The sequence below is a fragment of the Streptomyces sp. BV286 genome, assembly GCF_019090165.1.
In the GTDB taxonomy this organism is placed as follows: domain Bacteria; phylum Actinomycetota; class Actinomycetes; order Streptomycetales; family Streptomycetaceae; genus Streptomyces.
The window spans coordinates 1-57671 of the sequence record NZ_JAHRIB010000038.1; the positions used below are offsets into that span (position 1 = coordinate 1).

General features: G+C 71.6%; 40 protein-coding genes (1 of these 40 running past the window's edge). 17 read left to right on the plus strand and 23 right to left on the minus strand.

Annotated features, from left to right (window positions below):
- Positions 1 to 153: 153 nt before the first annotated feature.
- From KUF83_RS05365 to KUF83_RS05385, 5 genes are read right to left on the minus strand one after another with little or no spacing between them, the layout of a single operon-like run.
- Positions 154 to 1464 (minus strand): DUF58 domain-containing protein, encoded by a 1311-nt coding sequence (locus KUF83_RS05365; RefSeq protein WP_217453385.1) that lies wholly within the window; start codon positions 1462 to 1464, stop codon positions 154 to 156.
- Entirely contained in the window at positions 1464 to 2453 is a 990-nt protein-coding gene (locus KUF83_RS05370) for a MoxR family ATPase (RefSeq protein ID WP_217453386.1), read from the minus strand. Before KUF83_RS05370 ends, KUF83_RS05365 begins: the two co-directional genes overlap by 1 nt.
- Complete coding sequence (locus KUF83_RS05375) at positions 2453 to 3655, minus strand: DUF4350 domain-containing protein (protein WP_217453387.1); 1203 nt, start codon at positions 3653 to 3655, stop codon at positions 2453 to 2455. Before KUF83_RS05375 ends, KUF83_RS05370 begins: the two co-directional genes overlap by 1 nt.
- The gene (locus tag KUF83_RS05380; protein WP_217453388.1) at positions 3652 to 4368 is read right to left on the minus strand and encodes a DUF4129 domain-containing protein; all 717 of its coding nucleotides are present in this window, start codon (positions 4366 to 4368) and stop codon (positions 3652 to 3654) included. Before KUF83_RS05380 ends, KUF83_RS05375 begins: the two co-directional genes overlap by 4 nt.
- Before the next feature lie 4 nt (positions 4369 to 4372).
- Complete coding sequence (locus KUF83_RS05385) at positions 4373 to 5752, minus strand: glycerophosphoryl diester phosphodiesterase membrane domain-containing protein (RefSeq protein WP_217453389.1); 1380 nt, start codon at positions 5750 to 5752, stop codon at positions 4373 to 4375.
- Positions 5753 to 5892: 140 nt separating this feature from the next.
- On the opposite strand from KUF83_RS05385, the gene mtnA reads away from it, so the two are divergent.
- From mtnA to KUF83_RS05420, 7 genes are all read left to right on the plus strand, one after another.
- Positions 5893 to 7038: an S-methyl-5-thioribose-1-phosphate isomerase gene (mtnA, locus tag KUF83_RS05390; protein ID WP_217453390.1), complete on the plus strand. Its 1146-nt coding sequence runs from the start codon at positions 5893 to 5895 to the stop codon at positions 7036 to 7038.
- A gap of 8 nt (positions 7039 to 7046) precedes the next feature.
- On the plus strand, positions 7047 to 7736 hold the full coding sequence (mtrA, locus tag KUF83_RS05395) for a two-component system response regulator MtrA (protein WP_188114266.1): 690 nt from the start codon (positions 7047 to 7049) through the stop codon (positions 7734 to 7736).
- A 1-nt stretch (position 7737) separates the two neighbouring features.
- Positions 7738 to 9798, plus strand: coding sequence for an MtrAB system histidine kinase MtrB (mtrB, locus tag KUF83_RS05400; protein ID WP_217453391.1), 2061 nt, complete (start codon positions 7738 to 7740; stop codon positions 9796 to 9798).
- Positions 9788 to 11632, plus strand: coding sequence for an LpqB family beta-propeller domain-containing protein (locus KUF83_RS05405; protein WP_217453392.1), 1845 nt, complete (start codon positions 9788 to 9790; stop codon positions 11630 to 11632). The genes mtrB and KUF83_RS05405 overlap by 11 nt, the downstream gene beginning before the upstream one ends.
- A 195-nt stretch (positions 11633 to 11827) precedes the next feature.
- Complete coding sequence (locus KUF83_RS05410; protein WP_217453393.1) at positions 11828 to 12679, plus strand: ComF family protein; 852 nt, start codon at positions 11828 to 11830, stop codon at positions 12677 to 12679.
- 315 nt (positions 12680 to 12994) lie between these two features.
- A complete protein-coding gene (hpf, locus tag KUF83_RS05415; RefSeq protein ID WP_374105983.1) occupies positions 12995 to 13687 on the plus strand; it encodes a ribosome hibernation-promoting factor, HPF/YfiA family in 693 nt (230 codons plus the stop codon).
- A gap of 229 nt (positions 13688 to 13916) precedes the next feature.
- Positions 13917 to 14663 (plus strand): response regulator transcription factor, encoded by a 747-nt coding sequence (locus KUF83_RS05420; protein ID WP_217453395.1) that lies wholly within the window; start codon positions 13917 to 13919, stop codon positions 14661 to 14663.
- A 114-nt stretch (positions 14664 to 14777) separates the two neighbouring features.
- Here the strand turns inward: KUF83_RS05420 and KUF83_RS05425 are convergent, their stop codons facing one another.
- Complete coding sequence (locus KUF83_RS05425) at positions 14778 to 15980, minus strand: winged helix-turn-helix domain-containing protein (protein ID WP_217453396.1); 1203 nt, start codon at positions 15978 to 15980, stop codon at positions 14778 to 14780.
- 67 nt (positions 15981 to 16047) lie between these two features.
- Positions 16048 to 16626 carry a GNAT family N-acetyltransferase gene (locus KUF83_RS05430; RefSeq protein ID WP_217453397.1) on the minus strand — a complete coding sequence of 193 codons (579 nt, stop codon included), beginning with the start codon at positions 16624 to 16626 and terminating at the stop codon, positions 16048 to 16050.
- Between the two features lie 245 nt (positions 16627 to 16871).
- Between KUF83_RS05430 and secA the strand changes: the two genes are divergently transcribed.
- A complete protein-coding gene (gene secA / locus KUF83_RS05435; protein ID WP_217453398.1) occupies positions 16872 to 19712 on the plus strand; it encodes a preprotein translocase subunit SecA in 2841 nt (946 codons plus the stop codon).
- Between the two features lie 251 nt (positions 19713 to 19963).
- On the opposite strand, the gene KUF83_RS42935 is transcribed toward secA, so the two are convergent.
- A complete protein-coding gene (locus tag KUF83_RS42935; protein ID WP_374105982.1) occupies positions 19964 to 20932 on the minus strand; it encodes an Rv3235 family protein in 969 nt (322 codons plus the stop codon).
- A gap of 370 nt (positions 20933 to 21302) precedes the next feature.
- On the opposite strand from KUF83_RS42935, the gene KUF83_RS05445 reads away from it, so the two are divergent.
- The 5 genes from KUF83_RS05445 to KUF83_RS05465 all read left to right on the plus strand — a co-directional run bounded on the left by KUF83_RS05445 (position 21303) and on the right by KUF83_RS05465 (position 32348).
- Positions 21303 to 21818, plus strand: coding sequence for a hypothetical protein (locus KUF83_RS05445; protein WP_217453399.1), 516 nt, complete (start codon positions 21303 to 21305; stop codon positions 21816 to 21818).
- A 95-nt stretch (positions 21819 to 21913) separates the two neighbouring features.
- Complete coding sequence (locus KUF83_RS05450) at positions 21914 to 22579, plus strand: HAD family hydrolase (RefSeq protein ID WP_217453400.1); 666 nt, start codon at positions 21914 to 21916, stop codon at positions 22577 to 22579.
- A gap of 685 nt (positions 22580 to 23264) precedes the next feature.
- Entirely contained in the window at positions 23265 to 28196 is a 4932-nt protein-coding gene (locus tag KUF83_RS05455) for an NAD-glutamate dehydrogenase (RefSeq protein WP_217453401.1), read from the plus strand.
- Positions 28197 to 28374: 178 nt separating this feature from the next.
- Entirely contained in the window at positions 28375 to 31242 is a 2868-nt protein-coding gene (locus KUF83_RS05460) for a bifunctional glycosyltransferase family 2 protein/CDP-glycerol:glycerophosphate glycerophosphotransferase (RefSeq protein WP_217453402.1), read from the plus strand.
- On the plus strand, positions 31239 to 32348 hold the full coding sequence (locus KUF83_RS05465) for a glycosyltransferase (RefSeq protein ID WP_217453403.1): 1110 nt from the start codon (positions 31239 to 31241) through the stop codon (positions 32346 to 32348). The genes KUF83_RS05460 and KUF83_RS05465 overlap by 4 nt, the downstream gene beginning before the upstream one ends.
- A gap of 91 nt (positions 32349 to 32439) precedes the next feature.
- On the opposite strand, the gene KUF83_RS05470 is transcribed toward KUF83_RS05465, so the two are convergent.
- Both KUF83_RS05470 and KUF83_RS05475 read right to left on the minus strand, forming a co-directional pair.
- Positions 32440 to 33267: an ABC transporter ATP-binding protein gene (locus KUF83_RS05470; RefSeq protein WP_217453404.1), complete on the minus strand. Its 828-nt coding sequence runs from the start codon at positions 33265 to 33267 to the stop codon at positions 32440 to 32442.
- Positions 33260 to 34174, minus strand: a complete 915-nt coding sequence (locus KUF83_RS05475; RefSeq protein ID WP_217453405.1) for an ABC transporter permease — start codon at positions 34172 to 34174, stop codon at positions 33260 to 33262. The genes KUF83_RS05470 and KUF83_RS05475 overlap by 8 nt, the downstream gene beginning before the upstream one ends.
- Positions 34175 to 34325: 151 nt before the next feature.
- Between KUF83_RS05475 and KUF83_RS05480 the strand changes: the two genes are divergently transcribed.
- Positions 34326 to 34970 (plus strand): TetR/AcrR family transcriptional regulator, encoded by a 645-nt coding sequence (locus KUF83_RS05480; RefSeq protein WP_217453406.1) that lies wholly within the window; start codon positions 34326 to 34328, stop codon positions 34968 to 34970.
- 150 nt (positions 34971 to 35120) lie between these two features.
- Positions 35121 to 35342, plus strand: a complete 222-nt coding sequence (locus tag KUF83_RS05485; protein ID WP_055517933.1) for a hypothetical protein — start codon at positions 35121 to 35123, stop codon at positions 35340 to 35342.
- An 86-nt stretch (positions 35343 to 35428) separates the two neighbouring features.
- Here the strand turns inward: KUF83_RS05485 and galE are convergent, their stop codons facing one another.
- The 3 genes from galE to KUF83_RS05500 form a co-directional block, all read right to left on the minus strand.
- On the minus strand, positions 35429 to 36412 hold the full coding sequence (gene galE / locus KUF83_RS05490) for a UDP-glucose 4-epimerase GalE (protein WP_217453407.1): 984 nt from the start codon (positions 36410 to 36412) through the stop codon (positions 35429 to 35431).
- Between the two features lie 158 nt (positions 36413 to 36570).
- Complete coding sequence (locus KUF83_RS05495; RefSeq protein WP_217453417.1) at positions 36571 to 38247, minus strand: glycosyltransferase family A protein; 1677 nt, start codon at positions 38245 to 38247, stop codon at positions 36571 to 36573.
- 44 nt (positions 38248 to 38291) lie between these two features.
- Entirely contained in the window at positions 38292 to 39581 is a 1290-nt protein-coding gene (locus tag KUF83_RS05500; protein ID WP_254643413.1) for a glycosyltransferase family 87 protein, read from the minus strand.
- A gap of 90 nt (positions 39582 to 39671) precedes the next feature.
- Between KUF83_RS05500 and KUF83_RS05505 the strand changes: the two genes are divergently transcribed.
- Positions 39672 to 41390 (plus strand): glycosyltransferase family 39 protein, encoded by a 1719-nt coding sequence (locus KUF83_RS05505; protein WP_254643414.1) that lies wholly within the window; start codon positions 39672 to 39674, stop codon positions 41388 to 41390.
- Positions 41391 to 41427: 37 nt separating this feature from the next.
- On the opposite strand, the gene KUF83_RS05510 is transcribed toward KUF83_RS05505, so the two are convergent.
- Complete coding sequence (locus tag KUF83_RS05510) at positions 41428 to 41970, minus strand: MarR family winged helix-turn-helix transcriptional regulator (protein ID WP_254643415.1); 543 nt, start codon at positions 41968 to 41970, stop codon at positions 41428 to 41430.
- Positions 41971 to 42097: 127 nt separating this feature from the next.
- Between KUF83_RS05510 and KUF83_RS05515 the strand changes: the two genes are divergently transcribed.
- On the plus strand, positions 42098 to 42511 hold the full coding sequence (locus tag KUF83_RS05515) for an organic hydroperoxide resistance protein (RefSeq protein ID WP_217453419.1): 414 nt from the start codon (positions 42098 to 42100) through the stop codon (positions 42509 to 42511).
- Positions 42512 to 42568: 57 nt separating this feature from the next.
- Here the strand turns inward: KUF83_RS05515 and KUF83_RS05520 are convergent, their stop codons facing one another.
- The 9 genes from KUF83_RS05520 to KUF83_RS05560 form a co-directional block, all read right to left on the minus strand.
- Positions 42569 to 43876 (minus strand): hypothetical protein, encoded by a 1308-nt coding sequence (locus KUF83_RS05520; RefSeq protein WP_254643416.1) that lies wholly within the window; start codon positions 43874 to 43876, stop codon positions 42569 to 42571.
- Positions 43873 to 46095, minus strand: coding sequence for a bifunctional glycosyltransferase family 2 protein/CDP-glycerol:glycerophosphate glycerophosphotransferase (locus KUF83_RS05525; protein WP_217453409.1), 2223 nt, complete (start codon positions 46093 to 46095; stop codon positions 43873 to 43875). Before KUF83_RS05525 ends, KUF83_RS05520 begins: the two co-directional genes overlap by 4 nt.
- A 56-nt stretch (positions 46096 to 46151) precedes the next feature.
- On the minus strand, positions 46152 to 48296 hold the full coding sequence (locus tag KUF83_RS05530; RefSeq protein ID WP_217453410.1) for a bifunctional glycosyltransferase/CDP-glycerol:glycerophosphate glycerophosphotransferase: 2145 nt from the start codon (positions 48294 to 48296) through the stop codon (positions 46152 to 46154).
- Between the two features lie 172 nt (positions 48297 to 48468).
- Positions 48469 to 49419 carry a class I SAM-dependent methyltransferase gene (locus KUF83_RS05535; protein ID WP_217453411.1) on the minus strand — a complete coding sequence of 317 codons (951 nt, stop codon included), beginning with the start codon at positions 49417 to 49419 and terminating at the stop codon, positions 48469 to 48471.
- A gap of 60 nt (positions 49420 to 49479) precedes the next feature.
- Complete coding sequence (locus KUF83_RS05540) at positions 49480 to 51744, minus strand: bifunctional glycosyltransferase family 2 protein/CDP-glycerol:glycerophosphate glycerophosphotransferase (RefSeq protein WP_217453412.1); 2265 nt, start codon at positions 51742 to 51744, stop codon at positions 49480 to 49482.
- A gap of 149 nt (positions 51745 to 51893) precedes the next feature.
- On the minus strand, positions 51894 to 52697 hold the full coding sequence (locus tag KUF83_RS05545; RefSeq protein ID WP_217453420.1) for a carbohydrate ABC transporter permease: 804 nt from the start codon (positions 52695 to 52697) through the stop codon (positions 51894 to 51896).
- A 107-nt stretch (positions 52698 to 52804) separates the two neighbouring features.
- Positions 52805 to 54157 carry a carbohydrate ABC transporter permease gene (locus KUF83_RS05550; RefSeq protein WP_217453413.1) on the minus strand — a complete coding sequence of 451 codons (1353 nt, stop codon included), beginning with the start codon at positions 54155 to 54157 and terminating at the stop codon, positions 52805 to 52807.
- Positions 54158 to 54166: 9 nt separating this feature from the next.
- Positions 54167 to 55558, minus strand: a complete 1392-nt coding sequence (locus KUF83_RS05555; RefSeq protein ID WP_217453414.1) for an ABC transporter substrate-binding protein — start codon at positions 55556 to 55558, stop codon at positions 54167 to 54169.
- Positions 55559 to 55820: 262 nt separating this feature from the next.
- A protein-coding gene (locus tag KUF83_RS05560) for an FHA domain-containing protein (RefSeq protein ID WP_217453421.1) crosses the window boundary here: on the minus strand, positions 55821 to 57671 show its 3' portion. It continues 1833 nt past the right edge of the window; 1851 of the gene's 3684 nt are visible here — the last part of the coding sequence; its start codon lies beyond the right edge, outside the window — the gene reads right to left on this strand; the stop codon is at positions 55821 to 55823.

The window sequence follows — 57671 nt, forward strand, 5'->3', positions numbered from 1 at the left end:
TGCAGGGGGGACCCTGTGGGAGAGTAGGACGCCGCCGAACTTATATTGCTGATAGCCCCCGCACTCCGGTGCGGGGGCTATTTTGCGTTCACCACGTGTTTCAGCTCGCTCAATTCTGGGGGTGTTTCTATACCCCCCGGAATTCGGCGGAAGTCAAAGGCGGCCTGCGGCCTTCAATGCCAGATACGCGTCTGCCAAGGCCGGCGGCAGGTTGTCGGGTGTTGCGTCGACGACAGTCACACCGTGCCGGGTGAGTTGCTCGGCGGTGCGATGCCGTTCCGCCTGGGCCTGGGCCGCGGCGGCAGCCTCGTACACCGACTCGGTGGTGCCCCGTGCCGCTGCCATGCGCTCTATGTGAGGGTCGGAGACCGAAGCGACGAGAACTGTGTGGCGCTGGGTGAGGCGGGAGAGTACGGGAAGCAGGCCCTCCTCGATGGGGGCCGCGTCGAGGGTCGTGAGGAGCACGATCAGCGAGCGGCGCGGGGCCGTGCGGAGTGCGGTGGAGGCGAGGCCACGGGCATCGGTCTCGACGAGCTCCGGTTCGAGGTGCGCCATGGCGTTGACCAGGGAAGGAAGGACATCGCCTGCGGCTCGGCCCTGTACCAGGGCGCGTACCCGGCGGTCGTAAGCGAGGAGGTCCACTCGGTCGCCGGCGCGAGAAGCGAGGGCTGCCAGGAGGAGAGCCGCGTCCATCGAGGCGTCGAGTCGGGGGGCGTCTCCGACGCGGCCGGCGGCCGTGCGGCCGGTGTCGAGGATCAGAAGGATGTGCCGGTCGCGCTCGGGGCGCCAGGTGCGTACGGCGACCCTTGCCTGGCGGGCGGTGGCGCGCCAGTCGATGGAGCGTGTGTCGTCGCCGGGGACGTAGTCGCGCAGGCTGTCGAACTCGGTTCCCTCACCGCGTGTCAGGACGCTGGTGCGGCCGTCGAGTTCGCGCAGGCGGGCCAGCTTCGACGGGAGGTGCTTGCGGCTGGTGAACGGGGGCAGGACACGTACCGCCCAGGGGGTCTTGTGGCTGCCCTGGCGGGCGAACAGGCCTAGAGGACCGTACGAGCGGATGGTCACGCGGTCCGCCCGGCGGTCGCCGCGGCGGGTGGGGCGCAGGCGGGTCGTCACGCGGCGTCGTTCGCCCGCGGGGACCGTCAGCCGGTGGCGGGACGCGGCGACCTCCGTGCCGGCCTGCCAGCTGCTCGGGGGCCAGGCGTCACGGACGCGGGCGCGCAGAGGGCGGCCGGACGGGTTGGTGACGGTGAGGGTGACGTCGGCGGCCTCGCCAAGGCGTACGGAGGTGTCGCCCGAGCGGGTCAGGCCCAGGCGGCGTACCGGTGCGGCCAGAGCGAAGTCGCAGGCGCAGGCGAGTGCCAGGGGACCGTTGACGGCGAGGATGCCCGTCCAACTGGGCTCCAGGATGCCTACGGGGAGGGTGCCGAGGGCCGCCAGGAGCGCGGCGCGTCCGGTGAGAGGCATCAGCGGGGGACGGGGACGTGGGAGAGGATCGCGGCGATGACCGAGTCGGCCGTCACGCCCTCCATCTCGGCCTCCGGGCGAAGCTGGACGCGGTGGCGCAGGGTCGGGAGAGCCAGGGCCTTCACGTCGTCGGGGATGACGTAGTCGCGGCCGGTCAGCCAGGCCCAGGCGCGGGCCGTGGCCAGGAGGGCCGTCGCGCCTCGGGGGGAGACACCGAGGGTGAGGGACGGCGATTCACGGGTCGTGCGGCAGATGTCCACTACGTAGCCGGTGATTTCGGGGGAGACCGCTGTTTTGGCGACGGCCGCGCGGGCCGCTTCGAGCTCTGCCGGACCGGCTACGGGGCGTACGCCGGCGGCGCGCAGGTCGCGTGGATTGAAGCCCTCGGCGTGACGGGTGAGGACGTTGATCTCGTCCTGGCGGGATGGGAGGGGGATGGTCAGCTTGAGGAGGAAACGGTCCAGCTGCGCTTCCGGGAGGGGGTACGTGCCCTCGTACTCGACCGGGTTCTGGGTCGCGGCGACCAGGAACGGCTCGGGGAGCGGGCGGGGGGTGCCGTCGACCGTGACCTGGCGCTCCTCCATCGCTTCGAGGAGCGAGGACTGGGTCTTGGGCGGGGTGCGGTTGATCTCGTCGGCGAGGAGGAGATTGGTGAAGACCGGGCCGGGCTGGAAGGAGAACTCCGAGGTGCGGGCGTCGTAGACGAGGGAGCCCGTGATGTCGCTCGGCATCAGGTCGGGAGTGAACTGGACGCGCTTGGTGTCGAGTTCCAGCGCGGATGCGAGGGCCCGCACGAGCAACGTTTTCGCTACTCCAGGGACTCCTTCTAGTAGAACGTGTCCGCGGCACAGGAGGGCGACGACGAGACCGGTCACGGCGGGGTCCTGGCCGACCACGGCTTTGGCGATCTCGGCGCGCAGGGCTTCCAGGGAGGAGCGGGCAGCGCCCGGATCCCCGGCGTACCCGGCGTTGTCAGTGGTCGGGGCCATCATGGACGGCGTACCTCACTTTCGAGGGCGTCGAGTTGGTCGGCGAGATGGATGAGGGCCGCGTCGTCGCGGGGCGGCGGCCCGAAGAGGAGGACGTGCAAGGACTGTCCCTCCCGGCGGAGCTGGGCGGACAGAGCGGGGAGGAGTGCTTCGGGCGCGTGCGCCTGGGCGGGGGACACACCGACGAGGGGGGCCAGGCGGGTGCGGGTGGTGGAGCGCAGGGCCGAGGCGGCCCGGTCGCGGGCGTTCGACTTGCGGTAGAGGCGGGCCCGGCCTTCGACGGTTTCGGAGGCGCGGATCGCGACGGGGAGCCTTTCGGGGACGAGCGGGCCGAGGCGGCGGGCGCGCCAGAGGGCTGCCAGGACTGCTGCGACGAAGAGCTGCAGCGTGCCCCAGAGCCAGCCGGAGGGGATCAGGTCGGTGAAGCTGCGGTCACCGGCGTCGGTGGCGGAGTCGTCGGAGAGCGAGGGGAGGTACCAGACCACATGGGGGCGGGAGCCGAGCAGTTGGAGGGCGAGGGAGGCGTTGCCGTGCTCGTCGAGACGGTCGTTGCGGAGGATGTCGGGGGCGCCGAGCACGACGGTGTCGCCGCCCCTCTCGGCCGCGGGGATGCGCAGCAGGGTGGGCAGGCCGTCGCTGGGGTAGCAGGCGTCGGCGTCGGACACGTCCGCCGTGTAGCGGATGCCGCCCGTGTCGGCGGTGCCCGCTCGTCGGGCGGCGGGCAGGCTGCAGCCGGGCGGGAGCGTGGAGTCGAAACTCGGCGCGAGGTCGGCGTCGACTCCGGGGGCGAGGGTGCCGACGGACGGGGCGCCGGGAGCGACGAGGACCGTGCGGCTGCCGGAGTTCACGAACGCCGAGTGGAGACGGTCCTGCTGACGGGCGGTCAGCAGGTCGGGGCGGGCGACCAGGAGCGTCGTGTCGGGGCCGGTCGCGGTGCTTGCCTCGCCCAGGGTGGTGACCACCCGCGTGGACACGCCCCGATCGGCGAGCAGTTCGGCGACGGCGCGGCTGCCGGAGGGATCAGCGGAGCGGGGGTCGAGGCTGCCGTGCCGGGCGTCGGAGCGTACGAGGGCGATGGCGACGGCGGCCGCCAGGAGGATCACCAGTGCGAGCAGGATGCCGCGCGAGCGGGTCCACACCTGGCGGGTGGTGGGAGAGGCCGAGGTGGACGGCAAGGTGGCCTCGGGTGCCTCGGTGGTCACCTGGAGGCCCCCTGGTGGGCGCTGTGGTCCGTGCTGTGGCTGCTGCTCGCGAGGACCGGTTTGGTGCGCTCCAGGTCGCTGTCGAGTTGCGCGAGGCGGTGGTACGTCTCCGGGGCGGCCGTTCGTCCGCCGTACGTCACGTCGTCGAAGTCCCGTGCCGCGGCGCGCAGTCGGTCCGTGTGGGCGGGGAGTGCGCGGCCCGCCTCCGCTGCGGCCTCGTCGGCGGTGCGTCCGGGACGGGGGTCGAGGAGCGCTCGTTCCTCCAGGGCGCGGACGACGGCGCGCATGCGCTCCTGGACGGCCTGGTTCCAGTGGCCCTGGGCCGCGTGTGCCTCGGCGGCCGCGCGGTGCTCGGCCGCGCTGCGCGGCCGGTCGTCGAAGAGGGGGACCGCTGACGTGGGGCCGCGGCGGGGGGAGCCGAGGCGCCACCAGAGGGCGCCGACGATTGCCACAACCGCCAGGGCGATGACCAGCAGGCCGAGCCCGCCTCCCGGGGTCGCTGTGGAGGCGGCGCCGAACAGTTTGTCGACCCACTCCCAGAAGGCGTTCAGGGCGCGTTGGAGCAGGCTGGGGTCGTCCTCGTGGTACATCCGCTTGGACAGCTCGCGCCGGGCGGCCTCCCGCGCGGGGTCGCGCGGGACGGTCACCGGTGGTTCGCCGTCGGCGTGTGGCAGCGCCAGTACCGCTGTGAGAACTCCCCCCGCCAGGCTCACTCCGTCAGCTCCCCGGAGTGGAGCCGTGCGCGCCGGAGCCGTAGTCCTGGACGCCGGCCGCGCGGGCCAGGTCGAGGTCGAGGGCTTCGCGGCGGATGCGCTGGTCGATGTAGAGGAGCACGGTGACACCGGCGGTGATCGGGAAGGTGAGCATGGCTCCGATCACCGAGCCGACGCCGCTGACGATGAGGAACGTCCAGCCGAGGTCGCCGGTGCCGCTGTTGAGGAAGCCGCCGACGCCGTCGCCGCTGAGAGCGGAGGCGATGAGGGCGAACGGGATCACGATGATCGACGCGACGATGTTCGCGATGATCGTGGCGAGGAGCTGGATGCCGAAGACCCGCCACCAGGAGCCGCGGACCAGCTTCGCGGACCGGCTCAGCGACTTCAGGACGCTCTGCTTCTCCAGCATCAGGGCCGGCGAGGCCAGGGAGAAGCGGATCATCAGCCAGAGCGCGACGAGGGACGCTGCCAGGCCGCCGAACACGGCGAGTGCCACGGCGCCGTCACCTCCGCCGGCGAGGCCGACGAGGACGCCGGGCAGGGTGCCGACGGCTGCGGTCGCGACAGCGATGAGCGGGAGCAGGAAGGTCAGGCCGATGAGCTTGGGCAGCTGGGGCCGGGCGTCCTGCCAGGCCTCGGCGGTGGTCACCGACTTGCCGAGGACGGCGCGGCTGGTCACGGTCGTGAGCAGGGCCGTCGCGACGATGGTGCCGAGCAGGGTGATCAGGAGGACGACACCGGAGTTGAGGAGGGTGTCGCCCAGGGCCCGGGTCAGCTCCCCGGCGGTGGCACTGGGGTCGTTGAGGGTGTCCGCGCTGGCGCTGTCGTCCAGGACGAAGCCCTGGAGCAGGATCACGGCGATCTGCGTGAACACGGCGACCGTCAGCGAGATGCCGAGAACCGTGCGCCAGTGCGTGCGCATGGTCGACACCGCGCCGTCGAGGATCTCGCCGACGCCGAGCGGGCGGAGCGGGATCACGCCGGGCTTGGCCGCGGGCGGTGGGCCTCCCCAGCTGGGGTGGCCGCCGGGGCCCTGGCCGTAGCCGTACCCGCCCGGGCCGCCGTAACCCCCGTATCCGCCAGGGCCTCCGTATCCGCCGGGGCCGGCGGGCGGCTGTCCGCCCCAGCCGGGGCCCGGCGGAGGCGGAGCCTGGGGCGGGGCGCCCTGCGGGCCGCTGGGCGCGGGCCACTGGGTCGGCGGAGGCTGCTCCTTGGACCACTTCGAGCCGGGGCCGGACGGGGCGGGGCCGGGCTCGCCCGTGGGCTGGGGAGGAGTGGGCCGATCCGAGGGCTCGGCAGGGCCCGGGGTCGCCGGTTCCTGTCCGTTCTGCCCTTCGGAGGGGGCAGATCCGGGCGATGCCCAGCCCGGAGTGTTGTTCATCGTCGCTCCTTCACGGTGCCCGTCCGCGGTCGCGGCGGCAGGTTGGCTGCCATCGTGCCACGGTGTGCCCGGGAAGTGACCGGCCGCCGTATGGGCTGCACACCTTCAATTGTCCGGCCCGTACGGGGCAGACTGGGCGGATGGCTGATCAGTACGCGCAATCCCGCGAGGACAACCGGCCCGTCGAGATACCCGCGATTCGGTGGGACGAGCCGCCGGAGGGCCCCGTGCTGGTCCTCCTCGACCAGACGCGGCTGCCCGCCGAAGAGGTCGAGCTGGTGTGTACGGACGCGCCCGCGCTGGTGGAGGCGATCCGCACGCTCGCCGTGCGCGGGGCACCGCTGCTCGGCATCGCGGGGGCGTACGGGGTCGCGCTCGCCGCCGCGCGGGGGTTCGACGTGGACGAGGCCGCGGCCTCCCTCGCGAGCGCCCGGCCCACCGCGGTGAACCTCTCGCACGGGGTTCGCCGGGCTCAGGCGGCACACCTGGCCGTCCTGCGGGGCGGCGGCGACCAGAAGCGGGCCGCCGAGGCCGCGCTGGCCGCCGCGCGGGCACTCCACCGGGAGGACGCCGAGGCCAGCGCACGTATGGCCGAGCAGGGGCTGGCGCTGCTGGACGAGCTGCTGCCCGGGGGCAACCACCGGATTCTCACGCACTGCAACACCGGGGCGCTGGTGTCCGGCGGGGAGGGCACGGCGTTCGCGGTGGTGCTCGCGGCGCACCGCGCGGGGCGGCTGCGCAGGCTCTGGGTGGACGAGACGCGTCCGTTGCTGCAGGGTGCTCGCCTGACCTCGTATGAGGCGGCGCGCGCCGGAATGGCGTACACCTTGCTCACGGACAACGCTGCCGGGTCACTGTTCTCGGCGGGAGAGGTGGACGCGGTGCTCATCGGAGCGGACCGGATCGCCGCCGACGGTTCGGTGGCGAACAAGGTGGGGAGCTATCCGCTCGCGGTGCTGGCCAGGTACCACCATGTGCCGTTCATCGTGGTGGCGCCGGTGACGACGGTGGATCCGGACACTCCGAACGGAGCATCGATCGAGGTCGAGCAGCGTGCCGGTCATGAAGTGACGGAGATCACAGCACCGCAGGTGCCGGTGGCGGGAGTCGAAGCGGGAGGCGGAATACCGGTGGCACCCCTGGGGACCCAGGCGTACAACCCGGCGTTCGACGTGACGCCGCCCGAGTTGGTGACGGCGATCGTCACCGAGGAGGGCGTCGTGTCGCCCGTGACGGCCGAGGCGCTTGCGGAGCTGTGTGACAGGTCACGCCAGGTAACGATTTAGTTAATGGGATGATGTCGTTTATGAAGGGACGAGTCCTTGTCGTCGATGACGACACCGCACTGGCCGAGATGCTCGGCATTGTGTTGCGTGGTGAAGGTTTTGAGCCGTCTTTCGTAGCCGACGGCGACAAGGCGCTGGCCGCTTTCCGTGAGAGCAAGCCCGACCTGGTGCTCCTGGACCTGATGCTTCCCGGCCGGGACGGTATCGAGGTGTGCCGCCTGATCAGGGCGGAGTCCGGGGTACCGATCGTGATGCTCACCGCGAAGAGCGACACCGTCGATGTCGTGGTGGGCCTCGAGTCGGGCGCCGACGACTACATCGTGAAGCCGTTCAAGCCAAAGGAACTGGTGGCCCGGATCCGGGCCAGGCTCCGCAGGTCGGAGGAACCGGCGCCCGAGCAGCTCGCGATCGGCGATCTGGTCATCGACGTGGCCGGTCACTCTGTGAAGCGGGACGGGGCGTCCATCGCGCTGACTCCGCTGGAGTTCGACCTGCTGGTGGCGCTGGCCCGTAAGCCGTGGCAGGTGTTCACGCGTGAGGTGCTCCTGGAGCAGGTGTGGGGCTACCGGCACGCGGCGGACACCCGTCTGGTGAACGTCCATGTGCAGCGGCTGCGCTCCAAGGTCGAGAAGGACCCGGAGCGGCCGGAGATCGTGGTGACCGTCCGTGGCGTCGGTTACAAGGCCGGACCGAGCTGACATGTCCCGGGACAGTGCCGCTTCGGCGCCCGGTGAGCCGGGAGTCCGGCCGGGGCGGCCTGTCGGCCGGAAGATGACGGGCTCCCTCTGGGGGCGGTTCGTCGAAGGCGGGCTGCTCCAGGGCGGTGTCCAGGGCAGCCCGGTCCTTCGGCTGTTCATGCGCTGGGTGCGCCGTCCGCTGCTGCCTGTCATGCGGCTGTGGCGGCGCAACATCCAGCTCAAGGTCGTCGTCACGACCCTGCTCATGTCGCTGGGCGTCGTTCTGCTGCTGGGTTTCGTCGTGATCGGACAGGTGCGCAACGGCCTGCTGGACGCCAAGGTGAAGGCCTCGCAGAGCCAGGCCACGGGCGGGTTCACGGTCGCCAAACAGGAGGCCGACAGCGCGGCGGGCGCGGGCGGGGACAGCCGCTCCGGCGCGGACGACAACCCCGTCCAGAACGTCAGCGTCTGGATGAGCACCCTCGTCGAGTCGCTCTCCAGCGGTGGCCAGGGCGCGTTCAGTGTCGTGACCCTCAGCACCACCTCCGCGGACAACAGCAGCAGGGGCCTCGGACCACGTGCCTCGGGCTATGTCGACCCGAGCCTCAGCGTGCCCCAGGACCTGCGGGTACGGGTCGACGCCGGCACGGGCGCGGCCCAGAGCTACACGCGCATCGTCTACACCAACGGTCAGAAGTCGCAGCCGGCGCTGATCATCGGCACCCAGGTCAACGACCCCAAGAACGACCCGTTCCAGCTGTACTACCTCTTCCCGCTCACGCAGGAGGAGAAGTCGCTCAGCCTCGTCAAGGGCACGCTCGCGACGGCGGGGCTCTTCGTCGTGGTCCTCCTCGGGGCGATCGCCTGGCTCGTGGTGCGCCAGGTCGTCACGCCCGTGCGGATGGCGGCGGGGATCGCCGAGCGGCTGTCCGCCGGACGCCTCCAGGAACGTATGAAGGTCACCGGCGAGGACGACATCGCGCGTCTCGGTGAGGCCTTCAACAAGATGGCGCAGAACCTGCAGCTGAAGATCCAGCAGCTGGAGGACCTGTCACGGATGCAGCGGCGGTTCGTGTCCGACGTGTCGCACGAGCTGCGTACGCCCCTGACGACCGTGCGGATGGCCGCGGACGTCATCCATGACGCGCGCGTGGACTTCGACCCGGTGACCGCCCGGTCGGCGGAGCTGCTGGCCGACCAGCTGGACCGTTTCGAGACGCTGCTCGCCGACCTGCTGGAGATCAGCCGGTTCGACGCGGGCGCGGCGGCGCTGGAGGCCGAGCCGATAGACCTGCGGGAAGTCGTACGGAGGGTCGTCAGCGGGGCCGAGCCGCTCGCCGAGCGCAAGGGCACTCACATACGGGTCGTCGGGGACGTGCAGCCGGTGATCGCCGAGGCGGACGCCCGGCGGGTGGAGCGGGTCCTGCGCAACCTCGTGGTCAACGCCGTGGAGCACGGCGAGGGCAACGACGTGGTGGTCAAGCTCGCGGCGGCGGGGGGTGCGGTCGCGGTCGCGGTGCGCGACTACGGAGTGGGCCTCAAGCCCGGCGAGGCGACCCGGGTGTTCAGCCGCTTCTGGCGGGCCGACCCGGCACGCGCGCGTACCACCGGCGGTACGGGCCTCGGCCTGTCGATCGCTCTGGAGGACGCGCGGCTGCACGGCGGCTGGCTGCAGGCGTGGGGCGAACCGGGCGGCGGCTCGCAGTTCCGGCTGACGCTGCCGCGGACGGCCGACGAGCCGCTGCGGGGCTCGCCGATACCCCTGGAGCCCAAGGACTCACGGCGCAACCGCGGGCTGAACGACGCGGGCCTGCCCCTCGACGGCTCGCAGAAGCTGGCGACGGTACCGGCGCAGCCCGTCAGTGAGCGGGCGGTGCCGCCGATGCCGGCCCGTGCTCCCGGAGTGGCGGGCGCGGTGGATCCGGCGGCGCTGCCCGGCAACGGCGCGCGGGTGGTGCCGAGGCCGTCCACCGACGCTCGGGGCCCGGCCTCGGCGCCAGAAGAGGCCCCGTCCGAGGACGGCCGGGGAACCGGCGAGCGGCCGGACCAGTTGAAGCATGGGGAGGGTTCTCGTGGGCGCTGACCGCGATGGGAGCGGCCGTGGGCGTCCGGCGCGCGTGGCGGTGTACGCCGCCTGCGGCACGGTACTGCTGGCAGGGTGCGCGTCGATGCCGGACGGAGGGGACCTGCGTGATGTCGAGGCCTCCCAGCGGCCGGACGCGCAGGTCCGGGTCTTCGCGATACCGCCGCGGGAGAACGCGCAGCCCGACGAGATCGTCCAGGGCTTCCTCGAAGCGCTGACCAGTGACGACCCGCAGTTCGAGACGGCCCGCAAGTACCTGACCGAGAAGGCGTCGCAGGAGTGGCACCCGAATGAGTCGACGACGGTGCTCGCGGACGGGCCGAACCCCGTGGCGGACCGTGCCAACAGCAGGGAGGCGACCGGCGACTACACCTACTCGCTGATCGGTCGCAAGGTCGCCACGGTGGACTCGCAGTTCGCCTACGAGCCCGCCGAAGGGGCGTACGACAAGCTCGTGCACCTCACGGAACAGAAGGAGGCGGACGGCACCAAGCAGTGGCGCATAGCCTCGCTGCCGTCGGGCGTGGTGATGGGGATGTCCGACTTCCGGCGCAACTACGAGTCCGTCAGTAAGTACTACTTCGCTTCGAACACGGCCGGCGGGACCGACGGGCAGCTCGCGGCGGTCGCCGACCCCGTCTACGTACGGGAGCAGGTGGACCCGGTGACCCAGATGGTCCGCTCGGTCCTGAAGGGCCCGACGAGCTGGCTCAAGCCGGTGGTCAGGTCGAGTTTCCCCACCGGTACGGCGCTGAAGAAGGGCGTCAAGTCGCTGACGCCCGACGACCAGAACCGGCTGACGGTGCCGCTGAACGCCAAGGCCGACCGGGTGGGGCAGGCCAAGTGCACGGAGATGGCCGCCCAGATCCTGTTCACGCTCCAGGACCTGACGCCCACGGGCGTCGACGAGGTGGAGCTCCAGCGTTCGGACGGCACACAGTCGTGCGTGACCGACGCGGCCCGGGCCGAGACCTACGTCACGCGCGGTCCGGCGAAGAGCGCCTCGTACGAGTACTTCATCGACGGCGAGAAGCGGCTGGTACGGATACCGGGAGCCAGCAGCGAGCAGGAACCCGAGCCGGTCCCGGGCGCGCTCGGTGACGGCGACAAGGCGTTGCGCGCCGCCGCGGTCTCGCGGGACGAGGACACCGCGGCCGGGGTGTCGCTCGACGGGCGCTCGATGTACGTCGGGTCGCTCGCGTCGGGCGGTTCGCTGGGGGACCCCGTGCTGCGCAGCAAGGCCACGTCGGAGGACGACGGGCTGACGACACCCAGTTGGGACACGAGTGGCGACCTGTGGGTGGCCGACCGTGACCCGAAGAACCCCCGGCTGCTCCTGCTGTCGGAGGGGGCGGGCGACCCACTGGTCGTCTCGACGCCCGGCCTCGACGGGCGGATCGAGGCGGTGCGGGTGGCCGCGGACGGTGTGCGGATCGCGCTGATCGTGCGGAACGACAAGCGGACGACCCTGCTCATGGGACGGATCGAGCGGACGCGGGAGAACGGGAAGAGCGCCGTTGGCGTCCACGAACTGCGGACCGTGGCACCGCAGTTGGAGGAGACCACGGCCATGTCCTGGGCCGGTGACAGCCGCCTGGTCGTGGTCGGGCGCGAGGCCCGCGGTGTGCAGCAGATCCAGTACGTCCAGGTCGACGGGTCCACTCCGGTCGGCCAGGCACCCTCCGCGCTCACCGGCGTGAAGGAGATCGCCGCCTCCGAGAACGAACGGCTGCCGCTGGTGGCGCACTCGGAGGACGGGATCGTGCGGCTCTCGACCGGTTCCCAGTGGCAGACGGTCGTCAAGACGGGGACGGCGCCGGTCTATCCGGGGTGAACCCCGCTCCGCGGGTGCACTCCGCGCTCCGCCCGGCCCGGTGGTGCTTGGCCGGCCGCGGCTGCGGCCCGGTCGGCATGTTGGGACGTTCGTCGCTCGTGTGGGGGACAACGCACCAGCTTCTGCGGGGAGTTGTCCACAGGTAGTTGTCCACAGGGCTGGCAGGGGTGCCCGGGCCTTGGCACAGTGGTGGGCATGCGGGGGTGGTGGCAGGACCTCACGGACCTGGTGCTGCCGGCCGAGTGCGGAGGCTGTGGAAGGCCTCGCACGGTGCTCTGCCCAAAGTGCCGTGCCGCCCTGACGGGGGACGTACCGAGCCGGGTGCGACCGGATCCGGAGCCGCCGGGGCTGCCGGTGGTGCACGCGGCGGCTCCGTACGAGGACGAGGTGCGCGCGGCGCTCCTCGCCCACAAGGAACGGGGGGCGTTGACGCTCGCGGGGCCGCTGGGAGCGGCGCTGGCGGGGGCTGTGCGGGCAGGGCTCGGATCCGGTGGACGGACGGGGCCGGGTGGCTCGGGGGCGGCGTTGCTGCTCGTGCCGGTGCCGTCGGCGAGGTGGGCGGTGCGTGCGCGGGGACACGATCCCGCGCGGCGGATCGCGCTCGCCGCGGCGGCTGAGCTGCGGCGTGGCGGGACGCCGACGCGGGTGCTCGCCGTACTGCGGCAGCGGCGGGCCGTGGCCGACCAGTCGGGGCTCAACTCGCGGCAGCGGCTGGACAATCTCGCCGGCGCCCTGGAGGTCGCCCCGGGTGGCACGCGGCTGCTGGCGGACGGAGGGCGGATCGTGCTCGTCGACGACTTGATGACGACGGGGGCGTCCTTGGCGGAGGGAGCGCGGGCCCTGAGAGCCGCTCTGCCCGAAGGCGATGGTTTCTACGGCCGGGTAACACCCGGAACGACGGGAGAAGAAGCGGCACGGACGGCGCTGGCAGGTGTAGGCCGAGCAGAAGTGGTCAGGGAAAAGAGTGACGTGAACAGTGCGGAAGGCGGGATCGGCGCGGCGGTGGTCGCTGCTTCTCCAGCTTCTTTCGAAATAAACCGGAACTGACAGGGAACTTGCGTCGTTGCAGGTAGTGAGAGGTTCCATTCACCTGAATGGAGGTACGCAGCAGTAGAGGGTGACGACATCCGTCCAGGCGAGATATGTTCGGTTGTGAGGGAATGGCGGACGCCGACCCTTGCTAATCGGAATGCCGCGCCGTGGGTTTTCCGCAATCACCCGTGGCAGTGGGGTGGAGATCTTGCCCGCGGGGGAGGAGGAGGTGGAAGTCACCGAGTCCGAGGCTCCGGGACGCGCTGGAGCCTGGTGCAAAAGGGAGATGCTCCGCCGTCGATGCGGAGCAATCCGGGAACGGAGTTCTGCGTGGACATCGTCGTCAAGGGCCGCAAGACCGAGGTGCCCGAGCGGTTCCGCAAGCACGTGGCCGAGAAGCTGAAGCTGGAGAAGATCCAGAAGCTCGACGGCAAGGTGATCAGCCTGGACGTCGAGGTGTCCAAGGAGCTGAACCCCCGGCAGGCCGACCGCTCCGACCGAGTGGAGATCACACTTCACTCCCGCGGCCCGGTGATCCGGGCGGAGGCAGCGGCAAGCGACCCGTACGCGGCGCTGGACCTGGCGGCGGACAAGCTGGAAGCACGGCTGCGCAAGCAGCACGACAAGCGGTACACACGCCGTGGCGCCCGCCGGATCTCGGCCGCTGAGGTGGCCGACCACGTCCCGGACGCGGCGACACTCGACGGCAACGGCAGCGTCGTCCATGACGAAGAACCCGAGGCAGTGCCGACCAAGAGGATCGGCCCGCTCGAGGTCAAGGGTGACGGCCCCCTCGTCGTCCGCGAGAAGACCCACGTCGCGTCCCCGATGACGCTCGACCAGGCGCTCTACGAGATGGAGCTGGTCGGGCACGACTTCTACTTGTTCGTCGACTCCGAGACCAAGGAACCGAGTGTCGTCTACCGGCGGCACGCGTACGACTACGGCGTCATCCACCTCAGCACGGACCCGATGGTCGCTCAGGCGGAGCATGCCCCGGCGGGCGGGGTGCTGGGCGGCTGACCGCGCCCGGCGAGCTCCCCCAGCTTCGGCCGGAGGAACCCCCAGTGGTGCCCCTGGAGTGCCTGTGCGCCCCCAGGGGCACCGGTGTGCGACCCCTTCGCGCCCCGCTCTGTCGTCCCGTTGTCGTCCGGGCATGAAATCATGGCCGTACCGGCCTCAACCGGTGCGCTGTCGCCCCGGGTTGGCGACGGCACAGGAACGCAGGCCACGGCCTTCAGGGGGAGGAACCATGGCGGACAGCTTCGGACCGATGCGTGACGAAGATGCCGGCGACGGCGTCGTCGGCATGGGCCCGGACTCGGGCTCCCCACGCAAGGAGCCCATCCGGGTCCTTGTCGTGGATGACCACGCCCTCTTCCGCCGCGGCCTGGAGATCGTGCTCGCCGCGGAGGAGGACATCCAGGTCGTCGGGGAGGCGGGCGACGGCGCGGAGGCCGTCGACAAGGCCGCCGACCTGCTGCCGGACATCGTCCTCATGGACGTACGCATGCCGAAGCGCGGCGGAATCGAGGCGTGCACCTCCATCAAGGAGGTCGCACCCAGCGCGAAGATCATCATGCTGACGATCAGCGACGAGGAAGCCGACCTCTACGACGCGATCAAGGCGGGAGCCACCGGCTATCTCCTCAAGGAGATCTCCACGGACGAGGTGGCCACGGCCATTCGCGCCGTGGCCGACGGGCAGTCGCAGATCAGCCCGTCCATGGCGTCGAAGCTGCTCACCGAGTTCAAGTCGATGATCCAGCGCACGGACGAGCGGCGCCTGGTGCCGGCACCCCGGCTGACGGAGCGCGAGCTGGAGGTCCTCAAGCTCGTCGCGACGGGGATGAACAACCGGGACATCGCCAAGGAGTTGTTCATCTCCGAGAACACCGTGAAGAACCACGTACGGAACATCCTGGAGAAACTGCAGCTGCACTCCAGGATGGAGGCCGTGGTGTACGCGATGCGGGAGAAGATCCTCGAGATCCGGTGAGGGGCGCTCGGCGAAACCGGCCGCTGCGAGGCCGCGGGCCGGACGCGGCCGACGGCGCCCGGGCGGCGAACCCGCACGAGGCCACGGCCCCGCGCCCCCGAAGGGCTACGCGGATCAGCCGACCGTCCGCCTGAGCTCCGCAGCCAGGGCGTCACGCAGTTCCGGAGTGTTCGCACGCTCCACCCGCACGTTCGTGCAGTCCACCCAGCTTGCCGCCTCGGTCAGGGCCTGGGCCACGGCCGGTACCGACTTGGGGCTGTCGACGGTGACCTGCTTGGCCACCAGGGTGGCGCCCTCGCGAGCCGGGTCCACCCGGCCGACCAGACGGCCGCCCGCCAGCACGGGCATGGCGAAGTAGCCGTACACCCGCTTGGGCTTGGGGACGTAGGCCTCCAGGCGGTGGGTGAAGCCGAAGATGCGCTCCGTGCGCGCACGCTCCCAGATCAGCGAGTCGAACGGCGACAGGAGCGTGGTGCGGTGGCGGCCACGCGGGGCCGTCTCCAGCGCCTCGGGATCCGCCCAGGCCGGCTTGGACCAGCCCGCCACGGTGACCGGGACCAGGCCCGACTCCGCGATCACCGCGTCGACCTGCTCGCCCTTGAGGCGGTGGTAGTCGGCGATGTCCGCGCGCGTACCGACACCCAGGGAGCGGCCCGCCAGCCGGACGAGGCGGCGCAGGCACTCCGTGTCGTCCAGCTCGTCGTGGAGCAGCGCGTCCGGGATCGCCCGCTCGGCGAGGTCGTACACCCGCTTCCAGCCGCGGCGCTCCGTGCACACCACCTCGCCGTACATCAGCGCGCGCTCGACGGCGACCTTGGTGCCGGACCAGTCCCACCACTCGCTGGTCCTCTTCGCGCCGCCCAAGTCGGTGGCGGTGAGCGGCCCTTCGGTCCTCAGCTGCTTGATGACCTGGTCGTACGTGCCGTCCGGCAGCGCGTGGTGCCAGTGCGGGCGGGAGCGGTAGGCGCGGCGACGGAAGGCGAAGTGCGGCCACTCCTCGACGGGGAGGATGCAGGCCGCGTGCGACCAGTACTCGAAGGCGTGGGGCCGTGCCGGGGCCGTGCCGTCGGCCGCCGGGGTCCAGTACGCCTCGTCGACCGTCCTGCGGCCCACGGCGCCGAGGCGCGCGTACGGGACGAGTTCGTGCGAGCGGGCCAGGACGGAGATGGTGTCGAGCTGGACCGCGCCCAGATGCCGCAGAACGCCACGGACGCCGCCCCTGCGGTCGGGGGCGCCCAGGAAACCCTGGGCGCGCAGGGCGATCCGACGGGCCTCGTCGGCGGTGAGTTCGGTGGTCGGGCGCGGCAGACTCGTCATGGTCCGCACGATAGGCGGTGCCACTGACAGCAGGCCCGGACCTGGGCCGTCCCATCAGGACCGATGATCAGGTCTCCCGCCGAACGGGAAGGTACGGCGCCGACGAGGGCAGCCCCAGATCCGACGGGAGCAGGGAACCGACCCAGCAGTCACGGCGTACGCCCTTGTTGTTGACGCCGGAGCGCAGGATCCCCTCGACGGTGAAGCCCGCACGCTCGGCGACCGCGCGGGAACCATGGTTGCCCACCTCGGCACGCCACTCGACGCGGTCGACGGCCCGCTGTGTGAACGCCCAGCGGGAGGCCGTGAGCGCGGCCTCGGTGATGTAGCCGTGGCCCCGGTGCTCCTTCGTCGCCCAGAAGCCGATCTCGCCGACTCCCAGGGAGCGCATCGTGATGGCGAGCATGCCGGCGAGTTCACCGCCGACGGGCCGGAAGACACCGAAGGTGAACATCGAGCAGTCCGCCCAACCGTCGGGCGCCATCTGCTCGGTGAAGGCCGTGGCGTGCTCGCGCAGATAGGGCGACGGGATCGTGGTCCAGCGCTGGATGTCCGGATCCTGGACGGCGTCGAACACCGCGTCGGTGTCGTGCGGCCCCACCGTGCGCAGCAGGAGCCGTTCGGAGGTCAGGGTGACGGGGTCCATCGGCCGATTCTGCTCGGGCTTCGACAAGGAAGCCATCACTTTCGCTCTGGGTGAGGCCGCCGTTACCTTTCGTGGCGACAGCGCGGCACCTTCCGCAGCCCCCGCCCGTTGTCCTGATGGCTGTCACATGCAGACCTCCCTGTGCGGTGGGGTCCTCGCTTACGATGGCCGTTGCTCAAGCTGTGATTTGAATCCGTCATTGAAACCGACCGTCCCAGGCCCGACCGGCAAGGAGACAAACCCCCGTGTCCGTCCTCTCGAAGATCATGCGTGCAGGCGAAGGAAAGATCCTGCGCAAACTGCACCGCATCGCGGACCAGGTCAACTCCATCGAAGAGGACTTCGTTGACCTCTCCGACGCCGAGCTGCGAGCCCTGACCGATGAGTACAAGCAGCGGTACACCGACGGCGAAAGCCTCGACGACCTGCTGCCCGAGGCGTTCGCGACGGTCCGCGAGGCCGCCAAGCGCGCCCTCGGTCAGCGTCCCTACGACGTGCAGATCATGGGCGGCGCCGCGCTCCACCTCGGCTATGTCGCCGAGATGAAGACCGGTGAGGGCAAGACCCTGGTCGGCACGCTGCCCACGTATCTGAACGCCCTCTCCGGAGAGGGCGTCCACCTCATCACGGTCAACGACTACCTGGCCGAGCGCGACTCCGAGATGATGGGCCGTGTCCACAAGTTCCTGGGCCTGAGCGTCGGCTGCATCCTGGCCAACATGACGCCGGCCCAGCGCCGCGAGCAGTACGCGTGCGACATCACGTACGGCACGAACAACGAATTCGGCTTCGACTACCTGCGCGACAACATGGCGTGGTCGCAGGACGAACTGGTGCAGCGCGGCCACAACTTCGCGGTGGTCGACGAGGTCGACTCGATCCTGGTGGACGAGGCCCGTACGCCGCTGATCATCTCCGGCCCCGCCGACCAGGCCACCAAGTGGTACGGCGACTTCGCCAAGCTCGTCACACGCCTGAAGAAGGGCGAGGCGGGCAACACCCTCAAGGGCATCGAGGAGACCGGCGACTACGAGGTCGACGAGAAGAAGCGCACCGTCGCCATCCACGAGTCCGGTGTCGCCAAGGTCGAGGACTGGCTGGGCATCGACAATCTCTACGAGTCGGTGAACACGCCTCTGGTGGGCTACCTGAACAACGCCATCAAGGCCAAGGAGCTCTTCAAGAACGACAAGGACTACGTCGTCATCGACGGCGAAGTCATGATCGTCGACGAGCACACCGGCCGTATTCTCGCCGGCCGCCGCTACAACGAGGGCATGCACCAGGCGATCGAGGCGAAGGAAGGGGTGGACATCAAGGACGAGAACCAGACGCTCGCCACGATCACCCTGCAGAACTTCTTCCGCCTCTACAAGCGCCACGACCACAACGGCAAGGAAGTCCCCGGTCTCTCCGGCATGACCGGTACGGCGATGACCGAGGCCGCCGAGTTCCACCAGATCTACAAGCTCGGCGTCGTCCCGATCCCGACCAACCGGCCGATGGTCCGCAAGGACCAGTCCGACCTGATCTACCGCACCGAGGTCGCGAAGTTCGAGGCGGTCGTCGACGACATCGCCGAGAAGCACGAGAAGGGCCAGCCGATCCTGGTCGGCACCACCTCGGTCGAGAAGTCCGAGTACCTCTCGCAGCAGCTCAGCAAGCGCGGCATCCAGCACGAGGTGCTGAACGCCAAGCAGCACGACCGTGAGGCGCCGATCATCGCCCAGGCCGGCCGCAAGGGTGCTGTCACCGTCGCCACGAACATGGCCGGCCGTGGTACGGACATCAAGCTCGGCGGCAACCCCGACGACCTCGCCGAGGCCGAGCTGCGCCAGCGCGGCCTCGACCCCGAGGAGCACATCGAGGAGTGGGCCGCGGCGCTGCCCGCCGCCCTGGAGAGGGCCGCGAAGGCGGTGCAGGCGGAGTTCGAGGAGGTCAAGGACCTCGGCGGGCTCTACGTGCTGGGCACCGAGCGGCACGAGTCGCGCCGTATCGACAACCAGCTGCGCGGCCGCTCCGGCCGTCAGGGCGACCCGGGCGAGTCCCGCTTCTACCTCTCCCTGGGCGACGACCTGATGCGGCTGTTCAAGGCCCAGATGGTCGAGCGCGTCATGTCGATGGCGAACGTCCCGGACGACGTGCCGATCGAGAACAAGATGGTCACCCGCGCCATCGCCTCCGCCCAGTCGCAGGTCGAGACGCAGAACTTCGAGACCCGGAAGAACGTCCTCAAGTACGACGAGGTCCTCAACCGGCAGCGTGAGGTCATCTACGGCGAGCGCCGCCGCGTCCTTGAGGGCGAGGACCTGCAGGAGCAGATCCAGCACTTCATGGACGACACGATCGACGCGTACATCGACGCGGAGACCGCCGAGGGCTTCGCCGAGGAGTGGGACGTCGACCGGCTGTGGGGCGCCTTCAAGCAGCTCTACCCGGTGAAGGTCACCATCGAGGAGCTGGAGGAGGCCGCGGGCGACCGGGCCGGCCTCACCGCCGAGTTCATCTCCGAGTCCATCAAGGACGACATCCACGAGCAGTACGCGGCCCGTGAGGAGCAGCTCGGCTCCGAGATCATGCGTGAGCTGGAGCGCCGGGTCGTGCTGTCGGTCCTGGACCGCAAGTGGCGCGAGCACCTCTACGAGATGGACTACCTCCAGGAGGGCATCGGCCTGCGCGCGATGGCCCAGAAGGACCCGCTGGTCGAGTACCAGCGTGAGGGCTTCGACATGTTCACCGCCATGATGGACGGCATCAAGGAGGAGTCCGTCGGCTACCTGTTCAACCTGGAGGTCCAGGTCGAGCAGCAGGTCGAGGAGGTCCCGGTCGAGGACTCGAAGCCGTCGCTCACCAAGGAGGACTCCGTACCCTCCGGTGGCGGGCGTCCGGAGATCCGGGCCAAGGGGCTCGACGCTCCGCAGCGGCCGGACCGGCTGCACTTCTCCGCGCCGACCGTGGACGGCGAGGGCGGCATCGTCGAGGGCGACTTCACCAACGACGACGAGCCGGTGCGGTCCGAGTCCGACGGCCTCACGCGCGCGGAGCGCCGTAAGCAGCAGAAGGGCGGCCGTCGCCGCAAGAAGTGACGGTTCGCTCCTCGGAGCGAACGCTTGAAGGGCCGGGCACTTCTGTGCCCGGCCTTTCGCGTGGGGCCCGCCCGCGCCCTGTCGCCGCCCGCACGCGGGGGCTCCCGGCCCGGCTCCGGAATGCGCGGGCTGTGGTCCGGGGGAATGCGCGGGCAGAAAGCGGCGACGTCGTCGGCTGCGGGCCGGTGAGGGCTTGGCGCGCGGTTCCCCGCGCCTCTGACTGCCCGCCCGCCGGAGCGGGGCGTTGGAGGTCAGTCCTCGTCCGGGCGGGGCATGCGGGCGCCGCCCAGCTCCACCGCCGTACAGCGCCAGCGGAGGTCCGCGCCCTGCTCCAGACGGAACGCCATGGCGCGGACCTGGTCGCCGGCGCCGATCCGGGCGAAGGCCTCGACGGCGCCCGCGCGGGGCACGTAGTAGCCGATGTCACGGACGACGGGGCGCGTGCCGCGGGTGCGGAGGGGGCCTCGTTCGGCGAGCCAGGCCAGTTCGTCGTAGGCACGGCCCGCCGTGTGCCGCAGCATGCAGTGGACCGGGCGCTGGCCGCTCAGCACTGCGACGAGGCGGTCGGCGAAGAGGTCGGTGGGACGGGGCTGCGGGGGCGGCGTCCTGGGCGGACAGTCGGCGAGGGCGGGGGAAGCCGCCGCAGGCGACGCGCTTGCGGCCGGGACGGCAGACGGCGGGCCGCCGACCGGCGAGGTCCGGGGGACCCTGCCCGACGCGGTCCGCGAGACGACACCGCCCGGGGCGGGCCGTCCGGCGCCGCTGTCAGGTGCGGTCCGCAGGGATCCGTCACGCGGCGCGGTCCGCAGCGATCCGTCACGCGGTGCGGTCCGCAGCGAGCCGTCGTGCGGTGAAGTCCGTGGGGAGCCGTCGCCCGGTACGGTCCGCGTGCCGCCTCCGGCCGGTGTGGGCCGGGACGAGTCGCTGCCAGGTGCCCTCCGGGATGTGCCCGGGGCCGGCGGTGACGTGGTCTGCGAGCGGGTTACGGACTGTGCTGCCGTACGGGGCGCGTACGCGGGCCCCGTGGCGCCGGAAGCGGGGCCGCTCCAGGCCGTGCCCGTCGGATCGGTGCCGTCCGGGCCCGCGGCGGAGCCGGTGCTGCTCCGGGTCGTGCCGGGTGCGCCTGTGCCCGGCGTCGAGCGCGGAGTGGTTCCGCCGGGGCGGCGGGTGTCGTGGCGGACGGGCGGCCGGGAGCCCGGGGTGCGCCTGGTCCTGGTCATCACCTTGTTCACGACGGGGCCCCATTCGGTCGGACCGGCTGATACCGGTCGGTAACTTTCCGTTGGGGATCTTGTACGAGGCCGGGGCGGGCAGCCGCAAGGAAGCCGAGCCCGCGTCGGGGGACCTGAAATGTTCACCTATCAGGGTGACGGGGGAGGCTGGGAGGCATGGCGGGACCGGGGACCACCGGGTGACGGGCGGGGTCCGTGGTGGACGCGGCGGGAAGGTGGGCGCGGACTCGAAAGAGGACGCCCGCACGTATCCTGAAGACCATTCCGGGCGGCGCGAAACCTGCCCCGCCACCATCCTTCGTCCACGGGATCCGCCCGGCAGACCGACCGCGGACTCCCCTTACGAAAGCGGCCAGCCATGCGCGTCTACGTCCCTCTGACCCTCTCCGGTCTCGCCGAGGCGTACAAGACGGGTGAGCTCGGCTCGGGGCCCTTCGACGCGTACGCCGTCACGCCCGCGTTGCGCGAGTGGTATCTCTCCGACGACATCGAGGAACTGGAGTACGCGGCGCTGAGCCGGGCCGCGCTCGCCTCCCTGCGGCTGGTCGCTCTCGATCCCGGGGCCCCGCGCCGACGGGTCGTCGTCGCCGTCGACGTGCCGGACGGGGCCGCGGTCGCCGATCCCGACCGGGGGCTCGACCCCGCGTCGCTCGGGGAGGTGCGCGTCGGCGGCGCCGTGGCGCTCGCCAGGGCCGCGGCCGTGCACGTCGACGCGGACGACGCGGAGGCGGACGTGACGGCGGCCGCCGACGCGCTGGGCGCCGCGGACGGCGGTGACGACGACGGGCAGTTCGTCGTGGACGGCGCCGAGGACCACGAGCTGCTGTGGTTCGCCACGCAGGAGATCCCGAACCTGCTGGGGCTCGGCGGCTGACGCGCTCAGGGGGCGCGTTTCGCGAGGCAGGCGCACGGAGGGCGGGCTCGGGGCTCTCCGGAGGTGTTGTCGGTGGGGCCGGGTACTTTTTGGATATGGGGATGCACGGAGCGACACACATCGTCTGGGACTGGAACGGGACGCTGTTCCACGACAACACGGCAATCATCGGCGCGACCAACGCGGCGTTCGCCGAGATGGGCATGCCGCCGATCACGCTGGAGAGGTACCGGGAGCTGTACTGCGTACCCGTACCGAAGTTCTACGAGCGGCTGACCGGGCGGCTGCCGTCGGACGAGGAGTGGGAGGCCATGGACGTGATCTTCCACCGGTACTACGCGGAGCACCGGGTGGGGTGCGGGCTCACCGACGGGGTGCCGGGACTGCTCGCCGAGTGGGCGTCGGCCGGCCGGAGCCAGTCGATCCTGAGCATGTACGGGCACGACGAACTCGTCCCGCTGGTGCGCGGCTTCGGTATCGAGCCGCATTTCCTGCGGGTCGACGGGCGGACCGGGCCGTCCGGCGGCAGCAAGGCCGAGCACATGGTGCGCCATGTGAGAGCGCTGACGGGAGTGGAGCCTGCCCGCACGGTGGTGATCGGGGACGCGGCGGACGACGCGCTCGCGGCGCGGCACGTGGGAGCGAAGGCCGTGCTCTACACCGGCGGGTCGCACAGCCGGGCCAGTCTCGAAGGGGTCGGCGTGCCCGTGGTGGACACCCTGGAGGAAGCCGTGACGGTGGCCGAGTGGCTGGCGGCGTGAGCGGGGCCCTGGCCGGGCTCAGCACGGACCGAGCGTGAGCCCGCGCCCCCGCCGTCCCTGCATCGCCCCGACGGCGCACGGCCTCGGGCGCACGGAACCGCGCGCTTCCAGGGTGAACCGGACGCGGAGCCTCGGGTGCGGGCCGGCGGTGGCTGGTCGCGCAGTTCCCCGCGCCCCTGGGTGGGCGGCGCCTGAGCCGTTCTCCCGGGCCGGCGGTTCGCGGCCCGTGCGCGATCACGCGGCCGGCCGTCGCGGGCAGCCGCGGATTCGGGTGCGGAGTCGTACCCTGCACAGCCTCCGCCGGAGCGAACTGTGCAGAGTGTCAAAAAGGTGACCCCTCTTTTGTACACATACGGCTCATGACGGGGCCCCCTTCGGGGGCGATAGCCTTGTCCCGTGATCAGCGCGATACGTCGCGGGGGCATCGTCGCCCCTGCCCTGCGCCCGGACCGCACGGACGACATCCGTGACCGGGCGGTCGCTGGTCTTCCCGAGCGGGCAGCCGCGGTACACGCACCGAGAGCAGCGTCACAGCCTCCGGAGCGGCCGAGAATGGCCGATAACGCCCCGCTCATCTCTCATCGCGGCATAGCGTCGGATCAGACCGGACACCCCGCGTCGCGGCGCTACGTCACTTCACGTTCTACGACGTCACGCAACGGCGCGCGACAGGAGCCAGAGGACAATGCAGACCAAGCTGGACGAAGCAAAGGCCGAGCTGCTCGAAAGGGCCGCCCGGGTAGCTGAGAACAGCCCGGTCGGGGGGCACCTACCGACCGGGAAGACGGACGAGAGCACCCCGGACCGGGACACATTGCTCGCGTTCCTCCAGCGCTACTACCTGCACACCGCCCCGGAGGACCTCACCGACCGCGACCCGGTCGACGTCTTCGGAGCCGCCTTCTCCCACTACCGGCTGGCCGAGAACCGCCCGCAGGGCACGGCCAACGTGAGAGTCCACACCCCGACGGTCGAGGAGAACGGCTGGACCTCCAGCCATTCCGTCGTCGAGGTGGTGACCGACGACATGCCCTTCCTCGTCGACTCCGTGACCAACGAGCTGTCCCGGCAGGGGCGCGGGATCCACGTCGTCATCCACCCGCAGTTCGTGGTGCGGCGCGATCTCACCGGCAGGCTCGTCGAGGTCCTCAGGACCCGGCCCACCGGCGACCTCCCGCACGACGCCTCCGTCGAGTCGTGGATCCACGTCGAGATCGACCGCGAGACCGACCGCGCCGATCTGAAGCAGATCACCGCCGACCTGCTGCGGGTCCTGTCCGACGCCCGCGAGGCCGTCGAGGACTGGGAGAAGATGCGCGACTCGGCGCTGCGCATCGCCGAGGAACTGCCCAAGGAGCCCACCGCCGACGATCTGCGCGACCAGGAGGTGGAGGAGGCCCGCGAGCTGCTGCGCTGGCTCGCCGACGACCACTTCACCTTCCTGGGGTACCGCGAGTACGAGCTGCGCGACGACGACTCGCTGGCGGCCGTCCCCGGCACGGGGCTCGGCATCCTGCGCTCCGACCCGCAGCACGGCGGCGAGGAGAGCCACCCGGTCAGCCCGTCCTTCGAGCGGCTGCCGGCCGACGCCCGCGCGAAGGCCCGCGAGCACAGGCTCCTCGTCCTCACCAAGGCGAACAGCCGCGCCACCGTGCACCGGCCGTCCTACCTCGACTACGTCGGCGTGAAGAAGTTCGACGCCGACGGCAACGTCGTCGGGGAGCGGCGCTTCCTGGGTCTGTTCTCGTCCGCCGCGTACACCGAGTCGGTGCGCCGCGTGCCCGTCATCCGCCGCAAGGTCCAGGAGGTCCTGCGGGGCGCCGGGTTCTCGCCCAACAGCCACGACGGCCGTGACCTCCTCCAGATCCTGGAGACGTACCCGCGCGACGAGCTCTTCCAGACCCCGCCCGACGAGCTGCGGGCGATCGTCACCTCCGTGCTCTACCTCCAGGAGCGGCGGCGGCTGCGCCTCTACCTGCGCCAGGACGAGTACGGGCGCTACTACTCGGCGCTCGTCTACCTGCCGCGCGACCGCTACACCACCGGTGTGCGCCTGCGGATCATCGACATCCTCAAGGAGGAACTGGGCGGCATCAGCGTCGACTTCACCGCCTGGAACACCGAGTCGATCCTCTCCCGGCTGCACTTCGTGGTGCGGGTCCCGCAGGGCACCGAGCTGCCGCAGCTCAGCGACACCGACAAGGAGCGCATCGAGGCGCGGCTCGTCGAGGCCGCCCGCTCCTGGGCCGACGGCTTCGCCGAGGCACTGAACGCGGAGTGCGGTGAGGAGCGCGCCGCCGAGCTGATGCGCCGGTACGGGCACGTCATCCCCGAGGGCTACAAGGCCGACCACAACCCGCGCACCGCGGTCGCCGACCTGGTCCGTCTGGAACAGCTCGGCGACGGCAAGAACTTCGACCTCAGCCTGTACGAGCCGGTCGGCGCCGCCCCCGGGGAGCGCCGCTTCAAGATCTACCGCACCGGGGAGTCGGTCTCCCTCTCCGCCGTCCTGCCGGTCCTCACCCGCCTGGGCGTCGAGGTCACCGACGAGCGTCCGTACGAGCTGCGCTGCTCGGACCGGGCGTCCGCGTGGATCTACGACTTCGGTCTGCGGCTGCCCAAGTCGGGCAGCGGCGCCGGCGACCACCTCGGCGACGACGGACGCGAGCGGTTCCAGGAGGCCTTCGCGGCGACCTGGACCGGGCACGCGGAGAACGACGGCTTCAACTCCCTCGTCCTGAGCGCCGGGCTGAACTGGCGGCAGGCGATGGTGCTGCGCGCGTACGCCAAGTACCTGCGCCAGGCAGGCTCGACGTTCAGCCAGGACTACATGGAGGACACCCTCCGCAGCAACGTCCACACCACCCGGCTGCTCGTCTCGCTCTTCGAGGCCCGCATGTCACCGGACCGGCAGCGGGCGGGCACGGAACTGACCGACGCCCTCCTGGAGGAACTGGAAGCCGCGCTCGACCAGGTGGCCAGCCTCGACGAGGACCGGATCCTGCGCTCCTTCCTCACCGTCATCAAGGCGACCCTGCGCACGAACTTCTTCCAGGAGGCGGGCGGCGGCGTGCCGCACGACTACGTCTCCATGAAGTTCGACCCCCAGGCCATCCCGGACCTTCCGGCGCCGCGTCCGGCGTTCGAGATCTGGGTGTACTCGCCGCGGGTCGAGGGCGTGCACCTGCGCTTCGGCAAGGTCGCGCGCGGTGGTCTGCGCTGGTCCGACCGGCGTGAGGACTTCCGCACCGAGATCCTCGGGCTGGTCAAGGCGCAGATGGTGAAGAACACCGTCATCGTGCCCGTCGGCGCCAAGGGCGGCTTCGTCGCCAAGCAGCTGCCGGACCCGGCCGTGGACCGCGACGCCTGGATGACCGAGGGCGTGCGCAGCTACAAGACGTTCATCTCGGCGCTGCTCGACATCACCGACAACATGGTGGCCGGCGAGGTCGTGCCCCCCGCCGACGTCGTACGGCACGACGAGGACGACACCTATCTGGTGGTCGCCGCGGACAAGGGCACGGCGACGTTCTCGGACATCGCCAACGGGGTCGCCGAGTCGTACAACTTCTGGCTCGGGGACGCCTTCGCCTCGGGCGGCTCGGCCGGCTACGACCACAAGAAGATGGGCATCACCGCCCGCGGCGCCTGGGAGTCCGTCGAGCGGCACTTCCGGGAGCTGGGCGTCGACACGCAGACCCAGGACTTCACGGTCGTGGGCGTGGGCGACATGAGCGGTGACGTGTTCGGCAACGGAATGCTGCTCTCCGAGCACATCCGCCTGGTCGCAGCCTTCGACCACCGGCACATCTTCATCGACCCGCGCCCGGACGCGGAGACGTCGTACGCCGAGCGCCGACGGCTCTTCGAGCTGCCGCGTTCCTCCTGGGCCGACTACGACAAGGAGCTGCTGTCGCAGGGCGGTGGCATCTTCCCCCGTACGGCCAAGGCCATCCAGCTCAACAGCCACATCCGCGAGGCCCTGGGCATCGAGGGGAACATCGCCAAGATGACCCCCGCCGACCTGATGCGGGCCATCCTCGCGGCACCGGTGGACCTGCTGTGGAACGGCGGCATCGGTACGTACGTGAAGGCCTCCACCGAGACGCACGCGGACGTCGGCGACAAGGCCAACGACGCCATCCGCGTGGACGGCGCGGACCTGCGGGTCAAGGTCGTCGGCGAGGGCGGCAACCTCGGCCTCACCCAGCTCGGCCGCATCGAGTTCGCGCAGGCCGGCGGCAAGGTCAACACCGACGCCATCGACAACAGCGCGGGCGTGGACACCTCCGACCACGAGGTGAACATCAAGATCCTGCTCAACGCGGTGGTGGCGGACGGCGACATGACCGTCAAGCAGCGCAACAAGCTGCTCGCCGAGATGACCGACGAGGTCGGCTCGCTGGTCCTGCGCAACAACTACGCGCAGAACACGGCGCTCGCCAACGCGCTGGCCCAGTCGCCGAGCATGCTCCACGCCCAGCACCGCTACCTGCGGCACCTGGTGCGCGCGGGCCACCTCGACCGGGCGCTGGAGTTCATGCCCACCGAGCGGCAGATCCGGGAGCGGCTGAGCAACGGGCACGGCCTGACCCAGCCGGAGACGGCCGTCCTCCTCGCGTACACGAAGATCACGGTCTCCGACGAGCTGCTGCACACGTCGCTGCCCGACGACGCGTACCTGCGCAGCCTGCTGCACGCGTACTTCCCGACCGCGCTGGGCCGGCAGTTCGCCGAGCAGATCGACAACCACCCGCTGCGACGCGAGATCGTCACGACCGTGCTGGTCAACGACACGGTCAACACCGGTGGTACGAGCTTCCTGCACCGCCTGCGCGAGGAGACCGGGGCGTCGCTCGAGGAGATCGTCAGGGCGCAGACCGCGGCCCGCGCGATCTTCAACTCCAGCGCCGTGTGGGACGCGGTCGAGGCGCTGGACAACACGGTCGACGCGGGTGTCCAGACCCGGATCCGGCTGCACTCGCGCCGGCTCGTCGAGCGCGGTACGCGGTGGCTGCTCAACAACCGGCCGCAGCCGATCCAGCTCGCCGAGACGATCGACTTCTTCCGCGACGGGGTCACGCAGGTCTGGGGCGAGCTGCCCAACCTGCTGCGGGGCGCGGACCTGGAGTGGTACCAGCAGATCTACGACGAGCTGTCCGGGGCCGGGGTGCCGGACGAGCTGGCGCAGCGGGTGGCCGGGTTCTCGTCCGCCTTCCCGACGCTCGACATCGTCGCGGTCGGTGACCGTATGGGCAAGGAGCCGATGGATGTCGCGGAGGTCTACTACGACCTCGGTGACCGGCTGCGGATCACCCAGCTCATGGACCGGATCATCGAGCTGCCGCGGGCGGACCGCTGGCAGTCCATGGCCCGGGCGTCCATCCGGGAGGACCTCTACGCGGCGCACGCGGCGCTCACCGCGGACGTACTGGCCGTGGGCAACGGGACGTCCACGCCCGAGCAGCGGTTCAAGGCGTGGGAGGAGCGGAACGTGGCGATCCTCGCGCGTGCGCGGACGACGCTGGAGGAGATCCGGGGGTCCGAGTTCTTCGACCTGGCGAACCTGTCCGTGGCGATGAGGACCATGCGGACGATGCTGCGGACGCATTCGTAGCCGACCGCGATGTGAGGAGGGGCGCCCTGTGGGTCGGGGCGCCCCTTTTCGTCGCCCCGACACCCTTTCGGGCGGAAAGCGCGGCAACCCGCGCAGCTCACCCGACATCTACCTGAGTGGCCCCCAACCGGCCTACATCCCGTACAGGGTCCGACAATGGGCACTTAGGATAAACAGGGTGAACGAGGATCTGCTTCAGGTACCGGACGTATCCGTCGTCGTGATCGTCTACAACGACGCGGCACGGCTCCCCGCGGCCGTCGGCTCCGTGCTGGCGCAGACCCTGCGCAACGTCGAGGTCGTGATCGTGGACGACCGGAGCACGGACGGCTCGTACGAGGTGGCGCGGGAGCTGGCCGCCCGGAACCCCGGACAGGTGCGGGCCTTCCAGCTGGACGAGAACAGCGGGGGCTGCGGCGCGCCCCGCAACCACGGGATCGGCCGGGCCCGGGGGACGTACGTCCTCTTCCTCGACAGCGACGACGTACTGGAGCGCAACGCCTGCCGGAACATGCTGGAGGCGGCCGAGACGACCGGCGCCGACCTCGTCTGCGGCCTGTGCGTGCGGGTCCACGTGGACTCGCGGAGCCGCAAGGAGGTCAAGTGGTACCCCTGGCTCTACACCCGCACCCGCACCCTGGAGTCGATCTCCGAGCTGCCCGACCTGCTGGTCTTCGACACCCTGTCGACGAACAAGTGCTACCGCAGGGAGTTCCTGGTCGAACAGAAGCTCACGTTCCCGGTCGGTATCCACTACGAGGACCTGCTGTTCTCCGCGCAGGCCTACGCCGCCGCTCGCCGGATCACCCTCATCCCGAACCGCGTCTACGACTGGAACGTCACCGACAGGGCCACGACCAAGTCGATCAGCAACCGGCGCGCCGAGATCGCGAACTTCACGCACCGGATGGAGATCCACCGGCGGGTCGACCAGCTCCTCGCCGACAAGGGACTGCCGGAGCTCAAGTTCCACAAGGACGTCAAGTTCCTCAAGCACGACCTGGTGCTGCACCTGCGTGACCTGCCCTTCCGGGACGCCTCCTACCGGGAGGAGTTCGCCGCCGTCGCCCGCGGCTATCTGGAGTCCGTCGACCGTGCCGCGTTCGACGAGGTGGAGCCCATCCACGCCATCTGCGCCTACCTGTTGCAGGAGAGCGACTGGGACAACCTCCTGCCGGCCGTGGACACGCTCACCAACCGCGACAAGATCTCGTCCCCCCTCGTCGAGCGGGACGGCCGCGTCTACTGGTGTGCCGAGCACCTCGACGACGACTTCGCCCGGCACGTGCTCGACGTCACCGACCTCGGCCATCACACGAGGCCGGTCGACAGGATGTTCCTGCGCAACGTCCTGACCCGGTACGAGGAGGCCGCGGGCACGGTCCGGCTGGCCGGGCGCATCACCAACCCTCTCGGCGTCATCGCGCCCGGCGCCCGGCTCACCGGCGAGCTGGAGTTCGGCGCCCGCCGCAGGGGCGTGCGCTTCCAGACCTTCCGCTTTCCCGTGGCCGGACTGCGCCACGAGGGCGAGTTCGTCGCCTGGGAGGCGTCGGCCGGCCTCGCGCGAGGGCTGCGGCCGGTGGGCGTCGTGGACGCCGTGTGGGACGTACGGCTGCACCTCGACGTCGACGGCGTACGCACCACCACCCGCCTCACCGCCTCGGAGCCCGGCCTGGCCGTCGGGGCGTCACCCGTCAGGCCCCGGCTCACCCGGCTGGTCGCCGACCGCATCGCGCCCGAGGTCTCCTCCCGCGGCCACCTCTCCTTCCGGGTCGTCACCCGCGAGAAGGTGGACGCGCTCGTCGGGCGGGGGGTGCGGGGAGCGCCCGGCCGGCTCGCCAAGTCCGGGTACCGGAAGGCCAGGGAGGCGCGCGCGAGGCTCACCTCGGGCGACACCAAGATCCGGCTCTACCACGAGGTGTTCAGCCGCCTCCCCGTGAAGAAGGGCCTGGTCGTCTTCGAGAGCCACCTGGGCCGGCAGTACAGCGACAGCCCGAAGGCCGTCTACGAGGAGATGCGGCGCCAGGGTCTCGACTTCGAGGCGGTGTGGTCGTACGCGGGCAGCCCCGAGGGCTTTCCGCCCGACGCCACCCTCGTACGCCGCTGGTCGCTGCCCTATCTGAAGGCGCTGGCGCGGGCCGAGTTCTGGGTCGACAACCAGAGCTATCCGCTGAAGCTCACCAAGCGCCCGCAGACCACGTACCTCCAGACCTGGCACGGTTCGGCGCTCAAGCGGATGGGCTTCGACGAGCCGGAGTGGAAGCTCAGGCCCCGGCCCGAGCAGGAGGAACAGCAGCGCACCCTCGACCGCTTCGACCGGTTCCTGATCCGCTCCGAGCACGATGTGCGCACCCTCGCCCGGGCGTTCCGCCTGAAGGAGAGAACGCTGCTGCGGGTGGGCTACCCCCGCAACGACGCCCTCGTGCGGGCCAGGGTCAGGGAGCGGGAGACGGGCCGTCGTGAACGGGGCCCGCTCGCCGCCGAGCTGGGGATCCCCGACGACAGGGAGGTTCTGCTGTACGCGCCCACCTTCCGTCGGCAGGGGAGCGGACAGCGGCGTTTCGAGCTGCCCTTCGACGTGGAGCGGTTCGCCGACGAGTTCGGCGACCGGTACGTCCTGCTGGTGCGCTCGCACTACCTCAACCACGTCGTGCTCCCGCCGTCCGTGCGCGGGCGCGTCGTCGACGTGTCGGCCCACCACGACGTGACCCCGCTGCTCGCGCTCGCCGACGGGCTCATCACCGACTACTCGTCCGTGATGTTCGACTACGCGCTCCTCGGCCGGCCGATGTTCTTCTTCGCGTACGACTACGAGGAGTACGTGCACGAGGGCCGCGGCACCTACTTCGACCTGCTCGAACGGGCGCCGGGACCGGTCGTGCGCACCGAGGGGGAACTGCGTACCGCCCTCGCCTCCCTCGACGAGCAGACCGCCAAGTACGCGGAGGCCCGGGAGGGCTTCGTGGCGGAGTTCGGCGAGTACGACAAGGGGACGGCCGCCCGGAGCATCGTCGACCAGTTCTTCTCCCGGTGGAGGCGTGGATGACCCTCGTGAACGCGGATCCGCAGCGGGACGTCTTCTTCGTCTCCAACAGCGTCGACGAGCTCGGCGGAGTGACCAGCTGGTCGCACCAGATGGCCCGGCTCCTCACCGGGCGCGGGCATCGCGTCCACGTCGTCGGCATCACCCCGCCCGGCGTCGCACAGGAACTCGGCGAGGTGCCGTACCCGACGACGACGCTCTACGCCGGACAGCCGCCGCGGGCGGGCCGGGCACGTGAGGCGAGCATCCGTGAGGAGGCCGCGAAGCTGACGGCACTGTTCCGGACGGCGCGGCCCGGCGCGGTCGTGATCGTCACGCAGGTGTGGGCCATGGAGTGGGTCGCCCGGGCCGACACGCACGGGCTGACCGTGATCGGGATGAGCCACGAGTCCTTCGTGTACTCCAGGGCGTCCTCGCGCTTCGAGCGGGTGCGCAGGTACTACGCGGACGTCGACCGCATGCTGGCGCTCACCCGCGAGGACGCCGACCTGTGGATCGGGCAGGGCATGAACAACGCCTCGTACCTGCCGAACCCGCTGCCCTTCATGCCCGAGGTGCCGTCGCCGCGCACCGGGAAGGTGGTCGTCAGCATCGGCCGGCTGCACGACCAGAAGGGCATCGACATGCTCCTCGACACCTGGGCGGAGGTCGCGCCGCGCCACCCGGACTGGCGTCTGCGGATCTACGGCTCCGGCGAGGACGAGGAGATCCTGAAGAAGCAGTGCACGGCTCTGGGCCTGGACGACTGCGTCGACTGGATGGGCCGCACGGGAGACGTCCCGGGCGCGCTGCGCGGCGGCTCCGTCTTCGTCCAGTCCTCCCGGGGCGAGGGCTTCCCCCTCGCGCTGATGGAGGCCATGGCGACCGCCGTGCCCTGTGCCGCCTTCGACTGCGCGCCGGGCGTCCACGAGATCGTCCGGGACGGCGAGGACGGCCTGCTCGCCACCCTCGGCAACACCGGCGAACTGGCCCGCCGCCTCGACACGCTGATGTCCGACAAGGAACTGCGGGACAGGATGGGCGAGGCGGCCCGCGTCAACATCCAGCGCTACACGACGACCGAGATCGTGCGCAGGTGGGAGGACCTGTTCGCGTTCCTGGAACGCTGAGAGCCGCGACGCAGGCGCCGCACCGAAGAGGCGCGGGGAACCGTGCGCCCGGCCCTCACCCGCCCGCAGCCGACGAGCGACCTCCCGGCTCCTACCCCTTCCCCCCGCCTCCCGTGAAGGCCTCGTACTCCTTCAGGACGTCCTCCGTGGGCCCGTCCATCCGCAGCTCCCCCCGCTCCAGCCACAGCACCCGGTCGCACGTGTCCCGGATCGACTTGTTGTTGTGGCTCACGAGGAACACCGTGCCCGCGTGCTTGCGCAGCTCCCGGATCCGGGCCTCGGAGCGCTTCTGGAAGGAGCGGTCCCCGGTGGCGAGGGCCTCGTCGATCATCAGCACGTCATGGTCCTTGGCGGCGGCGATGGAGAACCGGAGCCGGGCGGCCATGCCGGACGAGTACGTCCGCATGGGCAGGGTGATGAAGTCGCCCTTCTCGTTGATGCCGGAGAAGTCGACGATCTCCTGGTACCGCTCCCGCACCTGCTCCCGGGACATTCCCATCGCGAGGCCGCCGAGCAGGACGTTGCGCTCGCCGGTCAGGTCGTTCATCAGTGCCGCGTTGACCCCGAGCAGCGAGGGCTGCCCGTCGGTGAAGATCCGGCCGCGCTCGACGGGCAGCAGCCCGGCGACGGCCTTGAGCAGGGTGGACTTGCCCGACCCGTTCGTGCCGATCAGCCCGATCGCCTCGCCCCGGTACGCGGTGAAGGAGACGGATCGCACGGCGTGCACCTTGCGCACCCCCGCGGCCTGTTCGGTCTTCTTCCCGCGCAGGATGCGGTTGAGCGCGGCGGTGGCGCTGCCGCGTCCCGCCCCGGTGCCGTTGACGCGGTAGACGATGTCGACGCGGTCGGCGACGACGGTGGGAACCCTGTCGGCCCCGCCGGAACCCCTGATCTGGGTGAACACGCTCTGCTCAGCCACGGCCGTACGTCTCCTCAGCCTTCCAGAAGTAGATGAACCCGCCGACGCCGGCGAGCAGTGCCCAGCCGACCGCGAGCGCCCACACGTGGTGGGGCAGCTGGCCCGCGTGGAACGTGTCGATCAGCGCGAACCGCATGAGGTCGATGTAGACGGCGGCCGGGTTGCACTCCAGGGCCAGCAGCACGACGTGCGGCATGTCCTGGTGGCCGCTGAGCACCCGGTCGATGCTCCACATGACGCCCGAGACGTACATCCAGGTCCGCAGCACGAACGGCATCAGCTGGGCGATGTCCGGGGTCTTCGAGCCCAGCCGGGCCATGACCATCGCCACGCCCGCGCTGAACACGAACTGAAGTGCCAGCGTCGGCAGGGCCAGCAGCCAGGAGGCACTGACGGGCACGCCGAAGCAGAGCAGGATCACGATCAGCGCGGCCATCGAGAACAGCAGCTGCTGGAGCTGCTGCAGCGCGTACGACACCGGGAGCGCGGCGCGCGGGAAGTGCAGGGCGCGGACGAGGCCGAGGCTGCCGGAGATCGCCCGGGTGCCCGCCATGATCGAGCTCTGGGTGAACGTCCACACGAAGACGCCCGTGACCAGGAACGGGATGTAGTCCGGCACGCCCCGGCTCGTGCCCATGAGGACGCCGAAGATGAAGTAGTAGACCGCCGCGTTCAGCAGGGGGGTGGCCACCTGCCAGACCTGGCCCAGCTTCGCCTGGCTGTACTGGGCGGTGAGCTTGGCCGTCGCGAACGCGGTGATGAAGTGCCGGTGCGCCCACAGGCTGCGGACGTACGCGGGCAGGGAGGGCCGGGCGCCGCTGATCGTGAGGCCGTACCGGGCGGCGAGTTCCGCGGGGTCGTCGGGCGGGGCCGGCGCCGGGGGAGGTGTGTCGAGGACCTGACTCACATCCGCTGCTTTCGCTCGGGGGCGGGAGGGAGGAGGAAGTGTCTTTACCTGGGGATGGGCTCGACTTTACGTCGGGACGGGACCGTATCGTCGCCACGTGAGCGTAGGCCGGTTTCACGTCGGAACGCAACCGTCTCGTCGTGACGCCCCTATGCTGTTCCGCATGACGAACGCCGACGGAGCAGCCGAGAACCCGCAGCAGCCGCGCCGCAGGGCCCCCGCCGGGGCGGCGGTGCTCCGGGAGGACGTCACGGAGGCCATCAGGACGGCCGTCTTCGAGGAGCTCGCGTCCGTCGGGTACGCGCGGATGTCCATCGAGGGGATCGCGCGCCGCGCGGGCGTCGGCAAGACCGCGGTCTACCGCCGGTGGCGGTCCAAGCTGCACCTGGTGCTCGACCTGGTCTCCGCCGTCGCCGTACAGGGGCTGCCCGCGCCCGACACCGGCACCCTGGAGGGCGACCTGCGGCTGCTGTACGAGGTCACCTCACGCGCCCTGCGTCACCCTGTCGCCTCGCAGGTCATCCCCGATCTCCAGGCCGAGGCCGCCCGCAACCCGGAGATCGCCGAGGCCATGCGGAAGGCGCTGCGGGAGGGCCAGGAGAGCGTCGCGAGCGGCATCGTCGCCGCCGCTCAGGCCCGCGGCGAGGTCCGGACGGGAATCGACGGTGAACTGGCCCTCGACGTGATCTCCGGACCGCTCTACTGGCGTGCGGTGGTGATCCGCGGGCCGAAGCCGCCCAAGGGACATCTGGAGAGTCTGACGCGCGCCACGGTGGCGGCGCTCAAGGCTTTGTAGGCGGGCGCGGACCGGTGCTCCACGTGCGGGCGACGGGGTCGGCGCCCAGCTCCGGGCACCTCTCGGAGGGCGCCCGGCCCCCGTAGCGTCCGGATCGTTGTCATCCACGCCTCACTCTCAGGGCCTTCGGGGGCGCATACTGGAATCACGATGACGAAGCCATCCGCGCCCCGGCGCCACCTGTCCACCAGTCCCTTCAAAGCTCCGGTTGTCCCGGTCGCCAAGCACTTCGCCCTCGGCGACCGTGTGACGCACGACCAGTTCGGCCTGGGCAGGATTGTCGGCGTCGAGGAGGGCATCGCGATGCTCGTCGACTTCGGCTCCCGCCAGGCCCGTATCGTCAGCCCCTACACCCGTATGGACAAGCTCTGACGGGACCCGTCCGAGCACTCTCGCCGCGGCCCAGGACCACGTCCGGCCCGCGGCGAGTGCGTTTCCGGGAGCCTGTGAGCTCCTGACTAGTCCTGCCGCCGGGCCTGCGGATGCAGCCGCACCCAGCCCTCCCAGGCAGACGTGATCATGTCGTCGAGGCCGTACCTCGCCTTCCAGGCGAGCTCCGCGGCGATGCGGTCGGCGCCCGCGACGACCCGGGCGGGGTCACCGGGCCGGCGGGGAGCGACCGTCGGCGCGAGACCGTAGCCGGTGAGTTCGTTGATGCGGTCGACCATCCTTCGGACCGAGACTCCCTCGCCACGGCCGATGTTGAGGGTCAGGTCGGTGCCCGGGGCCGCGGCGAGCCGGCGGGCGGCCGCCACATGAGCCTCCGCCAGGTCGACGACGTGGATGTAGTCGCGCACGCACGTGCCGTCCGGGGTCGCGTAGTCGTCGCCGAAGATCCGCGGGGGCTCGCCCGCCGTGAGCTTCTCGAAGACCATCGGCACGAGGTTGAAGACGCCCACGTCGGCCAGTTCCGGCGCCGCCGCCCCCGCCACGTTGAAGTAGCGCAGGGAGGCCGTCGACAGGCCGTGCGCGCGGCCCGTGGCACGGACCAGCCACTCGCCGGCGAGCTTGGTCTCGCCGTACGGGCTCATCGGCACACAGGGCGTCTCCTCGGTCACGAGGTCGACATCGGGCATGCCGTACACCGCCGCGGAGGACGAGAACACGAAGGACGGCACCGCCGCGGCCGTGACCGCCCGGAGCAGCACCCGCAGCCCTTCGACGTTCTCGCGGTAGTAGTGCAGCGGCAGTTCGACCGACTCGCCCACCTGCTTCTTCGCCGCCAGGTGCACGACACCGGTGACGGCGTGGTCCCCGATCGCCCGGGCCACCCGCTCCCCGTCCAGGGTCGAACCGACGACGAGCGGCACCCCGTCCGGGACGCGCTCGGCGATCCCGGTGGACAGGTCGTCGTACACCACGACCCGTTCGCCCGCCTCGGTCATCGCGCGGACGACGTGCGCCCCGATGTATCCGGCGCCGCCGGTGATCAGCCAGGTCATCTGTGCCCGTCCCCTCGTATGTCCTCGTGATGCGGATGTGGATGCGGATGTGGATATGCATGTGGATGCGGATTGCGGGTCGGTGGTCGCGTGCCGGTTCGTGTACGCGGGCGCGTCCCGGAAGGCGCCCGGCACGCGTGCGCGTGCCGGTGGTCGTATCAGTGAAGCAAACGCCTCAGCCTGCGGCCCAGCACGGCCGCCACGCCCCGCGGGCCCGGCGCGATCCGCAGGGCGAGCGAGCCCGCCCGGGTCGCGTACGGCTGGACGAGCAGCACACCGTACCGGCGGCTCGGCACGACCGACCGGCGCAGCAGCCCCGGGCCCGCGCTCGCGTGCGCGGTGGTCTCACGGACCGTGCCGTCGTGGAAGCGCAGGCGCAGCCGCAGGTCCCAGGTGCCGGAGCCGAGCGCCGCGAGGTCGACCGGCGTCTCGGCCGTCCAGGAACCGGCACCGGAGCCGGGGCCGGGACCGCTCCCCCCGACCTCGTCGGCGAGGTCGGCGGGAGCGGCAGGACCGGTGGCGTCCGGCAGGAACTCCGCGGTGAGGGCGAGCCCGGCCGTCCCGTCCCGCCGGCTCACGAACTCGGCGTCGACGGACGCCGGCCCCGCGTCCGCCATCCGTCCGTACAGCTCGTGCAGACGCAGGCGCAGCCGGGTGCCACGCGCGCGTGGCCGCAGTTCCGCGTCGACCGCCACAGGAAGGAGGTGCACGGGCCGGAACAGCAGGTGTTCCAGCGTGACCCGCGGCAGACCGGCCGACCAGACCGGCGTACCGTCCGCGGCCCGCGCGTACGGCGGCCGCAGCCGGGCCGGGCGGGCCGCGACCTCCTTCACCCGGGTCAGGTCGCACGGCTTCTCGGAGGCCAGGACCACCTGCGCGATCACCCTCCCGGGCGCCGGGGCGAGCGCGAAGTCACCCGCGTCGAACGTCGCGAGGTAGGCACGCGTGAGGGCCCACCACTCACGCCGGTACGCGGGTCCGCGCAGATCCAGCTCGCGCGCGTACATCCGCAGCGCGTGGTCGAGGAACCTCGCTCGCGACGCCCGGGCCAGCCGCTTCTCACCGGCGCCCAGGAGGGTGTCGTACGCCAGGGCGTGCGCGGTGATCCTGGCCCGCCAGTTGTCGACGCCCGACCTGTCCAGCGAGATCGACAACCGCTCGGCGCTGCGGCGCACGTGCCAGACGTACACCCTGTCCGGAATCAGCGCCATGCGCGGACCGGCGGCGAGCACCCGCGCGGTGAAGACGAAGTCCTCGTACGGGAAGCGCCCCTCGGGGAAGCGGATGCCGTGCTCGCGCAGGAAGGCGGTGCGGTACAGCTTGTTGACGCACAGCGTGTCGTGGACGAGACGGGTGCGCCGCGACGGGACGGTCACGAGGGCGGCCCTGGCGTACAGCTCCGGCTGCCACGGGATCTCGCGGCCGGACGGCAGCTCGCGGCGCACGCACAGGCCGGCCGCGACCTCGGCGCCCCGCCCGGCGGCCGCGTCCAGCAGCGCGTCCACCGCGCCGGGCGGCAGCACGTCGTCGCTGTCCAGGAACATCACGTACGGAGCGGTGGCGGCGTCGATGCCGTCGTTGCGCGGGCTGCCGCAGCCGCCGCTGTTGGCCTTGCGGCGGACGACCCTGAGGCGCGGCTCGTCGAGCGCGAGGCGCTCCAGGAGGTCCGCGCTCCCATCGGCCGAGCCGTCGTCCACGGCGATCACCTCGCGGACCGAGGGTCCCTGCGCGAGCGCCGAGCGCACCGCGTCCGTCACGTGGGCGGCGTCGTCGTACCCGATGACGACGACGCACACCTGCGACTGGCGGGAGGGTCCGGCTGGCACGGCTTGCATGGCTTCCATGGGGCGGAATAGTAGGTACTGAGGGTAATTTTCCGTTAAGAGGCGCTTACTGTCTCATGGGGAAGATGGTGGGAATTGCGCGAGGGTTCCGTGCCCTCGGGCCGCATGGCGGCGGGCGGGGCCGCGGCCTTCCACAGGCGGTGGAAGGAGAGCGCGGCGGCCGTCACCAGCAGGCCGTTGCGGACGAGCATCAGCACGGAGCCCGTCCAGGTGCAGGCCACGACGTCGTCGTACAGGACGGGGTACGCGAGGGCGCTGACCGCGGCGGCGGCCGTGATCAGCGCGGCCACCGGACGCTGTGTGGTGTGCCGGGAGGTCAGGCACACGGCGGCCAGGCCGATCAGCCACACCATGTACTGAGGGCTGATCACCCGGCTCGTCACGGTGAACAGGAGCACGGCGCTGAGCGCGGCGTCGTACGGGGTCGCCGGCGTCCAGCGCCGCGCGCGCAGCCGCCACAGCAGCAGGGCGCCGAAGGCGACGACGGTGAGCGCGAGCGAGGCCGCGGCGATCGAGGTGACGTACGGTCCGGTGAACTCCATCGCGCCGTACCGGTAGCCCACGCGGCCGGGCCAGCCCGCGTGGCGCGCGAAGGACAGGACCGTGCCGCCGAGCGACTCGATCTGCACGCCCCGGCCGCCCTGCTGGCGCAGGAAGTCGAAGGGGTCGCGGAAGAGGGCGGTGAGAGCGAGCAGCAGCGCGCCCGCGGTCACCGCGGCCGACGTCCAGGCCTCCTTCGTCGTACGCCCCCTGGGGGTGCCGATCAGGGCCAGCGCGGGCCACACCTTCACCAGGGCGCCCAGCGCGGCGAACACCCCGCACGCGCGCGTGGAGCGCGACAGCGCCAGCAGGGAGATGACCGCGAGGGCGGTGACCTGTACGTCGTAGCGGGCGAGGGGGATGTGCAGCAGGAGCGGCAGGGCCGCCGTCCACAGCGCCGCGCCGCGCAGGCTGCGGCCCGTGCGGGTCCCCGCGCGCGTGAGGGCGACGGTGATGAGGAGGTCGGTGGCCAGGGTGAGGACCACGAACGCCTGGAAGTACGTCAGCCCCGGCAGCAGCCCCGGGGACAGCAGGACGGGGCCGGCGCCCGGCGGGTACTGCCACAGCCGGTCGCCCGTCGGGAACGTGCCCTCGACGAGGACGCCGTACCAGCGGGCGTACAGGTCGTGCGCCTCGCGCGCGACGCCGCCGACGCCGAGAGGGGCTCGGCCGTCCTGGAGGAGCAGCCACAGCATCAGGACGCGGGTGGCCGTCCAGGCGGCGGCGAGGGGGAGGAGGCGGGGCATCGTCCGGGAGGCGGTCCGGAGCTTCATCCAGGGCTTCATCGAGGGGATCGTAAGCCGCGCTGGTGCCTATAGCGTCTGATGACGAGTCAATCACCAACAAAGGTTTGCTAATAGCACAAAATCGGGTGCATGGCCGTCAAGTGTCCGCAGGTCGCCGTTCCAGCCTCCGCCTCTGCGCCCGCCTCCTCCGTGCCCTCCGGTCCGTCCGCTCCCTTCGCGGTCGCCTCCGCCTCCGTCGTCGCCGTGCTCGCGCCCGTCCTCGTCATGTTCGGGATCGGTCTGTGGGGGATCGACCGCGGGGGGATGTGGCGCGACGAGGCGGTCACCTTCCAGGTGGCGCGGCGTTCGCTGCCGCAGATCTGGCATCTGCTGCACTCCGTGGACGCGGTGCACGGCCTCTACTACCTGCTCATGCACCCGGTGCTCGCCGTCCACGCCGACGAAGTCGCCCTGCGCCTCCCGTCGCTCTGCGCGGCCGCCGTGACGGCGGGCCTCGTCGCGGCCCTCGGGACATGGCTCGCGCGCCCGAGGGTCGGGCTGTGGGCGGGTCTGCTGTACGCGGTGACACCCATGGCCGGGCACTTCGCGCAGGAGGGCCGGTCGTACGCCCTGGTCGCCGCCGGCGCCGCGGGGTCGACCCTGCTGCTCGTGCGGGCGGTGCACGCCGCGAGCAGCGGCGAGCCACGCGCGCGCGTGCCCGCCCGGCGCGTGTCCGCCTGGTGCGCGTACGGAGGGGCCGTCGCCGTCACGGTCCTGCTCCACGAACTGGCCGTCCTGATCCTGCTCGCGCACGCCGCCACGCTGGCCCTCGCGCGGATGCCCCGCCGGGTGTGGCGGGGCTGGGCACGCGCCGCCGGGGCCGTGCTCCTCGTGCTGCTCCCGCTCGCGCTGGTCTCCAGCGGCCAGGCGGGTCAGGTGGCCTGGCTCAGACCGCCCGGCGGCGACACGGTCGAGAGCCTGCTGCGTTCCTTCACCGGTCCGACCCAGCCGGTCCTCGGCCCGTACCTGCTGCTGATCGCCCTCGCCCTGCGCGCCCCGCTCACCCGCCGCGGCGAACTCTCCCTCCCCGCGGTCGCCCTCCCGCTGCTGCTCCTCCCGCCCGCGACCCTCCTCGCGGTGTCGCGCCACTGGCCGCTCTACGACGACCGGTACGTGCTGTACGCGCTCGCGGGAGCGCCGCTTCTGGCGGCGGCGGGAGCGGACCGCCTGCTCGGCACGGCTGCCCGCCTGCGCCTCCCGGCACGGCACCCGCGGGCCCCGGCCGACGCCGGAGGTGCCACCCCGGTCCCCGCACGGGACGACCGCACGGCCCCCGCACGGAACGCCGCCCCGGCCCTCCCGCGGGCCTTCCGGGCGCGGTACGGCGCCGCGCTCCTCGGTGTGGTGGCCGTCGGTCTCGCCTTCGTGTCGCAGGTTTCCGTCCTGCGCGCGGACCGGGACCCCGCCCGTCGCCCCGACAACCTCGCCGCCGTCTCCGCCGCGGCCGCCGAGCGGATGAGCCCCGGCGATCCCGTGCTCTTCCTCCCGGCGATCGGCAGGCGCGCGGCGGTGGCGTACCCGCAGGGCTTCCGGAGCGCGCGGGACGTCGCGCTGCGGGAGCCCGGGCCCGTCTCCGGAACCCTCTACGGGCGCGAGACCGGCCCCGGCGAACTGCGCCGCAGACTCGACGGGCTCGACCGCCTCTGGGTGGTCGCCGAGCCGTACGCCCTGAGACCGTCCTGGCATCCGGCGGAGCCGACCGAGCAGGTCAAACTCGCCGTGGTGGGCGAGGAGTTCGTGCCGCGCGCGGAGTTCGTGCGCAAGGGATCGGTCCTGCGGCTGTACGTGCGCCGGCCCCCGGCCACGTGAGACGCGCGGGCGAGGTCACGGCCCCCCGGCGACGTGATCACCCGCAGCCCGGCGTCTCCGCCAGGTCCGCCGAGTCCAGCGCGCCCGTGAGCTTGTCGAGGCGGGTCCGCAGTTCGAGGATCTCGGCCAGGTCGAAGCCGGTCGCGGCGGCGATCCGGCGCGGCACGCGCAGCGCCTGCTCGCGCAGGGCCGCGCCCTCGTCCGTGAGGCCGACCACCACGGACCGCTCGTCCCGGGCGCTGCGCTCACGCCGTACGAGACCGGCCGCCTCCAGGCGCTTCAGCAGGGGCGACAGCGTCCCGGAGTCGAGCCGCAGGTGCTCGCCCACCTGCTTCACGGGCAGCTCGCCGTGCTCCCACAGCACGAGCATGACCAGGTACTGGGGGTAGGTGAGCCCCAGGTCCTTGAGGACGACGCGGTACACACCGCCGAAGGCGCGCGAGGCGGCGTTCAGGGAGAAGCAGATCTGCTGGTCGAGGCGGAGGAAGTCCTCGTCGCGGACGGAGCCGCTCGGGGCGGGTCCGGAGGATGCGGTCGCCGGGCCGCAGACGGCGGGGTCGGATGCGGGCGTCGTGGTCATGCCTCCAGAGTACCTCCGGTGCGTCATTTAGTTGTGCACAATTTAATTGTGTGCTCTACTTGAGGTCGTGCGGAGGGCCGGACCAAGGCCCGCCGACACGACTTCGACCTTGAGAGGGATGGTTTCCATGGACGCGCTCTACACCGCAGTCGCCACCGCCACCCACGGCCGCGAGGGCCGGGCCTACAGCTCCGACGGGCGGCTCGACCTGCAGCTGGGCATACCGGCGGAGATGGGCGGCAACGGTCAGGGCACGAACCCCGAGCAGCTGTTCGCCGCCGGTTACTCCGCCTGTTTCGCCAGTGCGCTCGGCCTGGTGGGGCGTGCGGCGAAGGTCGACGTCAGCGAGGCCGCGGTGACCGCCGAGGTCGGCATCGGCAAGCAGGGAGAGGGCTTCGCCCTCGCCGTCACGCTGCGGGTGGAGCTGCCCGAGTCGGTGGACGCCGAGACCGGCCGCAAGCTGGTCGACCAGGCCCACCAGGTGTGCCCCTACTCCAACGCGACCCGCGGCAACATCCCGGTCGAGATCGTCGTCGAGTAGTTCCTCCCGCCCTCGGACGCCGGACGGGCCGGAAGGTGTCGGCCCGTCCGCGGAAGCTCAGCCTCCGCGCCGCCTGAGGAGCGGGGCTTCGAGGGCTGCGCCCCCGGTGGGGGCGGGAAGGGCGAGAGCGGGGGCCCTCTCCGGCGTCCGCCCGCCGACGTGCTCCGCCAGGAGCAGCGGCAGCCCCACCACCGGCACCAGCCACACCATCACCATCAGCCGGTCGATGGCGATGTCGGGATGCGCGGCGATGCTCAGCACCCCGGTCCCCGCGGCGCCGAGAAGCAGCACCCCGAAGGCGGGCCGCTGCCGAAGCGCACCCCACCCGCCGGCCGCGACCAGGACCAGGAACAGCGGTTCGGCCAGCTCCCGCCGCAGCCACTCCGTCCAGAAGTTGACCTCCAGATGGAGGAACTCCCGCCAGGGGCGCTCCCGGTCGGGCCGGAGGAAGTGATCGGTCAGGAGGTCCTGGAGACTGTCCGACTCCGACGGATAGCGCAGCAGCCGGGCGAGCAGGACCGTCCCCACGGCCGCCCCCAGAGTCACCTTCAGCAGCGTCCGCACGGCGTCCCCCGCCGGCCGCCCCGCCCTCCTGCGGTGGAGGCCGACCAGGCAGAGCGCCCCGGCGAGACACACCGACAGGAACAGCGCCTGCGAGTGCTTCACCGTGAAGAGCAGCGCCAGCGACACCGCCACCGGAGCCCCGCCGGACCGCCCGCGCAGCACCAGCGCGCACCCCCACAGCACCGCCAGGGTCAGCGCCATCATGGTGCCCTCGGCCATGGGCCGCATCGCGGTCGCACCCGTCGGCAGCACGTAGTACAGCGCCTGCCCGGTCAGCGCGGCACCCACCGGAGCGCCCAGCGCCCGCAGGACGAGGAACACCAGCACGCCCCCGGCCGCCGCGACGCACACCCCCGCCGCCCACAGCCCCCACGTCACCCCGAGCAGGGTCACGAACGGCACGAGCAGCAGCGGATACCCGGGCCGCACCTCGAAGATCCGCATGAACCGCTCGCTCATGAACGGCGCGGTCCAGCCGGACGTCTGCCCCGCGTCGAGCCGCCGCCCCACCTTCCACTCGTAGTAGCCCCGGCACTGCGCCCGCACCTTCGGCCCCGGATCGGGAGCACGGAAGCGCCGGACGTCCACACTGTGGTTCCGGGAGGCCGTCTCGCCCCGGCTCGCGCACAGGTACGCGATGCTCCGCCCCGCTGCCTCCGCCTTGTCCGCGCCGCCCAGACTCAGCGCGTACGACAGGTAGTTGCGGCTGTCGGGCGAGTCCCGACCGGTGACGTTGGCGAGCTGGAGGCAGCCGAACAGCGCGGCGAGGAACAGCACCCACGCGGCGGGGCGAGCCCTCATGACCGGGTCAGGGCGTCGCTCGGGGCGCCGGGCGCGGGAACCACGGGCAGCGCCATGTCCTCGCCCAGCATCAGCGTCCGCACGACCCGCTCCGCGGCCCGCCCGTCGTCGTAGCCGCCGAACCGCGCACGGAAGCCGGCCCGCAGCCGCGCCGACTCCTCGTCCCGCCACGCGCCCGACGCGAACAGCCGCGCCAGCTCGTCCTCGTCACGGGTGACATGGCCCGGCGGCCGCTCGGTGACGTCGAAGTACGTGCCACGCCCGGCGAGATACGTGTCCAGGTCGTAGGTGTGCAGGACGATCGGCCGGTCGAGGTGCGCGTAGTCGAACATCAGCGACGAGTAGTCGGTGATCAGCGCGTCGGAGGCCAAGAGCAGATCCTCCACCCGCGGTTCGTCCGTGACGTCCAGCACCAGACCGCGCGCGGTCAGGTCCCGCAGCCCGAGGCCGCGTTCGTGGTGCTGGGCCAGCGACGGATGCAGCCGGACGGCCAGGACGTGGTCGCCGGGCAGTCCGGCCACCAGCCGCTCCAGGTCGCAGGTGGGCGCGTAACCGCCCTGCCGGTGGTCGCGGTTGGTCGGCGCGTACAGGATCAGCGTGCTGTCGTCCGGGACGCCCAGCCGCCCGCGTACGGACTCCCGCCTGCCCGGCTCCGGCACGACCAGGCAGTCGTTACGCGGGCTGCCCGAGGGCAGGGACGTGAAGCCGCAGGGGTAGGCGCGGTCCCAGACCTGCTCCGAGTGCGCGTCGGCGGCCAGGCTGTAGTCCCAGCGGTCGGCGCGCAGCAGCATCTTCGGGACACTGAAACCGCGCCGCGCGCCGGGGTACTTCAGCAGATCCGCGCCCATCGACTTCAGCGGGGTGCCCTGGTGGGTCTGGATGTGGACGGCGCCCTCGCGCTTCACCAGATCGTTCGCCCAGTTGACGTTGTTGACCAGGTACGTGGCGCGCGCCGTCACCCTGCGGTACGCCCGGCTGCCCGGCAGGACGTGCTCGACATCCGGCGGCAGCGTGTCCGCGTACTCCTTCCCGACCACCCACACGCCCCGGATGTGCGGGGCGATCTCCCGGGCCTTGCGGTGGATCGCCGCCGGGTCGCCGAGGACACCCCGGTGCGAGAAGGCCGAGTACACCGCCAGGTTCGGGTCGAGCCCGCGCCGCAGGACCAGCCGCCGGTGCAGCGCGAGCAGCACCCTGCGCAGCCGTCGGCGCCACACCCGGTGACGCCTGCGCAGCCCGGCACGCTTCACGGCGGCGACGCGGTGCAGCGCGTAGAGGGCGTACGGGGCCCGGGCGAGCAGCGTGAAGGACGTCCGCGGGATGTGCGCGCCGAGCCGGTGGCCGCGCGGACGGTACGCCCGCAGGTCCCGGGCCGCCCGCCGGTGGAACTCGGGCCGGGACGCCGGCGGTACGCGGTCCTGCTGGCGGAGGATGAACAGGTAGTGGTCCGCCATGTGGTCGTAGAGGAAACCGCGCCACCGCTCCAGCTCCGGCCGCTCCTCGACGAACCGGAACAGCCGCTCGTACTGGGCGAACACCTCGAAGTGCTCCCGGCTGGGCGTGCGCATCGCGTTGCCCTGGCGGCGCTGCCGGTAGTACACGCAGACCCGGTCGACGAGCGTGATCGTGCGGGCCGTCCACAGCGTCTGGTAGACGATCACCGCGTCCTCGTAGAAGCCGGTGGGGAAGGCGAAGCCGCCCTCGCGGAAGAAGTCGAGGCGATACGCCTTGTTCCAGACGACCGTGAACAGGTCCAGCAGGTCGGGGCGTTCGGCAACGGTGAACACCTCCGGTCCCGGCGCCTCGAACACCGCCGCGTCCCGGTTGCGCTTCACCGGGCCGTACCAGTGCGTGCGCGCGTAGTCGAACAGGACGATGTCCGGCCGGGAGGTCGCGTCGATGCGCTCGGCGATCGCCCGCAGCGTGCCCGGCGTGTAGCTGTCGTCGCTGTCGAGGAACAGCAGGTACTCGCCCCGGGCCAGCTTCGCGCCGTGGTTGCGGGCCGGGCCGATACCGCCGTTGACGGGGAGATGGACCGGCACGACCCGCTCGTCGCGGGCCGCGAACTCGTCGATGATCGCCGGACTCCCGTCCGGGGAGCGGTCGTCGACGACGATCAGCTCGAAGTCGCCGTACGACTGGCCGAGGACCGACTCCAGACAGGTGCGCAGGTAGCCCTGCACGTTGTGGACGGGCACGACGATGCTGAAGCGGGGCATGGCACTTCCAGGTCCGGGAACTTGCTGGGCTGTGGCTGTCGGAGGACGTGACGGCATCAGTGCGCCGGCGTGCGGGGGCGCGACACGGCCGCGGCCGGCACGGGCAGGCGTTCCCGCAGCGGGATCAGCGGCGGCAGCTCCTCCTCGGGCTGCCCGAGCAGCACCCGCCGTACGACCCGTTCGGCGGCCCGCCCGTCGTCGAACGCGCAGAACCGCTCACGGAAGCGGGCCCGCAGCCCGGCGGACCGCTCGTCCGCCCACGCGCCCGACGTGAGGACCCGGAGCAACTCGTCCTGGGTACGGGCGACATGGCCCGGAGGCTCGGCGAGCAGGTCGAAGTAGACGCCCCGGGTGTCCCGGTAGACGTCCCAGTCGTCGGCGTACGTGACGATCGGCCGGTCGAGGTTGGCGTAGTCGAACATGATGGACGAGTAGTCCGTGATCAGCGCGTCCGAGGCCAGACAGACGTCCTCGGTCTCCCGCAGGGACGTCACGTCGATCAACCGCCCGTCCGCCACGGCCTGTCGCAGATCGGCGTTGCCGTCGAGGAAGTAGTGCGCCCGCAACAGCACCACGAACTCCTCCCCGAGCTCCGCGCAGAACCGCGCCAGGTCGAACTGCGCGGAGACGTCCCGCGGATAGTCCCGGTAGGTCGGCGCGTACAGCAGCGCCACCCGGTCCGCGGGGACGCCGAGCCGCTCGCGGATCGCGGCGACCTCACCGGGTTCCGCCGTGTGGAAGCGGTCGTTGCGCGGATAGCCGTACTCCAGGTGCGAGAAGGCGCTGGGGTAGGCACCCGACCAGACCTCCGTGGAGTGCGCGTTGGAGGACAGGGAGAGGTCCCAGCGGTCCACGCGCTGCATCAGCCGGCCGAAGCTCCCCGTGGCCGCCGCGACGGCCCGGTACTCGATCTGGTCGACGCCCATCCGCTTCAGCGGCGTCCCGTGATGCGTCTGGACGTGCACGGTGCCGGGCCGCTTGCGCACGGCCGTCTCGAAGTTGACGTTGTTGAACGTGTACTTCGCCCGGGCCATCACCTGCCAGTACCGCCTGCTGCCGATCACCACGCTCTCCACGTCCGCGGGCATGTGCGGCAGTTCCTTCTCCTTCACCAGGAACACCGACCGGATGTGCGGGGCGAGTTCACGTGCCGTGCGGTGAACGGCCGCCGGGTTGCAGGCGTAGCCGCGGCCCCAGTAGGCGGCGAAGACGGCGAGGTTCTCGTCCAGCGGTCTGCGCAAATGCCACGCGTAGGTGAGGGCCCGGCGCCACCGCACCGTGGTGCGGGCTGCGTACGCGCGCGCCCGCGCCGTCCGTCCGCCGAGAGCCACGAGCGTGCGGAACGCCGTGGACGCGCCGAACCGGAGCAGCCGGTTCCGCACGCCCGGGGTGCGCAGGCCCGCCGGGCGGTGGCGCCGGTGGAGCCTGCCCGCACGGCGGAGGAAGGCCCGGTCGCGAGGGCTGCCGGCCGCGCGGTCGAGGACCTCGGCGAAGAGCTGCCCGAAGAGGGCGCGCAGCCGGTCCTCGGGGAGTCCCCGCGCGGCGGCCCGGTCCAGGACCAGCTCGACCTGGTCGAGGAGCTCCGCCTGCTCGCGGGTCGGCGTACCGCCGCTCCGCCTGCGCTCGGTACGCCGTACGCAGACCGTGTCCAGCACCTCGGTCCGCCCGGACGCGAGGGCCACCAGCCCGGCCCAGCCGAGGTCCGTGCCCCGTCCCTCGGGGAAGGCGAGCCCGTGCTCGCGGAGGAAGGCGCGGCGGTAGGCCGTGGCCCAGACCGGCAGCCGTACGTCGGTGGGGTCCGCGTCCTCGAACAGCTCCGGCTCGGCCTCGCCCTCCCACCACGGGACGCGTTCGTGGCCGAGGCGCAGTACGTCGGTCTCGCCCCCGGCCTCGCGGGCCTCCCGCAGCCGCGCGTCCGCCGCGGCGAGCGCCCCCGGCGTCAGCGCGTCCCCCGCCTCCAGGAACAGCAGGTACGTTCCCGTGGCCGCCCCCAGCCCCGCGTCGCGTGAACCGGTGACCAGGACGACCCGGGGGTCCCGCCCGGCGTACTCGGCGGCGACCGTGCCCGCCGGGGAACCGGGGGCCTCGCAGGCCGCGATCAGCTCGAAATCGGTGAAGGACTGGGCGAGAACCGCGTCGAGAGCCGTGGGGAGCCGCCCCGCGATGTCCTGGACGGTGACGATGATGCTGAAGCGGGGCATGTGGTGTGGTGCTCTTTCTGTCTGTGCTGGGTGGTGCCGCCGTCCCGGCGGGGCGACCGGCCCCGCCGGGACGACAGCACGTGCGGCTGGGAGCGGACTGGTCGCGCACGCGGCGAACCTGCGTGTGCCGAAGCCCCGCGTCCCCGGAGGAACGCTCCTGCCGCCGGTGGCGTCAGTCCTTGCGGCGGCGCCTCACCAGCGCCCTCGTGACGATCGGCGGGAGCAGGTCCTTGGCGAGCTTGCGGCCACGGCGGGGGCGGGCGGCGGGACGGGCGGGAGCGGGCCGGGACGACGCCGCACGCTGGACCGGCCCGGCAGGCCCGGCAGGCCGGGCGGACGCGGCGGACGCGGGCGGTTCCTCGGCCGCGTACCGGGAGACCGGATGCTTCGGCTCGGTCGCCTTCCTGCCGTCGATGCGGATCATTCCGTGCCCCGCGACCTGCTGCACCTCGTGCCACATGTCGTCACGGGCCGCCAGCCACTCCAGCAGCGCGTCGCGCAGCGGCTCCGGATCGCCCCAGGTGCCGTAGAACTTCGTGCCGGTCACGCATATGGGGTGCAGGCCGAGCGTGGCCACCGCCCCCCAGGTGGCGCAGGCGACACCCGGGCAGTGCTCGGCGCGGTAGTCGTCGAGGACGACCACGCCGTCGGGCAGGAGGATGTCCCGCACGGCCTCGATGTCCCCGTGCACGTGCTCGTACAGGTGCGAGGCGTCGATGTGCGCGAAACGGCAGCTGTCGTCCGCGACCCGGTCGGCGACCACCGACGTCGGAGCCTGGACGACCTCGGGCAGCCTCTCGTGGAACGCCGAGAAGTTGGCCTCGAAGGCACGCCGGGTGAGCGTCGAGTACGACTTGTTCATCTCCTTCAGATTGGCCGCGTCCTGCGCTTCCGAGTCGAAGAGGTCGCACACCGTGAAGGCGTCCTCGTCACGCCGGTACGAGGCCATGAAGATCGCGCTCTTGCCCATGTACGCGCCGAGTTCGAGCAGGTCGCCCCGCTGCGCGCGGTCCAGCTGCCCGGAGAGGAACCAGTCGAACAACTGCTGGTCGACGGCACGGAACCAGCCCTTGACCTCCGACAGGGCCTTGGGACGGGGCAGTTCGGTGGTGCTGGAAGTCATGAGTACTCCGTAAAACGGGGTCTGTGGATTTCCTGTGCCTGGGGATGGGACCGGAGTGCTTCAGGGTCTGTCAACGACGGGAACGGAAACGCCGGATGTCGGGACGGTGGTGAGAGGTGAGAGCGTGTTCCGGTCCGCGGCCGACGGCACCGGACGACGCTCCTCCAGCGGCACCACCGCGGGCAGTCCGGCCGTCTCACCGAGCACGACATGGCGTACGACGCGCTCCGCGGCCCGCCCGTCGTCGTAGGGGCAGAAGCGCTCCCGGAACGCCGCTCGCAGCTGCGCGGAGCGCGAACCGCGCCAGTGGCCCGTCGCGAAGATGTCGATCAGCTCGTCCTCGCTGCGCGCGACCGCGCCGGGCGGGAAGGCGCGCAGATCGAAGTAGGTGCCGCGGGCCGCCTCGTACGCCTCCCAGTCGTCCGCGTGGATCACGATGGGCCGGTCAAGGCCCGCGTAGTCGAACATCAGCGACGAGTAGTCGGTGATCAGCGCGTCCGAGGCGAGGCACAGCGACTCGACGCTCGGATGGTCCGACACGTCGATCAGCCGGGCGCCGCCGCCGGTCAGCGGGGCCCGGTACGCGGGGTGGGCGCGGGTCAGCAGGACGAAGCGCGGGCCGAGCCGGCGCAGCACCCGCTCCAGGTCGAGCGCCGCGCGCTGGGTGCGGAGGTAGTCGCGGTGCGTCGGCGCGTACAGGACCGCCACCGAGCCCTCGGGAATGCCGAGGGACTCGCGCAGCCGGGCCACGTCCGTCGGCGTCGCCTTCTGGAACACGTCGCTGCGCGGCTGGCCGTACTCCAGCGTCGTGTAGCCGGACGGGAAGACGCGCTCCCAGACGAGCGTGGAGTGGCGGTTGGCCGACAGGCAGTAGTCCCACTGGTCGGCGCCGCGCAGCAGCTCGGCGAAGTCCGTGCCGCGCGCCGCCGCCGGGCGCTCCTGGAGGTCCAGGCCCATGTGCTTGAGCGGCGTGCCGTGCTGCGTCTGGATCATGACCTGGCCGGGCCGCTTGACCAGCCGGCGGTCGAAGCCGACGTTGTCGACGAGGTACTTGGACCGGGCGAGCGCCGTCCAGTACGCGGCGGAGCCCGGCGTCAGCCTGCGCGTGCCCGTCGGGATCGTGTGGTGGAACTCGGGATCCGCGATCCACGCGGTGCGCATCCCCGGCGCGAGCGTACGGAACGCGGCCTCCAGCGCCCCCGGGTTGCAGCCGTGACCCCGCCCCCCGTACCCGGCGAACACGGCGTGGTCGGTCCGCACGGGCAGCCGGAGCTGGACGCCGTAGTGCAGCCGGAGCGCGGCCGTCCGGACACCGCGGGCCAGCGCCCCGGTGAGCCGCGCGACCCGCCGCTTGAGCCGCGTCGCCGTCCACAGCGCGCGGTACGCGCGATGACTGCCGAGGCGTACCAGCGCGTGCCGCAGCCGGTTGCCGGACGGGAGGCCCGCGTCGCCCACGCGGTAACGGCGGTGGTGCGCACGGGCCTTGCGCAGGAACTCCGCGCGGGTGCCGCGCGGCAGCCGGTCGCGCTTGAGGAAGACGGCCGACAGGTGGTCGACCATGCGACGGAACAGGACCGGGCGCCACCGGGCCAGTTCGGGGTGCGCGTCCAGGTGCGCGAAGACCCGGTCGTACTGGTCGAAGATGTCGAAGTGCCTGCTGCTGGTCGTGCCGAGGATGCTTCCCTGACGCCGCTGCCGGTAGTGGACACAGACGCGGTCCAGCGTCGCGATGGTCTCGGCGGCCATCAGGACCGGGTACGTCCAGGGAGTGTCCTCGTAGAAGCCGGGCGGGAACGCGAACCGCTCCCGCTCGACGAACTCCCGTCGGTACGCCTTGTTCCACACGACCATGAGGACGTTCAGCAGCCCCGGCCTGTCGTCGAGGCGGAACGGCGCCGGGCCCTCCTCGGTGAGCTGGCCCGCCCGGACGTTGCGGACCGTCTCGCCCGACCAGAAGGTGCGCGCGTAGTCGTAGACCAGGACGTCCGGATCACCGGTCTCCTTGACGCGGTCGGCGATCTCCCGCAGCGCGTGCGGGGTGAGGCTGTCGTCGCCGTCCAGGAAGATCAGATAGTCGCCGGTCGCGTACCGCATACCCGCGTTGCGGGCCCGGCCGAGACCCACGTTCTCCTTGAGGTGGACGGCCCGCACGCGCGCGTCGCGGGCCGCGAACTCGTCGATGATCGCACCGCAGGCATCCGGTGAGCAGTCGTCGACAGCGATCAACTCGAGATCGGTGAAGGACTGTTCGAGGACCGACGCCATGCACTCGTGCAGATACGCCTGCACCTGGTACGCGGGGACAATGACACTGAACCGGGGCAAGGGACATCCATGGGTCGGCGCGGCCATATTGCCCGGAAACGGCCGAAGGGGTTACGTGGTTACGCCGGATGCGGCATGTGGGGGACCCCGGAGCGACGCGAAGGGGGCGGGACCATGCCGGCCCGCCCCCAACGCGTGCACTCAGGACGTCACTTCACGGAGCCCGCCATCACGCCGGACACGAACTGCCGCTGGAACGCGAAGAACACGGCCAGCGGGATCACCATGGAGATGAACGCACCGGGTGCGAGCGTCTCGATGTTGCCGGAGAACTGCCGGGTCTGCTCGGTCAGCGCGACCGTCAGCGGCCGTGATCCGGAGTCCGAGAAGACCAGCGCCACCAGCATGTCGTTCCACACCCACAGGAACTGGAAGATGCCCAGCGAGGCGATCGCCGGCCCGCCCAGCGGCAGGACCACGGTCATGAACAGACGGGTCTCGCCCGCGCCGTCGAGCCGTGCCGCTTCCAGGAGTTCACGGGGGATCTCCGCGAAGAAGTTGCGCAGCAGGAAGATCGCGAACGGCAGGCCGAAGCCCACGTGGAAGAGGATGACGCCGATGACGCTGCCGAAGATCCCGATGTCGCCGAAGAGATCGGACAGCGGGATCAGGGCGACCTGCACCGGTACCACCAGCAGCGCCACCACGGCCAGGAACCACCAGTCGCGGCCCTTGAAGTCCATCCAGGCGAAGGCGTATCCGGCCATGGCCCCGATCACGATGACCAGGGTGGTGGCCGGCACGGTGATCCAGATCGTGTTGAGCAGGGAGTCGGTGATCTCCTCCTTGCCGAGCAGCGTCGAGTAGCTCTCGGTGGTGAGCTGGGACGGCTTGCTGAAGACGTCCCACCAGCCGGAGGCGGCGATGTCGGTCGGGTCACGGAACGACGAGGCGAGCAGTCCGACCGTCGGTGTGACCCAGAGCAGCGCGACCAGGATGAGGAAGACCCGCATGACGCCGCCGGCCGCGCCGCTCGCGAGCCTGGAGCCGAGCGAGCGCGGCGGCCGACCGGACTCCTGCGCTGCCACGGGGGGTTCCTTCAGAGGTACGGAGGGTGCGGTCACCTTCGGCGCTCCCTTCGCAGTCGGCGGATGTTGACGATCATCACGGGCAGGACGAGCAGCAGCAGTACGACGCCGATCGCGCTGCCGAGGCCCAGGTCGCCGCCCCCGCCGAAGGACGCGTTGTAGAGCTGCAGCGCAAGGACGTTGGCCTCGTCCTGGGTGGGCTGCGGGGCGATGATGTAGATCAGGTCGAAGATCTTCATCACGTTGATCATCAGCGTGATCAGCACGACCACGAGGACCGGAGCGAGCAGGGGAACCGTGACCCTGCGGAACACCTGCCACTCGTTGGCCCCGTCGACCCGGGCCGCCTCCATCAGGTTGCGGTCCACCCCGGCGAGGCCCGCCGCGATGAGCACCATCGCGAAACCGGCCCACATCCAGGCGTACGCGCCGATGATGGCCGGAGTGACCAGGGACGGGCCGAGCCAGTCGACGCCGTTGTAGGCCGCCGCGAAGTTCGAGGAGGGCAACCGGAGCCGGGCACCGTCGGCCGACGCCGGCAGTGTGAACGTACCGTCGTCGCCCGCCTTCGCCGAGGCCACGACCTTGCCGTCCTTGACCGCCTCGACCTCGATACCGGGAAGGGCCTTCTCGCCCGCGTCGACGGCGCCCTTCTCGCCGCCGCCTCCCAGCTTGAAGTCCAGCCAGACCGTGCCGGACACCCCGTCGCCCGAGGCCTCGGCGGCCTTGGCGTCCCCCGGGTCGCCCGGCACCTTGTTCGGGGCGATGCCGACCAGCGGGATCAGGGCCGGGGAGCCCGCGCTCACCGTGCCCGTCGAGGTGAACGAGCCCTTGCCGGACGCCTTGAGACCGCTCTCGGTGGACGGGCGCGCCTTCGGATACACGGACGACTCGGCGAAGGTGTCGTGCACACCCACCACCACGGCGTTCGCCACGCCCTGGTCGGGGTCCGCCTCGTACACGAGCCGGAAGATGATGCCCGCGGCGAGCATGGAGATCGCCATCGGCATGAAGATGACGAGCTTGAACGCCGTCGACCAGCGCACCCGTTCGGTCAGCACGGCGAAGATCAGGCCGAGCCCGGTGACCAGGGCGGGCGCCACCGCGACCCAGATCGCGGTGTTCTTGACCGCGGTGAACGTGGCGTCGTCCGAGAAGATGTCACCGTAGTTGCCCAGACCCACGAAGCCCGAGCCGTCGGCGTCGTACAGACTGCGCCAGACCGAGTACCCGATCGGGTAGACCACGAGCGCGCCGAGCAGCACGACCGCGGGCAGCAGGAACAGACCTGCCACCCACGGCCGGGTGCCCATCACGCTCTTGCGTTTGCCGGCGGGGGGCACCGGACCTGCCGCGCCCCCCGCCGTCGCCACCTGCGACGACATCAACGGCCGTCAGCTCTTGTACGCCTTGGCGGCAGCCGCTTCGAGCGCCTGCTGCGCGCCTTCGACGTCCGAGGGGGTCTTCAGGAAGTCCTGCAGCGCCTTCCACTCGCCCGCGCCCTGGGTGCCACCGAAGGCGGCCGGGGCCTGGTCGGACATGTCGAAGCGGAAGTCGTCACCCGCCGCGAGCAGCGCCTTGGCGATGTCCCGGGTCACGTCGTCCTTGTAACGCTCCGCGTTCATCTCCTTGTTGGGGGAGATGAAGCCGCCCTGCGCCGCCCAGATCTCGGCCGCGTCGGTCGACGCCAGGAAGGTCAGCAGGGCCTGCGAGCCCTTGTCGTCCTTCAGCGCCACCGCCACGTCGCCGCCGCTGACCACCGGCGACTCGTCGCCGACCGCCGGGAACGGGAAGACCTTGGCGTCCGTGCCGATCTTCGCCTTCGTGTCGGCGTTGATGTTCGCCGCGACGAAGTCGCCCTCGTAGACCATCGCGGCCGGGGTGTCACCGGAGAAGGTGTTCGTCACCGACTTGGGGAACTCGGTGCGCAGGGCGCCGGCCTTGCCGCCCGCGATCAGGTCGTCCTTGCCCCACAGCTGCGCCAGCGTGGTCAGGGACTCCTTCACGGAGGGGTCCGTCCACTTGATCTCGTGCTTGGCCAGCTGGTCGTACTTCTCCGGGCCCGCCTGCGAGAGGTAGACGTTCTCGAACCAGTCGGTGAGGGTCCAGCCGTCCTGCCCGCCGATGGAGACCGCGGGCGAACCCGCGTCCGACAGGGTCTGCGCGGTCTGCACGAACTCGTCCCACGTCTTGGGCTCGGCCGTGATGCCCGCCGCCTCGAACGCCGCCGTGTTGTACCAGACCAGCGACTTGTTGGCGGCCTTCGCATAGACGCCGTACTGCTTGCCCCCGACAGCGCCCAGGTCCTTCCAGCCCGTGGAGAAGTTCTTGTCGAGCTGGGCCTGTCCCTCGGCGCCCAGGGGCTTGACCCAGCCCTTCTCGGCGAACTGCTGGAGGACGCCGACCTGCGGCAGGAACGCCACGTTCGGCGGCTTGCCGCCCTGGATCTTCGTGCCCAGGAAGGTGGAGGTGTTGTTGCCGGTCGGTACGAAGCTGACCTCCGCGCCCGTCCGCTTCTCGAACTCGTCCAGGACCTTGGTGAAGTTCTCCTGCTCGGGTCCGGTCCAGACGGCCGCGACCTCCAGCTTCTGGCCGTCGAGCTTGGGGAGCTCGACACTGGCGGCGGCGCCGGTCTCGCTTCCCCCGCCGCCCTCGTCGCCCTTGTCGTCGTCACCGCCGCACGCCGTGAGCGTGAGCGCCATCGCCCCCGCGACGACGGCGGCCGCGGCCTTCGCGGTTGCGCTCTTCTGGTAAGGCCTGTTGATACGGAGTGTGCTGCTGCGCATGACTTGCCCCGTTCTTCGTCGAACGATCCGGCGCTGTCCCGTGCGCTCTTGGTCTACGCCCGTGCGCTTGCACGCGGCAAGGGCGCCTGCGCTGTCAAGGGCGTGATCGTAACCGCGTCGTGACGTGGGGCTGGGGCCGACGGGGCGAGTTGTCGGCTGTCGGCCGGTGGGGCCGGACGCGCGGTCCCCCGCGCCCGGGAGAAGCGGGGCCGCGCCCCTGCTTCTCGACTCGGACGGACGGCGGGGGCACAGGGCCCGGCGGTCACAGGAGCGACGGCACCTCCGTCGCCGAGACGGAGCGGGCGGCCCGCTCCAGGGCGCTGGCCAGCAGCGCCAGGTCGGTCGGCCCGTTGCCCAGCTCGCGGACGGGGCGGCGCGCGGGCGGATCACCCATGCGGGCCCACTCCAGCGGCACGACCGTGGGACGCAGCGTCGCCGTGCGGGGGATACGCCCCGTGACGCGGCCGCCCTGGAAGGGCGTCGACCGATGGGCCGGTCCACTGAGTCTGCCCCGCCCCGGCGACGGCTCCTCGGGACCGGACCCGGGGGTTTCCAGGACGACCCGGAGGCCGGCCCGCCGGGCCAGCTCCGTCTCGTCCGTACGGGCTCCGCCGCCGGTCGCCGCCACCAGGTGGACCCCGAGCCGCTCACCGTCCCGGGCGACCGATTCGAGGGCCCGTACGACGGAACCGGCGGCCGGGCGCCCGGGGGAGCCCAGCGCGGGGGAGAGCAGGGCGTCCAGATCGTCGACGACCACGACGAGCCGGGGGAGCGGAGGGCCCGCGTCCGGCCGGGAACGGGCCGCCGCGGGCCGCAGCCGCAGGGTGGAGCTGGGAGGTGTGTCGAGGTCCCCGGCGCCGGAGGCCGAACCGGAGACCGTGCCCGTGGCCTGCCTGGCCGCGGAGCCCGCCGAACGCTGGGCGACGACCCGGCCCGACCTCTCCGGACGCGCGTGCCACTCGGCGAAGTCGAGACGCCCGAGCAGCTCGGCCCGCCGCTTCAGCTCGGCGGACAGGGACTGCGCGAACTCCCGCATCCGTACGGGATCGTGGGCGCCCAGGTGTGTCGTGACGTGCGGCAGGTCCGTGCAGACCTGGAGCCCGTCCCCGCGTGCGGCGGCGCCGCCGGTGCCCGTGCCGTCCCGGCCGTCGACCAGCACGATGCCGAGCCGGTCGGGCCGCTCCGCGGCGGCGAGCGACGCGGCGACGGAACGCAGCAGTTCCGTACGCCCGCTGCCGGGCGGGCCCTCGATCAGCAGGTGCGGGCCCTCGTCCGAGAGGTTCACCCCGACGGGGCCGCGCGGCCCGGCGCCGAGCACGGCCGTGGCCCGGCCGCCCAGCGCCTCCGCGTCGTCGGCCGCGTCCGCCCAGCGCGCCATCAGCGACGCGGGCGTCGCCCGCGCCAGGCCCAGCTCGTCCAGCAGCCGCGCGGACTGGGGCAGCGGCGCGGACACGCGGGTGTGCCGCTCACCGGCCGAGGCCTCCGTGCGCAACGGCGCGAGGGCCCGCGCGAAACGCTCGGCCCACGCCATGGAAACGGCGTCCACCGCGGCGACCGTGCCGTGGCCGACGGGCCCGCCAGGACCGCCGGGCGTCTGGGGCCCCGGAGCCACCCGCAGCAGGCGCAGGGCCGTCGCCACGTCCCCGCTGAGCAGCGCGACCGCTCCGCACTCCCGGAACGCGGGCGACACCGCGCAGGCCGCCTCGTACGTGTCGGCCACGGGCGAGGCGGGTGAGGCGGCCGGTGTCTCGGCGAGACAGATGACGTGGATCCCGACCTGCGGACCCTCGGCCGCGAGCCGCGACACGGCCTCCCGCACGCCGGCCGAGCCGGGGTCGCCGTCCACCACGACGACGGTGTGGGGGCCGGGCCACTCGGTGTCCGCCGGGTCGTCCGACCGCGCCCAGGAGGGCCGCCGGCTCCTGCCTCGCGGATCACCGGTCTGTGTGCCGCTGCGGGGGAGCCCCAGGTGGGTGACGTTGCTGTCGCGTACGGCGGGACGGCTTCCGTCGGCGGGTGAGAAGGTGCCGGGGTCGTGCGCGCCGGAGGCGTCCGGGCCGCTCCGGCCCGTGGCGTACGGGTCGGTGGGGGCGGCCGCGCCGGCGCCGTCCGG

What these genes read in the sequence shown, in the direction of transcription:
- KUF83_RS05445 (WP_217453399.1), top strand. Translation starts at nt 21,303, where the DNA reads ATGCGCGTCTACGTCCCTCTGACCCTCTCCGGTCTCGCCGAGGCGTAC.
- KUF83_RS05500 (WP_254643413.1), bottom strand. Translation starts at nt 39,581, where the DNA reads ATGAAGCCCTGGATGAAGCTCCGGACCGCCTCCCGGACGATGCCCCGC.
- KUF83_RS05455 (WP_217453401.1), top strand. Translation starts at nt 23,265, where the DNA reads ATGCAGACCAAGCTGGACGAAGCAAAGGCCGAGCTGCTCGAAAGGGCC.
- KUF83_RS05370 (WP_217453386.1), bottom strand. Translation starts at nt 2,453, where the DNA reads ATGGCCCCGACCACTGACAACGCCGGGTACGCCGGGGATCCGGGCGCT.
- KUF83_RS05505 (WP_254643414.1), top strand. Translation starts at nt 39,672, where the DNA reads ATGGCCGTCAAGTGTCCGCAGGTCGCCGTTCCAGCCTCCGCCTCTGCG.
- KUF83_RS05420 (WP_217453395.1), top strand. Translation starts at nt 13,917, where the DNA reads ATGGCGGACAGCTTCGGACCGATGCGTGACGAAGATGCCGGCGACGGC.
- mtrB (WP_217453391.1), top strand. Translation starts at nt 7,738, where the DNA reads ATGTCCCGGGACAGTGCCGCTTCGGCGCCCGGTGAGCCGGGAGTCCGG.
- KUF83_RS05535 (WP_217453411.1), bottom strand. Translation starts at nt 49,419, where the DNA reads ATGACTTCCAGCACCACCGAACTGCCCCGTCCCAAGGCCCTGTCGGAG.
- KUF83_RS05385 (WP_217453389.1), bottom strand. Translation starts at nt 5,752, where the DNA reads ATGAACAACACTCCGGGCTGGGCATCGCCCGGATCTGCCCCCTCCGAA.
- KUF83_RS05365 (WP_217453385.1), bottom strand. Translation starts at nt 1,464, where the DNA reads ATGCCTCTCACCGGACGCGCCGCGCTCCTGGCGGCCCTCGGCACCCTC.
- KUF83_RS05425 (WP_217453396.1), bottom strand. Translation starts at nt 15,980, where the DNA reads ATGACGAGTCTGCCGCGCCCGACCACCGAACTCACCGCCGACGAGGCC.
- KUF83_RS05550 (WP_217453413.1), bottom strand. Translation starts at nt 54,157, where the DNA reads ATGTCGTCGCAGGTGGCGACGGCGGGGGGCGCGGCAGGTCCGGTGCCC.
- KUF83_RS05410 (WP_217453393.1), top strand. Translation starts at nt 11,828, where the DNA reads ATGCGGGGGTGGTGGCAGGACCTCACGGACCTGGTGCTGCCGGCCGAG.
- KUF83_RS05510 (WP_254643415.1), bottom strand. Translation starts at nt 41,970, where the DNA reads ATGACCACGACGCCCGCATCCGACCCCGCCGTCTGCGGCCCGGCGACC.
- galE (WP_217453407.1), bottom strand. Translation starts at nt 36,412, where the DNA reads ATGACCTGGCTGATCACCGGCGGCGCCGGATACATCGGGGCGCACGTC.
- KUF83_RS05515 (WP_217453419.1), top strand. Translation starts at nt 42,098, where the DNA reads ATGGACGCGCTCTACACCGCAGTCGCCACCGCCACCCACGGCCGCGAG.
- KUF83_RS05530 (WP_217453410.1), bottom strand. Translation starts at nt 48,296, where the DNA reads ATGCCCCGCTTCAGCATCATCGTCACCGTCCAGGACATCGCGGGGCGG.
- mtnA (WP_217453390.1), top strand. Translation starts at nt 5,893, where the DNA reads ATGGCTGATCAGTACGCGCAATCCCGCGAGGACAACCGGCCCGTCGAG.
- KUF83_RS05430 (WP_217453397.1), bottom strand. Translation starts at nt 16,626, where the DNA reads ATGGACCCCGTCACCCTGACCTCCGAACGGCTCCTGCTGCGCACGGTG.
- KUF83_RS05495 (WP_217453417.1), bottom strand. Translation starts at nt 38,247, where the DNA reads ATGCAAGCCGTGCCAGCCGGACCCTCCCGCCAGTCGCAGGTGTGCGTC.
- KUF83_RS05465 (WP_217453403.1), top strand. Translation starts at nt 31,239, where the DNA reads ATGACCCTCGTGAACGCGGATCCGCAGCGGGACGTCTTCTTCGTCTCC.
- KUF83_RS05480 (WP_217453406.1), top strand. Translation starts at nt 34,326, where the DNA reads ATGCTGTTCCGCATGACGAACGCCGACGGAGCAGCCGAGAACCCGCAG.
- mtrA (WP_188114266.1), top strand. Translation starts at nt 7,047, where the DNA reads ATGATGTCGTTTATGAAGGGACGAGTCCTTGTCGTCGATGACGACACC.
- KUF83_RS05450 (WP_217453400.1), top strand. Translation starts at nt 21,914, where the DNA reads ATGGGGATGCACGGAGCGACACACATCGTCTGGGACTGGAACGGGACG.
- KUF83_RS05545 (WP_217453420.1), bottom strand. Translation starts at nt 52,697, where the DNA reads ATGCGGGTCTTCCTCATCCTGGTCGCGCTGCTCTGGGTCACACCGACG.
- KUF83_RS05525 (WP_217453409.1), bottom strand. Translation starts at nt 46,095, where the DNA reads ATGCCCCGCTTCAGCATCGTCGTGCCCGTCCACAACGTGCAGGGCTAC.
- KUF83_RS05520 (WP_254643416.1), bottom strand. Translation starts at nt 43,876, where the DNA reads ATGAGGGCTCGCCCCGCCGCGTGGGTGCTGTTCCTCGCCGCGCTGTTC.
- KUF83_RS42935 (WP_374105982.1), bottom strand. Translation starts at nt 20,932, where the DNA reads ATGACCAGGACCAGGCGCACCCCGGGCTCCCGGCCGCCCGTCCGCCAC.
- KUF83_RS05555 (WP_217453414.1), bottom strand. Translation starts at nt 55,558, where the DNA reads ATGCGCAGCAGCACACTCCGTATCAACAGGCCTTACCAGAAGAGCGCA.
- KUF83_RS05485 (WP_055517933.1), top strand. Translation starts at nt 35,121, where the DNA reads ATGACGAAGCCATCCGCGCCCCGGCGCCACCTGTCCACCAGTCCCTTC.